Raw genomic sequence first — 57,671 nt, 5'->3', positions numbered from 1 at the left:
CCGACCCGCGCCACCGCGAGTGGGGCCTGTCGAGCTATGTGCAGGCCCTGGAAGAAGCACTCAACGCCTGCCGCAGCATCAGCGGCAGCCGTGACCCGAACCTGATGGGCGCCTGCGCCGGGGGCCTGACCATGGCTGCGCTGCAGGGCCACCTGCAGGCCAAGCACCAGCTGCGCCGGGTACGCAGCGCCACTTACCTGGTCAGCCTGCTCGACAGCAAGTTCGACAGCCCGGCCAGCCTGTTCGCCGACGAACAGACCATCGAGGCCGCCAAACGTCGCTCGTACCAGCGTGGTGTGCTGGACGGTGGCGAGGTGGCGCGGATCTTCGCCTGGATGCGGCCCAACGACCTGATCTGGAACTACTGGGTCAACAACTACCTGCTCGGCAAGACCCCGCCGGCCTTCGACATTCTCTACTGGAACGCCGACAGCACCCGCCTGCCGGCCGCGCTGCATGGTGACCTGCTGGACTTCTTCAAGGTCAACCCGCTGACCCACGCCGCAGGCCTGGAAGTGTGCGGCACACCCATCGATCTCAAGCAGGTCGACCTCGACAGCTTCACCGTGGCCGGCAGCAACGACCACATCACGCCGTGGGACGCGGTGTACCGCTCGGCCTTGCTGCTCGGTGGCGACCGGCAGTTCGTGCTGGCCAACAGCGGGCACATCCAGAGCATCATCAACCCGCCCGGCAACCCCAAGGCGTACTACCTGGAAAACCCCAAGCTATCGAGCGACCCTCGCGCCTGGTTCCATGATGCGCAGCGCCGCGACGGCAGCTGGTGGCCACTTTGGCTGGAGTGGATCACGCCGCGCTCCGGCCCGCTCAAGGCGCCACGCACGGAACTGGGCAACGCCACCTATCCACCGCTGGGCCCTGCGCCAGGCACTTACGTCCTGACCCGATGAGCGCCACGACTGGATGAAGACCCGCGACCGTATCCTCGAATGCGCCCTGCAGCTGTTCAACTCGCAGGGCGAGCCCAATGTCTCGACCCTGGAGATCGCCAACGAACTGGGCATCAGCCCGGGCAACCTGTATTACCACTTCCACGGCAAGGAACCCTTGATCCACGGCTTGTTCGACCGCTTCGAGGAAGCGCTGATGCCACTGCTCGACCCACCACTGGAGGTGCGCCTCGAAGCCGAGGACTACTGGCTGTTCCTGCACTTGATCGTCGAGCGTATGGCGCAGTACCGGTTTCTGTTCCAGGACCTGTCCAACCTGACCGGGCGCCTGCCGAAGCTGGCACGGGGCATGCGCAGCCTGATCAACGCGCTCAAGCGCACGCTGGCGGCATTGCTGGCCAGCCTCAAGGGCCAGGGGCAGGTGGTCAGCGAGACGCAGGCACTGGGGCAACTGGTGGAACAGATCACCCTGACCTTGATGTTCTCGCTCGACTACCAGCGGGTGCTGGGGCGTGAAGGCGATGTGGGGATCGTGGTGTATCAGGTGATGATGCTGGTGGCGCCGCATCTGGAGGTGCAGGCACGGGCGGCGGCCGAAGAGTTGGCGGTGCGGTACCTGAAAGGGTAAGCCTGCCAGGTCGGCGATATGCCCCTTGCGGGCAAGCCCGCCCCCACAGGTGAGGTGCAGTGCTTGAGTGCACGCTGTACCTGTGGGAGCGGGCTCGCCCGCGAAAGGCGCTACACCGCTATCAGAGCAGAGAACCGGTGCTGGCCGGAGCCGAAGGCGGGTTGCTGGCCGGGGCCGCAGTTGGCGCCGGCGCTGCGGTCGCGGCCGGAGCGGCGCTGGCCGCTGGCGCTGCCGGTTTGGCGGCGGCTGGTTTGGCCGGGGCCTTCTTCACCGCCGGCTTCTTCGCTGCGGCAGGCTTGGCTGCAACAGGCTTGGCAGCCGATTTCGCCGCTGGCTTGGCCGCGGCAGTCTTGGCCGCCGGTTTCGCCGCTGCCGGTTTGGCCGCAGCAGTTTTTGCCGCCGGCTTGGCCAATGGCTTGGCCGCTGCCTTGCTCGCTGCCGGTTTGGCCGCTGCGGAGCGCGAGGAGATCGGGGTGACCGATGCACCGGTCAGTTTCTCGATCTGCTTGGTCAGGCTGTCAACCTGCTGGTGCAGTGCCTTGATCTCGTTGCGGCTCGGTACGCCCAGGCGCGAAATGGCACTGTTCAGGCGCTTGTCGAAGGCCTCTTCGAGTTCGCTCCACTTGCCCAGCGCACGGTCCTTCACGCCAGATACGCGCGAAGTGGTCGAGGACTTGGCGGTTTCAGCGACGTCTTCAGCGGTCTTCTTCGCTTGCTTCTCAGCCTTCTCGCCATCCTTCACCAGCGAGTCGAACAGCTTCGGGCCGTCCTGGTCGATCTTCGAATAGATCCCCAACCCAGCCAGCCAGATCTTGCGGGAGTACTTTTCGACTCCGCCGATCCAGGAGCTGCCTTCTTTGTCGGAATTCTTCTTGCCAGCCATCCTGCTCTCCTTATGGTTTGTGCGCGACGCGCTCGAGCAGCTCATGCAGCTGTTCAAGCTTGATGGACAACGCCTCAACGTCATGTTTAGACGGAATGCCAAGGCGATTCAAGGCGCGACCTACCCGTGCGTCGAAAGCTTTTTCAATCTTGTCGAGTTGAATTTCGACCTTGCCGCGTACGCGGCTGACTTCTTCACCGGCTTCGTCGAGCTGGTGGTTGGCGGCATCGAGCTCTTTGTCGATGCGCTTCTTGCCGCGTTTCTCGACGCCCTCACCGGCTTTCACCAGTTCCTTGAAGTAGTCGGAGCCTTCCTGGCCAACACGGGCGTAGGCGCCGATACCGGCCAGCCAGATCTTGCGTGCGTAGCCACGCACCTCGCCAAGCGTGCCCAGGGCTTCGTCTTTTTTCTTCACAATCACTTTGGCCATGCTGTGTACCTCATGCTCATGAGTGGAGGAAAAACCGCCCATGGAGGTTGGGCTTGTGCACAAGGTAGGGAAGAAAATTAGAAACCTCACCCTAAGGTCTTCGTTGTCGCATCCATCTACCGCAGGCACCTGCGGCCAACGCGCTAGCGTCGCAGGCTTCACTAAACGGAGATCGATGCCATGCCCGCTGCAACCAATCCCCCTGTGCCGACTTTCAGGCAAAGGCTGGCAGCCTGTTTCGCCAGACGGCCAAGCTTGCGCGAGGTGCTGTCGCACGAAGGTTTTCAAATCCTGGCCGACCACTACCCGTGGATACGCCGCAACCATCCGCACATCACATCGCTGGACGACTTCGTCATCCTCCACAGCCCTGTCGGCACGGACGATCACCCACGCCAGAGCGGGCTGCTGGACGAGCTCCTGAAGCATTTTCTAACGAAAGAACCTCTGCAACCGGGCAGCACGGACAGGCTGAGCATCAGCCCCCCGCAAGTGTTCCGCATCCAGGAACAAGGCCCGGACAGCGCCAGCCAACCCGAAATCACGCCGGACCTGACAAGGCTCCGCAATGACTACGACACACTGCTCGGCACCTTGATATCGGTATTCCAGCAAGCCCAGGTCGGATTCTGGAACGGACTCGACGAAGACAGCCAGGTCTCGCGCATGCGCTGGCTGGAGCACACCATCAAGGCCACCTTGCTCGACAACCTCCCGCGCCTGGGCCTGGAAGAGGACGAGAAAGCCGCCGTGTACGCCATGCTCGATGGAGTGGTCGACGGCCTGGTCATCGAGGCGGTGCAAGTCACACTGGGAACGGGTAATGGCACACACACCTTTACGCTACCGGACCTGTTGCTTACCACCACAGGCGGCAGCCGCCCTCGGGTTCTGCAGTGCAAACCCTGCGGCTCGGTGCGCAGCCATGCCAATCTGGCCAGCTTCGCCGCCGAGCTGCAAACAGCGCTGGCGCTACGCTATCGCTTCGACACATTGTCGTGGGCACGCACAACGCTGATCGGACGCCCTTTGGCCTGCCAAGCCAGACAACTGCTCAACGGCATCCTGGACGACATCGGCCGCCTGCGGATCGGAGCAGTGGCAACCATCGACGAGCTGGAGCTGCAATTGCGCCAGGTGAGCGACCCATCGGCGCACTTTCCGAGCCAGCCCTCCCAGGAGCAGGCCCTGCCGGCCGTCAGTGTGCCGCAATGGCTGGCCAATGCCAGTAGCGAAGATCGCCATGCCTATCACGCCGCGCTGCTCGACCTGGCGGCGAGCCAAGGCCACTCGAAAGGCTCCACGTCCCTGGGAGATATCGAGGATATCCACCGCTACGCCGCACGCCGATTACGCGAACAGTTGCAGGCCAGCCATCCATACAAGGCGCTACCCGACCCGGACAAGGTAATCATCCGCATCTCCCAGAGCATCACCGGCCCCGGAGCACAAGGGCAGTCGCTGTTCCTGCGCACGACGAGCCTGACCGACCTGGCGATCTCCCGCCTGCGCCTGGGGGCCGGCGAAGTGATGACCGGCATCAGCTCGCCCATGGCTGACGGGTTGAACATCGAGCAGATCAGGGCGCTGATTCACCAGGTCGATATCGGCGGCCAGTATCCCGCCTACCTGAATGACAAGGTCAAGGCCGAACCACGCAGGGCCCGACGGATCAGACAACACGCGAAGGAGTGGCGTTACGCCCTTCGCTTCAGCGCCCTCAAGGCAAAGATCGAACGCCAGCTTGGCGAAACTGCAAGCCAGGCCATCCTCGACTTCTGCCAAGGGCCGGGCAACGCCACAGACCGAGCGCGCATCTCCCCACTGGCCTTCCTTTGCGCGCCCGGCGCGTCAGCAAGCGACGTGGCTCATGGGATGTTCATCATCGAAGTTCCGGCAAGCCACAGCTGGGTCCTGTACCGCCCCTTCTACGCCGAACAGGCATTGCTCGAGTTTCCGACCCTCGGCTTGCTGATGGCCGCAATCCGTAAGCAGGGCGAACTGCAAGAAAGCGTATTGGCCTGGCTGGACGATGACGCGCGCCCGGTCTACGAAAATGACGGTTTCACACGGCCACACCTGCATCCTGGCCTTACCTCGCTGCTCCACCTGGTCAGTGCCGAAGGCGAGCTGGTGGACACCGTGCTTGAACGCCTCAAGCGGCCGGTCGAGGCCTCGTTCCAGCCTTGGGCGGATGATCTGGACAGCCATCTGTTCAACGCCAGGATCGAAACCATGCAGTTGGCCGCCAGCAGCAACAGCGTGTCCAACGCTGAAGAAAAACGCGCCTTGGTAAAAGAGGCCGCCTGGGCGCTTTTCAACACTGTCACCCAGCTCTGGCATGGCCCGATGACCAGCCTGGTATGGTTGGTACTGGCGCTATCGGCGGCGAAAGACGACGTGCAAGCGCTGATCAACGGCAGGGGTGGCAACAGAATCGTCGCGGCAATTGACCTGCTCACCAACCTGGCCTTGCTCCTCGCACATCGCACCACAGCGCCACCTGCCATCGGCGAGCCGTCCACGACTCTGCGCTTTACCGGCCCTGCGCCAAAGGGTGAGTTCGCAACACGAACGCTCGGGCGGCCGCAGGAGAAGGCCTGGGACAACCCGATCGAAGGGACACCGTCGGCCCCTGTGCGTGTGCAGGGCTGGCATGACGGGCAGCGCCTCGGCAACCTGTCGGCGCAACAACGGCGAACACTGAGCCAACTGCAGGCCACGCAGTCACTGGAAGGACACACACCCTTGGCTGAGGGCCGCTTGCGTGGGTTGTTCAAGATTACCGACCGGCTCTACGTTACGCTGGGCGAGGGTGTCTACGAGGTGATCGAGACCTGGAACGGCATGCAGATCATCGGCCCCGACCACAGCAGCAGCGACTGGGTCTCGCAATGGGGTGGCGCCACGGACAGTTACCACATCGTTGGCCGTGAGCGCAGCAAAGGCCCGTGGCTGACACGATGGAACGGTCACTGGAGCTTGAACCTGAACCTCGCCGGCGGCATGCCCAGGAACAGGCAGTCAATCAACACTGAAAATCGACAACGGTTCGACGCTTTGAACGCAAGTGCCATGGACAATCAGCAGGCGCTGAGCAAACTGAAGCCCCTCATGTTGATCAACACCTCACAGCTGCAGGCCTATGACGACCTTGCCCTGGAGTACAGCGTGGCTTTCGACGCCATGCCCGCGCATGAGCGTGCCTCGCCGCCACAAGCCCTGCAACTACAGAAACAAGCGCTGAAAGCACAACGCGAACTGCACGTGCCCCAACTCAAGGTATCCGCGCTCTACCTCGAGCGGCAGAGCAAACTGCTGCATGACAACATCGAAGTGTTCAAAGAGATGATGGAGCCACGGTTCAGCAGATTCGACACCAAAGATCAGGCTCGACGCCGCTATGGCAGTTGGTACGACGCCGCCCTGGACAACGATATGCTGCTGTGCCGCCGTTTGCTGGAGCAAGTCGACCACCAGGCGCTGAGCGCACAGAGTGCCAGGCTGCGCCGCTTTCCGGAGACAGCAGAGCAAATAAAGCAGTACCTCGATTATCGCGAACTGATAAACGACTCCTGCAAGGCCAGCCGCCGACTGCTGGTCGTCAGCCAGCGGCTGGACCGGACCCTACCGGAGGCACTCCAGGACCCCAGGGTCGATTTTCCCGACAAAGCCACCAAGCTCGCCCAGTCCATCCGACGCAGGACCTATTCGACACTGGTCGTTCGGGCCCAGTTGCTCAGTGACCTGGCCTACCTCGCCGTGGACAAGACTCGACTCACTGCAGAAACGGCCGAGCACCTGCTGACCATGCGCGCGCTGCTCAGCGACAGCGAATTGAGCCGCACGATATGGAGTCACGACGGGCTGGCAGCCACCGAAGAGACGGCGCAGGTCAAAGCCGAACTGCTCGAAGACATCCTTCAGAAGTACCGTACGGTGCTGGACCGCGCCCAGTACATGCTGACGCTTGACGCCCCCGCGCTGATCGCTGACATGCTGGACGAGTACATACGCGAGCTGTCGACCATGACCCAGATCACGGAACAGCAGCTGAGCACTACCTTGGCCAACCTCGACAGCGGCATCAATCCACCCCCGCCAGCGCCCTATCATCGTCTCGCACCGGTGAGGCGCCGGGTAATCCGTGTTGACCGAGGCCGGCCGCTGCTGGTGGAGGTCGAACAAGCGGGCAACCGCGCATTCCAGCGCAATGCGTTCAACCAGCAGCCTGCTGGCAACTTCGCTCAACGCAACGGTGTCTGGCATGAAGTGCCTGAGCAAGCGCAGCCGGCGCAGCACGACCGGGCACAGGTGCGTCAGCGTGCAAACCGCCTGCTGGCAGAGGTGGATGGAAAAATCGCCTTCGCCGCTCACTACTCGGATGAACCCAACAGCCTGAGCGATTTCCTGGAATGGCCTGCAGGCGACATGCGCGAAGCGCAACAGCAGCTGAGCGAACTCAACAACCCGCTGGACAACGGCTTGGTCGATCTCCTGAAGGCAGCGGTAGACCGAGTCGATCACGAAAGACGTCGGCTACTCACCGACGCGTATCTGAATACCCGTCATCCCGACGGCAAAGCGCTTCGCTTCCTCGCCGAGCAAAATCGGATCAGGATCAGGCAGAGCGTGATTCGCCGACAGCTACGCCACGTCAATGATTACCTCGACGTCTACGAGATTCGCGACGCGCAAGCCCCACAACAAATACTGTGGGAAGCGCATTTCCATTACCCCAGCCTCGAGGCGAGCGGCCATGACTTCGTCAAAGGCCACCTCAAGTTCTGGGATGCAGGGGTAAGGCGCCGCGATGCCATGCTCGAGCAAGCCGCCAATGCACGGGAGCGCATCGCGATCTACCGGGGTGATCTGCGCCTGGAACAGGTGCTCGGCATCATTCCATTCGCGGAGGCCGCGCCGCACTGAGCAACCGGCGCGTTCAGGCCAGGGCCTTGTCCAGCGCCCGTTCGATCTCGCCCTTGATGGTGCCGCCCATCATCGACAGCATCATGCCCAGCTTCAGCTCCACGCGGATGCTGTCCTCACCGATGTGCACGCTGCCATTGGCGCCGCTGCGGGCCACATCGACCCGGTCACCGTTCCAGGTGGCCTTGAGGTCGTATTCGCGGCTGAGCTTATCGACCAGCGCCTCGGCCTTGGCACGGGCGGCATCGCGGCCGAGGGAGTGTTTGCGTTCGACGCTGATCTGGGTCATGCGGGTGTTCCTGGGTATGAAGACATAATCTGCATTATGCCCGCCCCTGCCCCAAGGCACACCCCGCCAAGACAAATCCGCCCATTCGCCCTAGAATGGCGGTAATTTTTTCCGGTGAAGCGATATGAACGACCAGCGCAAAGGCGACCACGCCGAACCCACCACCCATTTCGGCTACCAGGACGTGCCTGAAAGCCAGAAGGCGAAAAAAGTCGCCGAAGTGTTCCACTCGGTGGCCGCCAAGTACGACCTGATGAACGACGTGCTCTCCGGCGGCATGCACCGCCTGTGGAAGCGCTTCACCATCGAGCTGTCGGGCGTGCGCGCCGGCAGCCGCGTGCTGGACATCGCCGGCGGCACCGGCGACCTGGCCGCCAAGTTTTCGCGCCTGGTCGGCCCGACTGGCCAGGTGGTGCTTGCAGACATCAACGATTCGATGCTCAAGGTCGGCCGTGACCGCCTGCTCGACCGTGGCGTGGCCGGCAACATCGAGTTCGTCCAGGCCGACGCCGAAAAGCTGCCGTTCCCGGACAACCACTTCGACTGCGTGACCATCGCCTTCGGCCTGCGCAACGTCACGCACAAGGACGAAGCCATCCGCTCGATGCTGCGTGTGCTCAAGCCGGGCGGCCGCCTGTTGATCCTGGAGTTCTCCAAACCGACCAACAAGCTGATGTCCAAGGCCTACGACGCCTATTCGTTCGCCTTCATGCCGCTGGCCGGCAAGCTGATCACCAATGACTCCGAGAGCTACCGTTACCTCGCCGAGTCGATCCGCATGCACCCCGACCAGGAAACCCTCAAGAGCATGATGGTCGAGGCCGGTTTCGACCGCGTCACCTACCACAACATGACCAGCGGCATCGTTGCCGTGCACCGGGGAATCAAGCCCTGATGCTGTTGGCCGGGCTGCTCGCCAGTGCCGAACATGGCCTGAACCGCGTCCTGCGCATGGACAGCACGGCCTTGCCGCGGCTGGCCGCGCTGGAAGGCAAGGTCATCGAGATCGACTGCCGCCAACCGGCCCTGCAGTTGTTCATCCTGCCCGATGAAGAAGGCCTGATGCTCGCCGCCCACTGGGAGGGTGAGGTCGACTGCAGCCTGCGCGCCCCGGCTGGCAGCCTGGTGCAATTGGCCGTTGCCAGGGACAAGACTGCCGTGCTGCACAGCCCGCAAGTCGAACTGCACGGCGACAGTGCCGTGCTGCTTGACCTGTTCGGCATACTGCAGGACCTGGAACTGGACTGGGAACACGAGCTGCAGCGCTGGCTCGGCCCGGTCGCCACGGCAATGCTCGCCGGCCACATTCGCCTGCGCGCGCGCTGGACCCGTCAGGGCCTGGCACGCTTCAGCCAGAATCTGTCGGAATACCTGGCCGAGGAATCACGCACCCTGGTGGGCAAGCGCGAAGCCGAAGCCGCCTTCAGCGAGCTCGACACCCTCAAACTCGATATCGAACGCCTCGAGGCGCGCCTGCTGCGCCTCTCCCGATCCCTTGATACCAGCGATAACGCATGAAGCTGCTCGCCGTCCGCCGTCTTTTTCGCATCCAGCGCGTGGTGATCCGCTACCGTCTCGATGACCTGTTGTTCGAACAACCCCTGCTGCCCTGGTGGCTGGCCAGCCTGCGCCTGCTGATGCCTTGGCGCTGGCTGCCGCGCAAGCCCTCCGAGCTCAGCCGCGGGGCGCGCCTGCGCCTGGCGCTGCAGGACCTGGGGCCGATCTTCATCAAGTTCGGCCAGTTGCTGTCCACCCGCCGCGACCTGCTGCCCACCGACATCGCCGACGAACTGATGTTGCTGCAGGACCGCGTGCCGCCGTTCGACCCGCAAAAAGCCGTGGCGATGATCGAAGATCAGCTCGGCGCCAAGGTCGGCGAAGTGTTCAGCCGCTTCGACGTCGAGCCACTGGCCTCGGCCTCGGTCGCGCAGGTGCACGCCGCCCGCCTCAAGAGTGGCGAAGAGGTGGTGGTCAAGGTGGTTCGCCCCGGCCTGAAGCCGGTCATCGCCCAGGACCTGGCCTGGCTGTTCCTGATCGCCAAGGCCGCCGAACGCGCCTCGGCCGATGCCCGCCGCCTGCACCCGGTGGAAATCGTCGGTGACTACGAGAAGACCATCTACGACGAACTCGACCTGCTGCGCGAAGCCGCCAACGCCAGCCAGTTGCGGCGCAACTTCGAAGGCTCCGAGCTGATGTACGTGCCCCAGGTGTACTGGGACCTGTGCCGCCCGAAAGTGCTGGTGATGGAGCGCATCTACGGCGTGCCGGTCACCGACATGGCCACCCTCGCCGACCAGCGCACCGACATGAAGATGCTCGCCGAGCGTGGCGTCGAAGTGTTCTTCACCCAGGTGTTCCGCGACAGCTTCTTCCATGCCGACATGCACCCGGGCAACATCTTCGTCAGCACGGTGAAACCGTGGAGCCCGCAGTACATCGCCATCGACTGCGGCATCGTCGGCAGCCTCACCGCCGAGGACCAGGACTACCTGGCGCGCAACCTGATCGCCTTCTTCAAGCGCGACTACCGCCGCGTTGCCCAGCTGCACATCGACTCGGGCTGGGTACCGGCGCATACCAAGGTCAATGAATTCGAAGCGGCGATCCGCACCGTGTGCGAGCCGATCTTCGAAAAACCGTTAAAGGATATTTCCTTCGGCCAGGTGCTGATGCGCCTGTTCCAGACCGCTCGGCGCTTCAACATGGAGGTCCAGCCGCAGCTGGTGCTGTTGCAGAAGACCCTGCTCAACATCGAAGGCCTGGGCCGCCAGCTCTACCCCGACCTGGACCTGTGGAGCACCGCCAAGCCGTTCCTTGAGCGCTGGATGCGCGACCGCATGAGCCCCAAGGCCGTATTCGGTAACATTCATGGCCAAGTCGAGCAGCTTCCGCACCTGGCTGGCATGGCCCGCGACCTGCTCGAACGCCTGTCGCAGCCACACCTGGAAGACCCGCAGCTGCCGGAACGCCGGCGCCAGGGCGACCGTTGGGCGCTGCGCCTGCTCGGTGCCGGCCTGCTCGGTGGCGGTGCGGTACTGGCCGCCGGTGCCGCCGAGGCCGCCAGCCTGGCGGCGCCTGGCGCTTGGCCGGCCTGGCTGATGCTGGCAGCCGGCCTCTACCTGATCGTGCGCCAATAGCCAGCCGCGCTGCTGGCTGGCACACTAGCGCAAAGGGCCCGGCACAGGAGCGGGCCCGCTTTGGAGTCGACGATGAAAGACTGGCTGGACGAGATCAAGTGGAACAGCGACGGCCTGGTACCGGCGATCGCCCAGGACCACAAGACCGGACGCGTGCTGATGATGGCCTGGATGAACCGCGAATCGCTGGCGCTGACCGCTGCCGAGCAACGCGCCATCTACTGGTCGCGTTCCCGTGGCAAGCTGTGGCGCAAGGGCGAAGAGTCCGGCCATGTGCAGAAGCTCCATGAAATGCGGCTGGACTGCGATGCCGACGTGATCATCCTGATGGTCGAGCAACTGGGCCATATCGCCTGCCACACCGGCCGCGAAAGCTGCTTCTATCGCGTCTTCGAGGACGGCCAGTGGAACACCGTCGACCCGGTTCTGAAAGACCCGGATGCCATCTACAGCGCAGGACACTGACATGAGCGATACCCTCAACCGCCTGGCCGAAGTGCTCGAAGAGCGCAAGCAAGCGGCTCCCGACAGCTCCTACGTGGCCAGCCTGTACCACAAGGGCCTGAACAAGATCCTCGAAAAGCTCGGCGAAGAGTCCGTCGAGACCATCATCGCGGCCAAAGACGCCGCCGTGAGCAAGGATTACAGTGATGTCATCTATGAAACCGCAGACTTGTGGTTCCATAGCCTGGTCATGCTCAGCGCGCTGGGCCAGCATCCACAAGCCGTGCTTGATGAACTGGAGCGCCGTTTCGGGCTTTCCGGGCACGATGAAAAGGCCGCGCGTCAGCCATCGGCCTGAGCAAACCGCATTTAGGAGAGCACCATGGGTATTTTTGACTGGAAACACTGGATCGTCCTGCTGGTCGTTGTGGTCCTGGTCTTCGGCACCAAGAAGCTGAAGAACTTCGGCAGCGACCTGGGCGAGTCGATCAAGGGCTTCCGCAAGGCCATGAGCGAAGAAGAGAACAAGCCGGCCGAGCAGACCCCGCCGCCCGCCCAGCCTGTGCCGCCAGTACAGAACACCGCCCAGCCGCAGCAAGGCCACACCATCGAGGGCCAGGCCCAGCCGGTCCAAGAGCCGCAGCGGAAAGACTGACCCATGTTCGGCATCAGCTTCAGCGAGCTGCTGCTCGTCGGCCTGGTCGCCCTGCTGGTGCTCGGCCCCGAGCGCCTGCCTGGCGCCGCGCGTACTGCGGGGCTGTGGATCGGGCGGCTGAAACGCAGCTTCAATGCGATCAAGATGGAGGTCGAGCGCGAAATCGGTGCCGACGACATCCGCCGCCAGCTGCATAACGAGCACATCCTGCAGATGGAAGAGGAAGCCAAGCGCATCCTCAACCCGCTGACGCCACCCGCGCAGCCGCCGGTGACCACAGCCAGCGTGCAGCCACCTGCCGGGCTTGAAGCCAGGCCGGTAGAGCAACCTGCCGCCCCGACCGCACCCTCTGAACCGCCTCAACCGCCGCGAGCCCCATGAGCGAAAATCCGGAACACGACCAGCCGATGCCGCTGGTTTCGCACCTGACCGAACTGCGCACCCGCCTGCTGCGCTGCGTGGCGGTCATCTTCCTGATCTTTGCCGGGCTGTTCTCCTTCGCCCAGCAGATCTACACCCTGGTGTCGGCGCCGCTGCGCGAACACTTGCCGGCCAACGCGACGATGATCGCCACCGATGTGGCCTCGCCGTTCCTCACGCCGTTCAAGCTGACCATGATCGTTTCGCTGTTCCTGGCGATCCCGTTCATCCTTCAGCAGATCTGGGGCTTCATCGCACCCGGACTGTACCGCCATGAAAAGCGCATCGCCATTCCGCTGCTGGTGTCGAGCATCCTGCTGTTCTACGCCGGCATGGCTTTCGCCTACTTCCTGGTGTTCCCGCTGATGTTCAGCTTCTTCGCCAAAGCCACTCCGGAAGGCGTGGCGATGATGACCGACATCACCGCCTACCTCGATTTCGTCATGACCCTGTTCTTCGCCTTCGGCGTTGCCTTCGAGATCCCGGTGGCCGTGGTGCTGCTGGTGTGGATCGGCGTGGTCGACGTGAAGTACCTGAAGAAGGTCCGCCCGTACGTGATCATCGGCTGCTTCGTGGTCGGCATGATCCTCACCCCGCCGGACATCTTCTCGCAGACGCTGCTCGCCGTGCCGATGTGGCTGCTGTTCGAAATCGGCGTGCTGTGCGGCAGCCTGATCCGCAAGCGCAGCCATGCTGAAGACGAAGCCACCAACGACCACAACGACCAGCCGCCAGCGACCCAGCCGTGAACCTGTTACTCCTTGAAGAGGCCGACTTTGTCTCGGCCGACCGCGTCGTTCTCGCTGATCGGCGCTTCACCCACATGCAGGACATCCACCGTGTCGCCGTGGGTGACACGCTGCGCGTAGGCCGCATCAACGGCCTGATGGGCAAGGCCACAGTGCTGCGCCTGGCACAGCATGAAGCCGAACTGGAGGTGGCTTTCGACCAGCAGCCACCGGCCAAGCTGCCGCTGACCCTGGTGCTGGCCGTGCCGCGACCGAAGATGCTGCGCCGGCTGTTCCAGACCGTGGCGACCCTGGGCGTGCCGCGGCTGATTCTGGTCAACAGCTACAAGGTTGAGAAAAGCTTCTGGCAAACGCCCTTTCTCCACCCAGAAGCCATCCGCGAGAACCTGATCCTCGGCCTGGAGCAGGCCCGTGACACGGTGCTGCCCGAGGTGATCATCGAAAAACGCTTCAAACCGTTCGTCGAAGACCGCCTGCCAGCCATCGCCGACGGCACCCTCGGCCTGGTCGGCCACCCCGGCCCCTACCCGGCCTGCCCGCGTGCGGTTGAAGGCCCGGTAACCCTGGCCATCGGCCCCGAAGGCGGCTGGATCCCTTACGAAGTCGACCTGTTCGGCAAGGCTGGCCTGGCACCTGTTCAGCTGGGTGATCGCATTCTGCGCGTGGAAACCGCCGTGACTGCCCTGCTTTCGAGGATTTTCTGACAGCCGGGTCAGCTTTTTGCTATCAAGTTTCCCCGGCGCAAGCCGATGGTGTTTGGCAACACAACAAAAAATCTGTGCTGCCACGTTGCCGGGGAGTCGAACATGTACCAATGGTTTTCCCAATCGCTCGGGAATGTAAGCGTCAATCGCAAGCTGGGGCTGGGCTTCGGCCTGGTGCTGTTGCTGACTCTGGCCATCACCTTTACCGGTTGGCAGGGCCTGAACAGCGTCACCGAGCGCGGTGACAAGCTGGGCAACATTTCGGTGATCCACCAGTACACCCAGGAGCTGCGCATCGCCCGCCAGCACTACCAGCGCGACCGCAACGATGCGGCCATCGGCGAGCTGGAAAAGGCCCTGGGCAATCTGGAGCGCCAGATCACCTTCATGCTCGGGCAGATCGAGCAACCCACCGACCGCCAGCGCCTGCAACAGCAGCAGGCCGCAGTCAGCCAGTACCAGCAGGCCTTCAACGAGCTCAAGCAAGCCGGTCAACGCCGCGACGCCGCTCGCGGTGTGCTGGGTGACAGCGCCGACAAGGCGGTCGAGCTGATCAGCCGGGTGCAGCAGCGCCTGCTGCAGGGTGGCGACATCAGCCAGTACCAGCATGCCGTGGACGTCAGCGTGCTGGTGCAGCAGGCACGCTTCCAGGTACGTGGCTACACCTATAGCGGCAACGCGGACTACCAGCAGACCGCGCTGCAGGCCATCGACCAGGCGCTGGCCGAGCTCAAGGCACTGCCCGCCAGGCTGCCGGCCGAATATGCCGCCAGCCTCGACGACTCGGCCACCGCGCTGGCCGCTTACCGCGATGCGGTAACCCAGTTCGGCAACGCCCAAAGCACCAGCGAGCAGGCGCTGCAGCGCATGGCTGACCAGGGCACGGTGCTGTTGCAGACCAGTGAGGCAATGACCGTTTCGCAGACCGAAGTGCGCGATGCCGGCACTGCCCAGGCCAAAGTCATGCTCGGCGGTGCCACCGCCCTGGCCTTGGTACTGGGCCTGCTCGCAGCCTGGGCCATAACCCGGCAGATCATCATCCCCCTGCGCCAGACCTTGGCTGCCGCCGAGCGCGTGGCCAACGGCGACCTGCGCCAGGACCTGCATTCGACCCGCCGCGACGAACTTGGCCAGCTGCAAGCCAGCATGCAGCGCATGACCCAGGGCCTGCGCGAGCTGATCGGCGGCATCGGCGATGGCGTCACGCAGATCGCCAGCGCCGCCGAAGAATTGTCGGCAGTCACCGAGCAGACTAGCTCCGGGGTCAACAATCAAAAGGTCGAGACCGACCAGGTCGCGACCGCGATGAACGAGATGGCCGCCACCGTGCACGAAGTGGCACGCAACGCCGAGCAGGCCTCGGAGGCTGCGGCAATGGCCGACCAGCAGGCACGCGAGGGCGATCGGGTGGTCAGCGAGGCGGTCGCGCAGATCGAGCGCCTGGCCAGTGAAGTGGTCAACTCCAGCGAAGCGATGAACCAGCTCAAGGCCGAAAGCGACAAGATCGGCAGTGTGCTCGACGTGATCAAGTCGGTGGCCCAACAGACCAACCTGCTGGCACTCAATGCCGCCATCGAAGCGGCGCGTGCGGGTGAGGCCGGGCGCGGCTTTGCGGTGGTCGCTGACGAGGTGCGCAGCCTGGCCCAGCGCACCCAGCAATCCACCGAAGAAATCGAAGAGCTGATCGCCGGCCTGCAAAGCGGCACCCAGCGCGTGGCCAGCGTGATGGACGCCAGCCGTCAGCTGACCGACAGCAGCGTCGAACTGACCCGCCGCGCTGGCAGTTCGCTGGAAACCATCACCCACACCGTGTCGTCGATCCAGGCCATGAACCAGCAGATCGCCACGGCAGCCGAACAGCAGAGTGCTACCGCCGAAGAGATCAACCGCAGCGTGATGAATGTTCGCGATATCTCCGACCAGACGTCGGCGGCGAGTGAGGAGACCGCCAGCTCCAGCGTCGAACTGGCCCGCCTGGGCACCCACCTGCAAGGGTTGGTCGGACGATTCAGGCTCTGATGCTTCTATCTGTGCTGAATTTTCCTACATAATTTTCAGGTCAAGTCCTACAAGCCCTCCGCCGATTGGCAGGGATGGGATGCCGGCATTACGCCAGCACCCCATCCCCATCAACTGGACGGAGACCTGCCATGTTCGGCTACCTCAATCACAGGCTCGGCAACATCAGTGTCGGCGCCAAACTCGCCCTGGGCTTCGCCGTGGTCCTCGCGCTCACCCTGGCCACCACGGTCAGCGGCTGGCGTGCCCTCGACGGCGCCATCACCCGCTCGGAACAACTCAGCGAAATCGGCCGGATCAACGACCTGGTCAAAGACCTGCGCGCCGAGCGCATCACCTATCGTGTGCTGGCCGATGACGCCAGCAAGGCGCAGATCGTGCAGATCCTCGGGCAACTGGAAAGCCTGCTGACGACCCTTCAGCAACGCAGCAACGTCGATGAGTCGCGGCAGATGCTGACGCAGAAGCTGCAACTGCTGCAGCGAATGCGTGATGCTTTCACCGCCCTGCAGAACACGGTCAGCAGTCGCACGCAGCTGCGTACGGCCATGCAGGCGCAGGAAGCGAAACTGAATTCCGTCGTCGATGATCTGCAGACACAGGCCCTGCTGAAGATGCCAGGCGACAACCAGCAAGGCGCCGTTCTGGGCTTGATGGACACCCTCAGCCGGCATGTTGACTCCGCCAACCAGCAGAGCCTGGTACCGGCCTATACGTTCTCCCCGCTGGAAGACTTTGCCAAGGTTGGCGATGCCGCGCTGGATGCCGCCGACGTCAGCCTCGAGCAGTTGCTCAGAGCCCTCATGCCGCTGGGCCTGCCTCGTGCCCTCACCGAGCAGCCCGGCATCGAACTGGCCAAGTACCGGACCAGCCTCGATCAATACCGCCGCACCGCGCTGCAGGTCGAGCAGCTGCAGAACGAAATGGAGCAGATGGGCATCGAGCTCAGGGCTGTCAGCGTCGAACTGGGTGAACGCAAAGTGGAACAGCGTGACAACGAGGCCGTGGCCGCCCGTTCCTTGCTGACCAGCGTGGCCGTGCTGGCCCTGATCGTCGGCATCCTCGCCGGCTGGCTGATTACCCAACAGATCACCCAACCCCTGCGCCAGACGCTGACGTTGGCGGCGCGTATCGCCAAAGGCGACCTGAGCCAGCTCGAGCCCGTGCAGCGCCGCGACGAAATGGGGCAGTTGCAGGCCAGCATGCGCGAGATGACCATGAGCCTACGCGAGCTGATTGGCGGTATCGATCAGGGCGTCGGCCAGCTGTCCCAGGCTGCTTCGCAGCTGGCAGCCAGCAGCGAGGACACCAAGCTGCGCATCAACCAGCAGCGCGAGGAAACCGACCAGGTCGCCACCGCCATGAACCAGATGAGCGCCACCGTGCAGGAAGTGGCGCAAAACGCCGAGCAAGCTTCACTGGCGGCCACCAATGCCGACCAGCAGGCACAACTGGGTGACCAGGTAGTAGGTGAAGCCATCGGCCGCATCGAACAGCTGGCCGGTCAGATGGACCATTGCCTGGCCGCCATGCAGCACCTGGCCGGCGAAAGCCAGCGAATCGGCAGTATCCTCGATGTGATCAAATCGGTATCGGAGCAGACCAACCTGCTGGCACTGAACGCGGCGATCGAAGCCGCCAGGGCGGGTGAAGCGGGCCGCGGTTTTGCCGTGGTGGCCGATGAGGTGCGCGGTCTGGCGCAACGTACCCAGCAGTCCACCGAGGAAATCGAGCAACTGATCGACAGCCTGCACAGCGGTACCGACGAGGTCACCCACTTGCTCGACGACAGCAAGCGCCTGACCGAGCAGAGCGTGGAGCTGAGCCGCAGGGCGGGGCAGGCCTTGGGGCAGATCACTGACACGGTCTCGAGCATTCAGGGCATGAATCAGCAGATAGCCACGGCCAGCGAAGAACAGAGCGTGGTGGCCGAGCAGATCAACCGGAGCGTGATCAGTGTGAGGGATGTGTCGGACCAGACCGGTGCGGCCAGCGAGCAGACAGCGGCTTCGAGTGGGGAGCTGGAGCAGCTGGGGCGACAGTTGCGGGGGATGGTGGGGCGGTTCAGCCTCTAAGACCGAGTCGCCTGCTTCGCGGGTCAAGCCCGCTCCCACAGGTCAGACACCAGCCTTGAAGGCGGTGCAGGACCTGTGGGAGCGGGCTTGACCCGCGAAGGGGCCGGTGCGGTTAAAGCACCTGGCGCAGGAAGGCCTGCGCGCGCGGGTCCTTAGGCGCAGCAAAGAACGCGGCCGGCGCCGAATCTTCCAGCAGCTTGCCGTGATCGAAGAACAGCACGCGGTCCGCCACTTCACGGGCAAAGCCCATTTCGTGGGTGACGCAGACCATGGTCATGCCTTCCTGGGCCAGGGTCTTCATCACGTCCAGCACCTCGCCAACCATTTCCGGGTCGAGCGCCGAGGTTGGTTCGTCGAACAGCATCACTTTCGGGTCCATCGCCAGGGCGCGGGCGATCGCCACCCGCTGCTGCTGACCACCCGAAAGGCGCGACGGGTACTCGTTGGCCTTCTGCGCGATACCGACCTTTTCCAGCAACGCACGGGCTTTGGCTTCACGCTCGGCCTTGTTGCGCTTGCGCACCACCTTCTGCGCCAGGCACAGGTTTTCCAGCACGGTCATGTGCGGGAACAGGTTGAAGTGCTGGAACACCATCCCGACTTCGCGGCGGTAGGCGTTGATATCGGTCTTCGGGTCGGCCAGTTGCAGGCCGTCGATGGCCACATGGCCTTCGTCGAAATGCTCCAGGCCATTGAGGCAGCGCAGGAAGGTCGACTTGCCCGAACCCGACGGGCCGAGCACCACCACCACTTCGCCCTTGGCGACTTGCGTGGTGACGTTATCCACAGCCCGCACCACTTGGCCGCGGGTGTCGAAGACTTTCAGCAGGTCACGGACTTCAATCACTTTGCGCAAGCCTCCGCTCGAGCCGGCTGGCGATGTGCGACAGCGGCAGGTTGATCAGCAGGTACAGGCCTGCCACGCAGAACCAGATCTCGAAGGTCGAGAACGACGTGGTGATGGCCTCGCGGCCGCTTTTGGTCAGTTCGGTGATGGCGATCACCGACACCAGCGAGGTGTCCTTGACCAGGCTGATGAACTGCCCCGCCAGCGGTGGCAGCACGCGCTTGAACGCCTGCGGCAGGATCACGTGGCGCATGGACTGGCCCGCGTTCAGGCCCAGCGAGCGAGCAGCCTCGTTCTGGCCCTTGGCAATGGACTGCACGCCGGCGCGGACGATTTCCGCGACATAGGCGCCGGTGAACAGCGCCAGCGCGGCCACCCCGGCGAACTCCCGGGACAGGTTGAGTACGGTGCCGATGAAGAAGTAGAAGATGAAGATCTGCACCAGCAGCGGCGTGCCGCGCACCAGTTCGACGTAAACGGTCGACAGGTCGCGCAGGGTCGGGTTGTTCGACAACCGGCACAGGCCGGCGAACAGGCCGATCACCAGGCCCAACGCACCGGACACCACCGAGATCCACAACGTGGTCCACAGGCCCCAGGCCAGCGGGCCGGCTGCCCAGTGCCGGGTCACGCCAATCTGGTCGCCTTCGGCAAAATCGTCGCCACGGCTCAGTTGCAGGCTGTCCTTGGCCACATCGAGCACTTGCTCGGCGCCACTCTCGTCCTTCAGCGTGACGCGGGCGTTATCGCCGGAGATGACGATTTCCTGCACGGTACCGTAACCGGCGGCGCGCTGGGTTTCCTCGGCCTTGTAGGCGAAATACTGCGGTACGCGGTTCCAGCGCCACTCGTAGGAAATCATCGAAGTGGCCATGTACAGGCTGAACGCCAGGCCCACCAGGACCAGGGCGGTCAAGCCATGCCAGGGCCACTGGGCTTTCTTGTGTTTGATCACGTGGGGTACTTCCGTAAATGCGAACGCGCAGGGTTTGCCTGCGCGTCGGGGTCATAAAGCCGGGCTTGTGGCCTGGGCCTTATTCCATTTCCTTCAGCCAATCCTTGTTCTTGAACCACTTGTCGTGAATACGATCGTAGGTCCCGTCATGCTTGATCTGGTGCAGGAAGTTGTTGATGAAGTTGATGCTGTCGTAGTCGCCTTTCTTCAGGCCGAAGGCCAGCGGCTCGTAGGTGAAGGGTTCTTCAAGGAACAGCAGCTTGCCGGCGCCGGCCTTCTCGACCGCCACCACGTTGTACGGCGCGTCGTAGACGAAGGCGTCAGCCTTGCCATTGACCACGTCCATCACCGCTTCCTGCTCGTTGTCGTAGCCGTGGTACTTGGCTTTGCCGATCAGCTTCTTGGACACCATCTCGCCGGTGGTGCCGAGCTTGGAGGTCAGGCGGTACTTCTCGTTGTTCAGGTCCTTGTACGACTTGATCTCGCCAGCCAGCTCCTTGCGGATCAGCAGGGTCTGGCCAACCACGATGAAAGGTTCGCTGAAGTTCAGGCGCAGGTTGCGTTCCTGGGTCAGGGTCATGCCGCTGCCGATCATGTCGAACTTGTCGGTCAAAAGGGCCGGGATGATGCCGTCATAGGCAGTGGAAACAGCCTCGAACTTGACGCCCATGGATTTGGCCATGGCTTTGAGGATATCGACTTCGAAGCCGATGATCTCGCCGCGCTTGTTGGTCATCTGGAACGGCATGTAGGTTGGGTCCATGCCCACCCGCAGGGTGCCGCGCTTGACCGCTTCATCGATGGCGCCGGCCTGGGCCGCAGTTACGGCGACCAGGGCGGTAACACCGACCAGCAGTCGCGAAAGGTATTTCTTGATCATCACCAAGTCCCCTAGCAAGTAAAGAAGCGAATCTTATTGTCTTGGCACGGCCGTACCGGCCGATGCGGATTATCGGAGAGGGATGCTAACGCATGGCGGCGCCCGGACCTAGAGCCGGGGGGGACTTTGTTGGCCAAAAAAAGCATCGCGGATAAATCCGCTCCTACAGGCGTAACCCCGTAGGAGCGGATTTATCCGCGATTGCGATGGATCAGGCGCCGACGAGTGCCGGTTGGCCTTCATTCTCCGGATGCAGCGGCAGCAGCGGCGAATGCGGGTCGTTCTTGATCGAGGCACGCCACACATCGATCCACGCCGCATTGTGCTCGGCCCAGACCTGCTCGTGCAGGCGGCTCAGGGCCACCGGGTCGCTGAGCAAGGCCAGGCGGGTGTTGAGGTCCAGCCCTTTCGGCCCGACCTCGATCGCCTTGGCCACGCGCTCGGCACGCAGCGCCTCGATCGGCGCGGCCTGGCCATGACGGGCAGTGGCCATGGCGCAGGCCAGGGCGTTCTGCCGCGGGTCGACCACTGCACGCACGAAACCGTCATGCAGGGCATGCCAGCGGTTCTCGTGGGTGTACTGGTCGGTGGCCAGCAGTTCCTGCGGCGTCGCGTACTCCTCGGGAATGAGGAACAGCTTCTCGTCCTTGGCCGCCAGGCCCAGGCGCGTGCGGCTGGAGATGACCGATACCGGGATCGACAGCACCAGCGAGCCCACGATCGGCGCCAGCCACCACAGGAAGCTCGGGTTCAGCCACGCCACCAGCCCGGCCCAGGCGAAGCCCAGCAGGGTTTGCGGACCATGGCGGCGCACCGCTTCACTCCACGGGGTGGAGTCGTCGTCACGTTGCGGCGAGTTCCAGGTCGCTGCCCAGCCGAGGAACGCGGCCAGCACGAAGCGAGTGTGGAAGATCATCCGTACCGGCGCCAGCAGCATGGAGAACAGCATCTCCATCAGCATCGACAGGGTGACCTTGATACGCCCGCCAAACTCGACGGCGCCCTTGGCCCAGATCAGGATGACACTGAGCAGCTTGGGCAGGAACAGCAGCACGATGGTGGTGGAGAACAGCGCCACGGCCTTTTCCGGGTGCCACTGCGGCCACAGCGGGTAGAGCTGGTACGGCTCGATGAAGTACTGCGGCTCCATCAGGGTGTTGGTCGCCAGCAATGCCGTCGACAGCACCAGGAACAGGAACCACAGCGGCGCCGACAGGTAGGACATCACGCCGGTAAGGAACACCGCACGGTGCACCGGGTGCATGCCCTTGACCAGGAACAGGCGGAAGTTCATCAGGTTGCCGTGGCACCAGCGGCGGTCGCGCTTGAGCTCGTCGAGCAGGTTCGGCGGCAGTTCTTCGTAGCTGCCCGGCAGGTCATAGGCAATCCACACGCCCCAGCCGGCGCGGCGCATCAGCGCGGCTTCGACGAAGTCGTGGGAGAGAATGGCCCCGGCGAACGCGCCCTTGCCCGGCAACGGCGCCAGGGCGCAGTGCTCGATGAACGGCTTCATGCGAATGATCGCGTTGTGGCCCCAGTAGTGCGACTCGCCCAGCTGCCAGAAGTGCAGGCCGGCGGTGAACAGCGGGCCGTACACACGGGTGGCGAACTGCTGCATGCGCGCATACAGGGTATCCATGCCCGAAGCCTTCGGACCGGTCTGGATGATGCCGGCGTCCGGATTGGCCTCCATCAGGCGCACCAGGCTGCTCAGGCATTCACCGCTCATGACGCTGTCGGCGTCGAGCACGACCATGTACTTGTACTCGCCACCCCAGCGACGGCAGAAGTCGTCGAGGTTGCCGCTCTTGCGCTTCACCCGGCGCCGGCGGCGGCGGTAGAAGATGCGGCCGAAGCCTTTGGTCTCGCGGCACACGTCCAGCCAGGCCTGTTGCTCGGCCACGGCGATGTCGGTGTCGTTGGTGTCGCTGAGTACGAAGAAGTCGAAACGGTCGAGGTTGCCGCTGGCCGCCACCGACTCGAAGGTCGCCCGCAGGCCGGCGAACACACGCGGCACGTCTTCGTTGCAGATCGGCATCACCAGGGCAGTACGCGCCTCGGGCGCAATCGGCTCGTTGCCGGCACTGCTGCCCGAAATCTTGTACTTGTCACGCCCGGTGAGCAGCTCGAGGAAGCCCATCAGGGCGGTCCAGAAACCTGCCGATACCCAGCAGAACAGGATGCCGAACAGCACCAGGATGGACGTCTGCAAGGCATACGGCCAGACCTGCACCACGGTGTCCCACAGCGGTTGCCTGACGATTTCGTCGAGGTCGACGAACGACCAGCCCTGGTACGGCAGGATGCCCTTCATGTACCAGCCGGCGACGATGGTCTGGCCGATCATCAGGGTGAGGAGGATGTAACGACGGATCGAGCCGACCGTGCGCCAGCGCGCCGCTGGCAGCTCACGCTTGGGCGGCTGCGGGGCGTTCGGGCGGCCGGTCATGCGCCGCCACATGCGGATCAGCACGTTGGTGCGCCATGGCTCGGGCACGACCTTGGTGCGCTTGATCGGCGGCGCGATCTTCAGGCACAGGCGGCCGCTGCCGTCGACACCGAGCATCTCGGCGTCTTCCAGCTCGGCGGCGCTGCCCACGGTCAGGCGCGGGCCGACCGAGGCCTGCACGGCCTCGGTGGTGTTGGCGGCCGGGTTGGCCGCCAGGCGTTGGTGCAGCTCACTGAACGAGGTGCAGCTGGCGAGTTCCGCGCGCTGTTCATCGCTCAGTGGGAGGTGGGCCAGGTATTCGCCAAGCGATTCCGGCCTTGCGCTTGAGTTACTCATCGGCAGGCAACTGATAGCTCCAGGTCTCGGTCAGCACTTTTTCAGTGGTGGCCGGGGTCCCGTTGGTGGGCGCCGCATCGGCGGCAGGTTGTTCGGCCTTGGCTGGTTCCGCCTTGGCGGTCTTCTCATGCTTGGCGTGCTTGGCCGCAGCCTTTTCCTGCTTGGTTTCAGCAGCTGGCTTGGCCGGCTCGACCGGCACGTCACGCACCAGCGCAGCACGCATTTCGGTGGACTTGTTGGCTTCCTTGACCTTCAGCCGCAGGGTCAGGCGCCAGCCCTTGGTCTCCGGGTTATAGCGCAGATTGTTCTCGACCACCTCGGCATTGTCGCCAACGCTGATCTGGCTGCGCACCGGGGTGTCTTCTGGCAGGGCGGCAAGTGCCGGGCCGGCGAAGTCGACCAGGAAGGCGACGCTGCCGTCTGGCTGGCGGATCAGGTTGGATTGCTTGACGTCACCGGTGGAGCGCAGGGTCTGCTTGACCCAGCCCAGGTCAGGCGCCTGGAACTGCTGCTCGTCGATAGTCCAGTGCAGGCGATAGGCGTACTCGAACGGCTTGCCTGGCTCAGGCAGCTTCTCCGGGCTCCAGAAGGCAACGATGTTGTCGTTGGTCTCATCGGCAGTCGGGATTTCGACCAGGTCCACGGTACCCTTGCCCCAGTCACCCTTCGGCTCGATCCAGGCGCTCGGGCGCTTCTGGTAGTTGTCGTCGAGGTCTTCGAAGTCACTGAAGGCGCGCTGACGCTGCATCAGGCCGAAACCACGCGGGTTCTCGACGCTGAAGTTGCTTACAGCCAGGTGTTTCGGGTTGTTCAGCGGGCGCCACAGCCACTCGCCGTTACCGGCGTGGATCGACAGGCCTTCGGAATCATGCAGGGCCGGGCGGTAGTTCAGCACCTTGGACGGCTGGTTGGGGCCGAACAGGAACATGCTGGTCAGCGGGGCGATGCCCAGGCGGCTGACCTGGTCACGCAGGAACACGCGCGACTGCACGTCGACCACGGTGTCGCTGCCAGGGCGCAGGATCAGCTTGTAGGCGCCGGTGGAGCGTGGCGAATCCAGCAGGGCGTAGATCACCAGGTGCTTGTCGGCCGGCTTGGGCTTCTCGACCCAGAACTCGGTGAAGCGCGGGAATTCTTCGCCCGACGGCAGCGCGGTGTCGATGGCCAGGCCACGGGCCGACAGGCCGTACACATGGCCCTTGCCGACCACACGGAAGTAGCTGGCCCCCAGCAGGGTCATGATCTCGTCCTGCTTGTCGGCCTTGTTGATCGGGTAGAGCACGCGGAAACCGGCGTAACCGAGATTCTTGACGGTTTCCGGGTCGTGCGGCACGTCACCGAACTCGAAGCGGCTCGCGTCGTACTTGATTTCCTCGACATTGGTGGCGGTGATCTCGTTGATCTTGACCGGGGTGTCGAAGTGCATGCCCTGGTGGTAGAAGGACAGCTTGAACGGGGTCTTGTCCTTGGCCCACTCGGCCTTTTCCTGCAGGAAGTGGATCTTCTGGTAGTCCGCGAACTTCATGTCACGGAAAGCAGCCGGCAGATTGCTTTTCGGTGCTTCGTATTTCTGGCCGGCCAGATCCTTTGCCTTGGCTGCAACATCGTCAAGATTGAATGCCCACAGCTGGCCCGCGCTCATCAGGCCGACCAGTGCCACACTGGCCATCAGCGCCTTGCGCAGCCCGGTGCCGGGGATTCTTGATGCTTTTTGGGGACTAACAATCACGAGCAACCCTCGCCGAAAACAGATCATGAAACCAACGGCCAGCGACAAATGCCGGGTTGGCGAGCACTGTTCGGACCCCATGAGGGCGTAATGATTCCCCAAACAGGTCCAGACAATGCTCGAGTCAGAGTGAAACGAACCTGCGAACGCAGGCTCACGCAGCGCGCGATTATCCAGCAGGATGCGTTACAACGCATCAGTGTGGACTAACTATTTATCGTACAAAACCCCTTGTTTTCCTATAAACAAAGGGTTTTTCGACCTCATATTTGTAACAAGAATGTCACTGGGCCATCATTGACCAGGTGCACCTGCATGTCGGCACCGAAACGCCCGCTCGCCACATCGGGATGCTGGCCACGAGCCTTGTTCAAAAGATAGTCGAACAATTCAGCCCCGAGTGCCGGTGGCGCGGCGGTCGAGAAGCTCGGGCGCATGCCGCTGCGGGTATCAGCCGCCAGGGTAAACTGGGAAACCAGCAGCAGGCCGCCACCGACATCCTTGAGCGACAGGTTCATCTTGCCCTGATCGTCGCTGAACACCCGATAGTTCAGCAGCTTGTGCAACAGTTTATCGGCATGCTCACGGGTATCTTCAGGCTCGACGGCCACCAGCACCAGCAATCCCTGGTCAATGGCGCCGACAATCTCCCCGCCAACCTCCACACGTGCGCCACGCACGCGCTGCAGCAAACCCCTCATGCTTCTTCCAGTGGCAGGTCGAGCAGACGGCGGGCCATCTGGTCGGCGGCGCGCACCAAGGCATCGGTGATACCTGGCTCGGAGGCGGCATGGCCGGCGTCGCGAATCACCTTGAGCTCGCTGTTCGGCCAGGCCTGGTGCAGCGCCCAGGCGTTGTCCAGCGGGCAGATGACATCGTAACGGCCGTGCACGATCACCGCCGGCAGGTGGGCGATCTTCGGCAAGTCGCGAATCAGCTGGTCCGGCTCCAGGAACGCATTGTTCATGAAGTAGTGGCATTCGATACGGGCGATCGACAGCGCGCGCTGTGGCTCGGAGAAGCGGTCGACCACCAGCGGGTTCGGGCGCAGCGTGGCGGTGCGGCCTTCCCAGGTGGACCAGGCCTTGGCCGCATGCATCTGGGCGATCTGGTCGTTGCCGGTCAGACGCTTGTGGAAGGCCTTGACCAGGTCACCACGCTCTTCCGGCGGAATCGGCGCGATGTAGTCCTGCCAGTAGTCCGGGAACATGCGGCTGGCACCTTCCTGGTAGAACCACTCGATTTCCTGCGGGCGGCACAGGAAGATGCCGCGCAGGATCAGGCCATGCACGCGCTCGGGGTGGGTCTGGGCGTAGGCCAGGGCCAGGGTCGAGCCCCACGAGCCACCGAACAGCACCCATTTGTCTATCCCCAGGTGCTTGCGAATGCGCTCCAGGTCCTCGACCAGGTGCCAGGTGGTGTTGTTTTCCAGGCTCGCGTGCGGCGTGGAGCGACCACAACCGCGCTGGTCGAAGGTGATGATGCGGTACAGGTTGGGGTCGAAGTAGCAACGGCTCTGGGCATCACAGCCCGCGCCCGGGCCACCGTGGATGAATACCACAGGCAGACCTTCCGGCGAGCCGCTTTCATCGACATACAGCACATGCGGCGCTTCCACGGCCAGATCGTGCCGGGCGTAGGGTTTGATCTGCGGGTAGAGGGTCTGCATTGCGCACTCCGTGTGAGGTTTGGTTCGGCCGTGGGCCATCATAAACCTGAATTGCGCTTTGAGCACCGTCCTCGCTGATGCGACTGCTCAGGAAGGGCACACATATCTACCGCGCCCAGGCCAGCGGGGCCAGCGATAGTCGCGTGCCCCCCTATCAAGCAAGGGCCTTCCCATGCCGACTGCAGTCACTGGCGCGCCTGGCGCTCATTACACCACCATCGAGGGCAAGATCCCTCTCTGGCTCAAGCAAGCCCCTCCAGAAGTTCGTCGCGCATTGCACGACTGGCAACGAGCACCTGCCTGGCTTGCAACGGCGATCCGGCAACAACCGGAAATCGCCAGGGCATGGCAGGAAGAGCATGCTCGCCACCGCGAACACCAGGCGCAAGTGCACAAGCTGTTCGAACAGCTGCCCGAGCTGGAATCCTTTGCCATCCAGGCCCTGACCGGAGCCATCAAGCAACGGTTCGGACTCGACCTGGATGTGCGCAACACCCACTTGGTCGATGCCCGCCTGATCGACACAACCAACGCGGCCGACAGTCGCCTGGCTGTCAACCGGGCCACCCGCTCGCTGCTGCACTGCGCCCTGCACAACTTCGACCAGCCCTCCTCTGCCGAGCGTGGCATGGATGCGCCCGCCGCCCTGCTGAAAAAGTCGGTCATCCTCGATCACCGACGCTTCCTTGGCACCACGCCGATCACCAACGCACTGCCTGTCAGCGCCGAAGACTTCGCCGGTTTGTGCCGTACCCTGGATATCGGCGGCAAGTACCATGAACGGGTACATGCCATCTACTACCCTGCGGCCACGACAGCACTCAGTGCCGATGAAGCGGCACTGGCCGTTTATGAAACCCTGGGGCGTGCCGAGGTCTCGGCTTTCAGGCAGTCGCTGCATTTCGCCCGCCTCAAGGGCGATATCAGTGAAGCGTTATACAGCGCGGCGCTTGCCGCGCCGCTTGACCAGGCGCCAGTGACAGGCTCGCCTGTAGCGTTCAGCTTGCTCCACTTGTGGGAAGCCGAACTGACCGGCGTGGTGGTCATCAGCCTGCAAACCGAAGGTCATCAGGCCGTGGCGCTGTACATTCCCGAGGACAGCACGGCCCCGCTCAAAGAGTTCGCCAGTCAGCAAGCCTTGCAGGACGAGCTGCGTGACCGGCTCCAGGCCAACATGGAGTACTTGGACGTACACATTGCCGACCGCGACAAAGCGGCGATCATCACCCGCCTCAAGGACCGGCTGACGCCCATCAGCTGGAGTGTTCGCGGGGTGCTGGAGCGAGTGCCTGATCCACACGCCACCCTGCACCCGGTCAAAAGGCCGTTCAGTCATGCATTCCAGGGTGTGATGGCGTTTCAGAAAGCCCAGCGCCATGAAAAGGATGTGCTGTTCCACGCGACCCCGACCGAAATCGTCGACCGACGCACCGCCCAGGCACACCGGGAACTGTTCGCCGGCCGCGTGCTGAACGCCCTCAACATCGCCGGCTTTTTCGTACCCGGGCTGGGCGAGCTGATGCTTGCCGTGTGCGTGGTTCAGTTGGCCCATGAGGTCTATGACGGCATCGAAGCCTGGGAGAATGACGAGCGCGATACTGCTTACAGCTACATGGTCGATGTGATCGAGAATGTGGCGATCATGACGGCCCTCACTGCGGCGGCCAAGGCAGTACGAGGTGCGCAGAAGGGCGAAGCCGGCGCTGGCCAGGACGGGCCAGTGATAGAAGAGCCTGATGACCAGGAAGAAGAGATAGAACGTATTCCTGTGGAAACGCCCTCATTCATCGAGGAACTGGAAAACGTCGAAACGCCCGAAGGCCTGGTGCGCCTGTGGAAACCCGACCTCGCGCCCTACCGGAGCACCGAAGTGCTGCCCGACGGGCTGGCAGCGGACGAACTCGGCCTGCGTCAGCACAACGGCAGGCGCTGGCTGGTGCTGCAGGGTAATCGGTACAGGGTCGAACAGGCAGCCGCTACCGGCGAGTACCGCCTGCAACACCCGCAAAACCCTCGTCGCTATCAGCCGCCACTGCGGCACAACGGCGCCGGGGCCTGGTTGCTGGCAACGGATAAACCGCTGAGCTGGTCGGGCATGACACTGTTGCGCCGTATCGGCCACCTGAACGCGCACTTCGACGAAGCGACGCTGCAACGCATCATCGCCATCAGCGGCACGGACGAAGACCAGCTGCGCAGGGCCTTGGCCGAGAACCAGCGATTGCCGGCCTTGCTGGAAGACACCCTGCAGCGCTTCAAGCTCGACGAAACGATCCGGCAACTACCCACTATCAGCGCCAGACCAGCCGAGTTTGCCAGGGCTTACGCGAAACTGCCGGCCGTGCTGGTGCCGGGTGCCGAAGTCATCCAGCGGCTCTATCCACAACTACCAGACGGAGTCAGTAATGAACTGGCACGCGCCGCCAACGCCAGCGAGTTGCAGACGCTCGGCGAGGGCAAGGTGCCCCTGCGCCTTGGCGAAGAAATTCGCCTCTACCGGCAACAGATTCGCCTGGCCCGCGCCTACGAAGGGCTGTACCTGAACTACGTGCCGAACTGGGACAGCGACCGGTTGATCGTGCATACGCTGGCGCACTTGCCTGGCTGGCCCGCGGAAACCCGGGTGAGGCTACTGCAGCGGCTGTCGTGGCCCGCTCAGGAACATGAGCTGGGGCCGTTGGATGGGCGCCCGTACACAACCATCACCCACGCCGAGGCTGGGTACATCGTCCATGACGATAGCCAACCGAGTGCAGCGATCACCCCCTACCCGAGCCTTTACATTGCCTTGTATGAGGCTCTGCCGCAGGCCATGGCACACATGGGTATCACCGATCAGCAGGCGCTACAGCGCCTTGTACAGGAGAGCCCCCTGCTGCCCCGCCCGGCCTTGAGGGTGCTACTGGGCATGCAGCCTGTGCGTCCCGGCTACCGTTCGCCCATGCGCCTGGCCAATGGCCGCGTGGGCTACCCGCTCAGTGGTGGCGGCGCGGCCACACAGGGCGTCACCCGCCAGCGCCTGCTGGAAGCCGTCGAAGCCACGGGGCTCGTCACACGTACCGGCCAGTCAGCGGACCAGATTTTGCTGGCGCTTTCCGGCCACGGCCGTACACACCTGGAGGTTCTCGAACATTTGCAGACCTTGCTGGAGCAGCGCAATGAGCTGCAAAGCCGGCTGGACGACTGGAGCGAAGCCATTTCACCGGCAACCGACCAGGCTGCGCTCGACTATGACAACTTGCGTGACGCGATCATGCAACACTGGTACGACACGGCCCTGGACGAAAGCGCCGGGCATGCGACCGGGCTGCGTATCACCCACGTCCCACTGGCCGACATCCCCTTGACCTTGCCTGAGTTTTTCAACGCACGCGTGCGCAGCCTGAGCCTGATCGACCTGTCGTCAGGCTCGCTGGCAGGCTGGGCGCAAAACGAGCGCCTGCTGAATCGCCTGCTCGAGCAGTTGCCACACGTCGAATCGCTGGAAATCAGCCGACCTTATGACCCGAGGGCAACGCCTTCGTCTTTCCTGTTCAGCATACCCACCATCACCGAGCGCTTGCCCGCCCTGCAGCGGCTGGCGATAACCAACCAGAACATCATGCTTTCAGACAGCGACCTCAACCTGCTGTCCGGCCTTGGTCGGCTCAGGTACCTGGACTTGAGCGGTAATCGCCTGGCGCAAAACAACAGCCCCAGTTTCCACGAGCTGACCCTGGACTACCTGGGCCTGAACCAGATGCAGCTGTCCCAGTGGCCCATCGGCATTGGCAGCGATGCCCTTGCACGTATCGCACACCTCTCCATGCGCGACAACAACCTCAGGTCGTTGCCCTCGTTCCTGCTACACGAAGCAGACACACTGGCCGCACCGCCAGTGATCTCACTGCAGGGCAACAACATCAATGAAAACCACCTGCAGCGCTTGCTGCTGAATGATCGTATCGACCTGTCCGGCATCACCACGGACCAGCCCGCCGTGCTCGCTGAGCAACTCGCTCGCATCCGCAGCGAGCGGCAACAGATGCGCGATGCGCTCGATGGCTGGGCGCAGGCCTCCAGTTCGAGCAACCCGCTGACCCAGGCGGCACTGGCGGACAGGCAGCGTATCCAAAGCGCGGTCAGCCAGTTCTGGGAACAGCAGGAGCAAGGCCAGCTCCACCTGCGCCTGCATCTTGAGGACGTTGCCATCGAGCATTTCCCCCGGCGGCTGCCTGCGTTTTTCGGGGAACGCGTACATGCAATGATACTGACCCGCTTGCGTGGCAGCGCATCGCAGCTCGATGAACTGCTACGCCGCTTCCCCAATGTGACCCGGTTAACCATCGATGCCCACCAGGCTGCCACCGCCTCGCTGGCTTCTGCCCTTGCACGCCTCCCCCAACTCACCTACCTGGAATTTCTCAACATGGGCCTGGAAGTCGATCAGGCGATGCTGGAAACCTTCGCCGGGCTCGCTCACCTGACCTCGCTCGACCTGTCCGGCAACCGCGTGGGCACCATCAGCCAGGTGCCCGCACGGTTATCCAACAACCTGCAGTCACTGGGGCTGACCAACATGAACCTGCAGGCCTGGCCAAGTTGGTGTGACAGCCTGTTGCCGCTGGAACTGTTGGACCTGAGTTCGAACAACATCAGTCAACTGCCCGACCACATCCTCTCGAACTTGAACAATCCCATGCCGATCACTTCGATCGCCTTGTTCGACAACCCATTGCCACTCGATACCATCCTGCGCGTGCGCGCGTTCTCGGACAGCCAGCACAGCTACTCCTTCGCCCTGGATATCCCTGGCAATCTGTTGCTGGCCGATTCATCAAGCGAAGGCTCACTCGAGCACCCGCACTTCCCGTTGCTCGGTGACGATTCGCCAAGGGTTGAAGCCTGGGCGCGTGGCAGCGAAGCGCAGAACGAAGCATTGCAGGAATGCTGGAAAACCCTTGAAGGCAGTGACCTCTTGCGCCTGGCGGGCCGTTTGCAAAATGCTGCGCCCTATGTCGACCCGAATACCCAGGCCAGCTTCTGCGAGCGGGTGCGCATCATGCTGGTGGTGGCTGCGAGCAATGAGACCGAGCGCCCTATCATGGAAACCATCGCTGCGGCTGCCCTGCCTGACCCGGAAACCGGCTCGCAAACCTGCCATGACGGCGCCCTGCAGGAATTCAACAATATCGAGCTGTACTTGATGAGCCAGCGCTTGTTGATCGACGCTGGCGACACCCTGCAAACGCTGCGGCGTCGCCTGTTGCAACTGTTCCGGATTGAACAGCTGGAGCTACTGGCCAACCAGCGCTCCGGCTCGGGTGACCTGGTTTCGGTACGCCTGGCTTACCGCCGTGAGCTGGCCAGGGAACTGGACCTGCCGATCGCCGACAGCATGCGCTTTCGGGGTGCCGCAAACCTGGCGCGTGACGAGTTGTCCGGCGTTCTGGAGAAGGTCCGGCGAAGTGAACTGAGCGATACACTGGTGAACTACATGCTGGCGAACACGGACTGGGTTGCACGCCTGCGCGCCGAATTCAGCGAGCGCTTCACCGAAATCGAAGCCCGTTACCGCCTGCGGGTGCTGCAACTGGCCAATGAAAACCACTCGCTTCAGGACGAACTGAACCTGCAGCAGGGCCTGCAAGACGATAAAAACCAGGAAGAGCGGGAGTTGCTGCGCGAACTCACCATCGCCCAGGTCAACAACAACTGACCTTGAAGTGCGGCGACGCGCATGGCCTGCATCGCGTCGCCATCATCAAAGGCGGCATTTACCGCCCATATCGCTCTTTGCCCCATGCCAGCAGTGCCTGCAACAGCTGTTGCAACACCTGCTGGGTCGGCTGTGCCAAGTCTTCGCGGTAGGCAAAAGGCTCGGTTTCTTCCATGTAGGTGCTCTGCGCCAGCTCCAGTTGCACCGCATGGATGTGGTTGGCCGGGTCACCATAATGCCGGGTGATATGCCCGCCCTTGAAGCGACCATTGAGCACATGGCTGTAGCCCGGCGCTTTGGCACATACGCCTTGCAGGCGCTCGGCCAGTGCCGGATCACAACTGGCACCATTGAAAGTGCCCAGGTTGAAGTCCGGCAACTTGCCGTCGAACAGGTGCGGGATCAATGACCGGATCGAGTGGGCGTCCCACAGCAATGCGTAGCCAAACTGCTCACGCAAGCGGTTCAGCTCGCTGCGGAGCGTCTCGTGGTACGGGCGCCAGATCTGCTCGAGGTATTGCTTGCGCTGCTCGCCGGTCGGCGCCAGGCCGTCCTTGAACAGCGGCTCGCCCTCGAACAACGTGCCCGGATACAAGCCGGTGGTAGCGCCCGCGTACAACGGTTTGTCGTCATCCGGGCGGTTCAGGTCGATGACGAAGCGCGAATACTCCGCCGCCACCACACTGGCGCCCATCCCGCGGGCAAAGTCGTACAACCGTGGGATGTGCCAATCAGTGTCCGGCAGGCTGCGCGCCTGGTCGACCAGGCCGTCGCGCACGGCGTCGCTCAGCCGCAGGCCGGCATGGGGCATGCTGATCAGCAGCGGCAGGCGGCCTTGGTGAAAACTCAGTACCTTGTCCATCGTGCCTCGCTCAGTTGGAAATTTCGTGGCCCTTGCGCACCACGCGCTTGGGCAGGTCGCCGCCGAGCCAGTAGGCCAGGTCGGCAGGACGGGCGATCTGCCAGGCGACGAAGTCGGCGACCTTGCCGACCTCCAGCGAACCGTGGCTGTCACCCAGGCCGAGTGCAGCGGCGGCATGCAGGGTGACGCCGGCCAGGGCCTCTTCCGGGGTCATGCGGAACAGCGTGCAACCCATGTTCAGCATCAGGCGCAGCGACAAGCCAGGCGAGGTGCCCGGGTTGAGGTCGCTGGCCAGGGCAATCTTCACACCGTGGCGGCGCAGGGCATCCATCGGCGGCAGCTGGGTTTCGCGCAGGAAGTAGAAGGCGCCTGGCAGCAGCACGGCAACGGTGCCGGCCTTGGCCATGGCGATCGCGTCTTCCTCGGTCATGAACTCCAGGTGGTCGGCCGACAACGCCTGATAGCGCGCTGCCAGGCTGGAGCCGTGCAGCGAAGACAGCTGCTCGGCATGCAGCTTGACCGGCAGGCCCAGTTCATGTGCCTTGATGAACACCTTTTCGACCTGTACCGGCGAAAACGCCAGGTGCTCGCAGAAGGCGTCCACCGCATCCACCAGTCCTTCGGCAGCCAGGGCGGGCAGCATCTCGTCGCAGATATGGGCGATATAGTCGTCGGACCGGCCGGCATACTCCGGCGGCAAGGCATGGGCGGCCAGGCAGGTGGCGCGCACCGCCAGCGGCAGCTCGTCAGCCAGGCGCCGGGCCACACGCAGCATCTTGCGCTCGTTGGCCAGGTCCAGGCCGTAGCCAGACTTGACCTCGATAGTGGTCACTCCGTCGCGCATCAACGCCTGAACCCGCTGGCGAGCGCTGGCGAACAGCTCATCCTCGCTGGCCGCGCGGGTGGCCCGCACGGTGCTGGCGATACCGCCGCCCTGGGCGGCGATCTCGGCATAGCTCACGCCCTGCAGGCGCTGTTCGAACTCGCCGCTGCGGTTGCCACCGAACACCGCATGGGTGTGGCAATCGATCAGCCCCGGGGTGACCCAGGCGCCGCCCAGGTCCACCGTGCGGTCGACATCGAAGGGTTGCAACTCGGCGCGGGGGCCGATCCATTCGATCAGCCCGGCGCTGGTGACGATGGCCGCGTCCTCGATGATCGAGTAACGGCCTTCGGCCAGGGTTGCCGCGTGGCAGTGCTGCCAGAGGGTTCTCATGTGCAATCTCCTTGACTAGCGGTGCAGCTCGACCGGCGCGTGCTTACCTGCACGCGGCTTGCACCACAGCAGGTAGGACGCCACCAGGAACACCACCCAGACCACGCCGACCAGCAAGGCCGCCTGGGTATCCGGGAAGTAACCGAGCACACCGAAAATGAACACCATGAAGGCAATGGCCATGGCCGGACCATAGGGCCAGAACGGTACCGGGAACTGCAGCTGCGCCTTCTCTTCACGGCTCATGCTGCGGCGCATGGCCACCTGGGTGACGAGGATCATCAGCCACACCCACACGGTGGCGAAGGTGGCGATGGAGGCGATCAGCAGGAACACGTTTTCCGGGATCAGGTAGTTGAGCAGCACGCCGACCAGCAGCGCCGCGCCCATCACCACCACGGTCATCCATGGCACGCCGTGTTTCGACAGTTTGCCGAAGCTGCGCGGTGCATGGCCTTGCTGAGCCAGGCCGTACATCATGCGGCCGGCACCGAAGATGTCGCTGTTGATTGCCGAGATCGCAGCCGAGATCACCACGATGTTCAGCACGGCGGCGGCGGAGCCAATGCCGAGATGGCTGAAGATCTGCACGAACGGGCTGCCTTCGCTGCCGATCTGCGGCCACGGGTACAGGCACATCAGCACGAACAGGGTCAGCACATAGAACAGCAGGATGCGCAGCGGCACGGCGTTGATCGCCTTGGGGATGACGCGCTGTGGGTCCTTGGCTTCACCGGCGGTGACGCCAATGATCTCGATGCCACCGAAGGCAAACATCACCACGGCGAACGATGCGATCAGGCCGCCGATGCCATTGGGCATGAAGCCGCCATGCTCGACCAGGTTGCTGATGCCCACGGCATGTTCGCCACTCACCTGGCTGAAGCCGAAGGCCATGATGCCGAGGCCGGCCAGGATCATCGCCACGATGGCGCCGACCTTGAGCAGCGACAGCCAGAATTCCATTTCGCCGAACACCTTGACGTTGCACAGGTTGAGGCCGCCGATCACGAAGACGATGCCCAGCACCCAGATCCAGCGGGCCACTTCCGGGAACCAGAAGCCCATGTAGATACCGAAGGCGGTGATGTCGGCGATGGCCACGATGACCATCTCGAAGGCGTAGGTCCAGCCGAGGATGAAGCCGGCCATGGGGCCGAGGTAGGTGGTGGCGTAGTGGCCGAAGGAGCCGGCCACCGGGTTGTGCACAGCCATCTCGCCAAGGGCGCGCATGACCATGAACACCGCAGCGCCGCCGATCAGGTACGCCAGCAGCACGGCCGGGCCGGCCATCTGGATGGCCGAGGCGGAGCCGTAGAACAGGCCGGTGCCGATGGCAGAGCCAAGGGCCATGAAACGGATGTGGCGGGCCGTTAGCCCGCGCTTGAGACCTTGAGCTTGTTGCATGTCACGTCCTTAAATTGTTTTTGTGGTCGTGAGATCGAAGGGGGCTGCCTTGCAGCCCTTTTCGCGGGACAAGCCCGCCCTTACAGGAGAGCGTTGCCTCTGTAGGAGCGGGCTTGTGCCGTGAAAGGGCCGCGAAGCGGCCCCGGGGGCATCACAGGCTAGGCAGGACACCAGCAGGCAGCAGCCCGGTCAGGCTGCCCTTGGCCAGCAGCTCGACAGCTGCCTCGATGTCCGGCGCAAAGAAGCGGTCACGGTCGTAGTGCGGCACTTCACGGCGCAGCGCCTGACGCGCCTGCTCCAGCTTCGCCGAAGTCTTCAGGCCTTTGCGCAGGTCCAGCCCCTGACACGCACCCAGCCATTCGATGGCCAGCACGCCACGGGTGTTCTCGGCCATTTCCCACAGGCGCTTGCCAGCAGCCGGGGCCATCGACACGTGGTCTTCCTGGTTGGCCGAGGTCGGCAGGCTATCGACACTGTGCGGGTGCGACAAGGCCTTGTTCTCGCTGGCCAGGGCAGCTGCGGTGACCTGGGCGATCATGAAGCCGGAGTTGACCCCGCCGTTTTCCACCAGGAACGGCGGCAGCTGCGACATGTGCTTGTCCATCATCAGCGAAATGCGGCGCTCGCTCAGCGAACCGATTTCGGCAATCGCCAGGGCGATGTTGTCGGCGGCCATGGCCACCGGCTCGGCGTGGAAGTTGCCACCGGAAATCACGTCGCCTTCGGCGGCGAACACCAACGGGTTGTCCGACACGGCGTTGGCTTCGATGCCCAGCACCTCGGCGGCCTGGCGGATCTGGGTCAGGCAGGCGCCCATGACCTGTGGCTGGCAGCGCAGCGAGTACGGGTCCTGGACCTTGTCGCAGTTCTTGTGCGACAGCGACACTTCGCTGGCGTCGCCCAGCAGGTCGCGGAAGCAGGCCGCAGTGTCGATCTGGCCGCGTTGGCCACGCACTTCGTGAATGCGCGCATCGAACGGCGAACGCGAACCCAGTGCCGCTTCAACGCTCAGGCCACCGCAGGCAATGGCGGCGGCGTACAGGTCTTCCGCCTGGAACAGGCCGCGCAGGGCATAGGCGGTGGAAGCCTGGGTGCCGTTGAGCAGGGCCAGGCCCTCCTTGGCAGCCAGGGTCAGCGGCTCGAGGCCGGCGACCGCCAGGGCTTCGGTAGCCGACAGCCACTGGCCCTGGTGACGGGCCTTGCCCTCGCCCAGCAGAACCAGCGACATGTGCGCCAGCGGTGCCAGGTCGCCGGAAGCGCCGACCGAGCCCTTGAGCGGAATGTGCGGGTAGACCTCGGCGTTGACCAGGGCGATCAGCGCATCGATGACCTTGCGACGGATACCGGAGAAACCACGGCTGAGGCTGTTGATCTTGAGGACCATGATCAGCCGCACCAGGGCATCGTCCAGCGGTGCGCCGATACCGGCAGCGTGGGACAGCACCAGCGAGCGCTGCAGGTTCTCGAGGTCATGGCTGGCGATGCGGGTGGAAGCCAGCAGGCCGAAACCGGTGTTGATGCCGTAGGCGGTGCGGTCTTCGGCAATGATCTGCTCGACGCAGGCAACGCTGGCATCGATGGCCGGCGCGGCGCTGGCGTCCAGTTGCAGGCGCACGGGCGCGGCGTGGATGGTGCGCAGCTGGGCCAGGGTCAGGGTGCCGGGCTTGAGGGTCAGTACGGTCACTTCGCTACTCCAATTCTGTCAGGGGCCCGCAGGCCCCTCTTATTGTTCAGTATCACTCAAAGCGCAGCGATCAGCCCGTGATCATCGGCAGGTCGAGGCCCTGCTCCTTGGCGCAGTCGATGGCGATGTCGTAACCGGCATCGGCATGGCGCATCACGCCGGTCCCCGGGTCGTTGGTCAGCACGCGAGCGATACGCTCGGCGGCTTCATCGGTACCGTCGCAGACGATGACCATGCCCGAGTGCTGGGAGAAGCCCATGCCCACGCCGCCGCCGTGGTGCAGCGAAACCCAGGTGGCGCCGCCTGCGGTGTTGAGCAGGGCGTTGAGCAGCGGCCAGTCGGAGACTGCATCGGAGCCATCGCGCATGGCTTCGGTTTCGCGGTTGGGGCTGGACACCGAGCCGGAGTCCAGGTGGTCACGGCCGATCACCACCGGTGCCGACAGCTCGCCGCTGCGGACCATTTCGTTGAAGGCCAGGCCCAGCTTGGCGCGCAGGCCCAGGCCAACCCAGCAGATACGTGCCGGCAGGCCCTGGAAGCTGATGCGCTCGCGGGCCATGTCCAGCCAGCGGTGCAGGTGGGCGTCGTCCGGGATCAATTCCTTGACCTTGGCGTCGGTCTTGTAGATGTCTTCGGCATCACCAGACAGCGCCGCCCAGCGGAACGGACCAATGCCGCGGCAGAACAGCGGGCGGATGTAGGCCGGGACGAAGCCTGGGAAATCGAAGGCGTTGGCCACGCCTTCTTCCTTGGCCATCTGGCGGATGTTGTTGCCGTAGTCGAAGGTCGGGATGCCCTGCTTCTGGAAGTCGAGCATGGCCTGTACGTGCACGGCCATCGACTGTTTGGCGGCCTTGACCACTGCAGCCGGCTCGGTCTGCGCACGGTCGCGGTACTGTTCCCAGGTCCAGCCGGCCGGCAGGTAGCCATTCAGTGGGTCGTGGGCGCTGGTCTGGTCAGTGACCATGTCCGGGCGCACGCCACGCTTGACCAGCTCTGGCAGGATTTCGGCGGCGTTGCCGTGCAGGGCGATGGAGATCGCCTTGCCTTCGGCGGTGTACTTGGCGATGCGTGCCAGGGCGTCGTCGAGGTCAGTGGCCTGCTCGTCGACGTAGCGGGTTTCCAGGCGGAAGTCGATGCGGCTCTGCTGGCATTCGATGTTCAGCGAGCAGGCGCCGGCCAGGGTTGCGGCCAGTGGCTGGGCGCCGCCCATGCCGCCCAGGCCGGCGGTCAGCACCCACTTGCCTTTCAGGCTGCCGCCGTAGTGTTGGCGACCGGCTTCGACGAAGGTTTCGTAGGTGCCCTGGACGATGCCCTGGCTGCCGATGTAGATCCAGCTGCCGGCGGTCATCTGGCCGTACATGGCCAGGCCCTTGGCATCCAGCTCGTTGAAGTGTTCCCAGTTGGCCCAGTGCGGCACCAGGTTGGAGTTGGCGATCAGTACGCGCGGGGCGTTGCTGTGGGTCTTGAACACGCCGACCGGCTTGCCCGACTGCACCAGCAGGGTTTCGTCGTCTTCCAGGCGGGTCAGGGTCTCGACGATCTTGTCGTAGCAGGCCCAGTTGCGCGCGGCGCGGCCGATGCCGCCATACACCACCAGCTCTTTCGGGTTTTCCGCGACCTGCGGGTCGAGGTTGTTCATCAGCATGCGCAGTGGCGCTTCGGTCAGCCAGCTCTTGGCGGTCAGTTTGTTGCCACGTGGGGCACGGATTTCAACGTCACGGTATTTGTTGTTGTCGGTCACGGGAAGGTCCTCGGCGGTTGTCCGCGGGCAGTTGTGTCGTGGTCAATATACAAACACATCTTTACTTGTATGTACAAGCATGGACAACCAAAATAATCGGACCCTGGGGCAGGACTGGGGGTTCGGGGGTGGGGCGTATATCGAGCGCCGCCCGCGCGGCGCATCGCAGGCAAGCCTGCTCCTACATTTGTTTCGGGCCAGTTACGCCTGTGCCGTCGCGCGCGAACGCCCTGTTTGTTCACCTCAATATCGAGCCATGCGCCAAGGGGCCGCGCGCGCAGGCAACATGAGCATTGGCCCGAAACAGATGTAGGAGCAGGCTTGCCTGCGATGCGCCGCGCGGGCGGCGCTCGATCTCACCGGCGCCAAAAATGTATCGGCGAGCCCTCAGCGCGCTTGCAGCTCGATCAGGCAGAATCGCCCCTGCACATCCAGCCCCAGCAACGCGTCATTGCCCTCGAGCCGCAGGCAGTCATACAGGCCCAATCGCTGCGTTTCATGCCCAGCTATCGCCACTTCAACCTGATTGCTCGCCGCAAACAGCAACACCGTCGACGCCGAGCTGTACAACCGGCTGGTGCCGTCGAACCACTGCAAGCGCGCCCGATAGCGCTGCGGCGCGTAGATCAGGTTGAAGTCGCGGATCGCCCCACCGAGCAATTGGCAGCTGACCTGGCTCTCGCCACTGAAGGCGAAGGCATCGAACGGCAGCAGCGGCCGGCTGGCCTGACCGTCGACCAGCAAACGCATGCCGTCACCCTGCAGCACGGTGATGATCCGCTGGTAGCCGGTGAACACGGAAAACCCGCCCGACTCCTCGATATCGGCGATCGACAGGCGCCAGCCGAAACCATCCAGCCCCTCGCCGTTGTCACGGGTGATTTCTTCGGTGAAACCGCCACCGTTCTTCCAGGGCATGCGCGGGTAATCCTGCGCACGCAGCAACTGCAACTGGGTCATTTACTGAAACGTCCTTCAAGGCGGTGACGGGAACCCGGGTGGATCAGTCGCGCCGCCGTCACGGGCTGACGGCCAGACCAGGTGCGACGGCGAATCAGCAGGCAGGGCTCGCCGCGTTCGATCTGCAGCAGGCGGCACTCTTCGGGCTCGGCGAGAATCGCCTCGACCACGTGCTCGCCCTCGGTCAGCGGCGCGACCTGGGACAGATAGGCATAAGGCGTCTGCCGGGTGAAGTCCTGCTTGAGGTACTCGGGGGCAATCGCTGCGTTGACGTAGCGGTCTTCGATCTGCACCGGCACGCCGTTCTCGTAATGCACGATCAGCGAGTGGAACACCCGCTGCCCTTCGCGCATGTCCAGGGCCAGGGCGCGCTCGGAACCGGCGGCCTCCTCGGCCAGCTTGATCACCTGGCAGCTATGCTGGTGGCCACGGCCGGCTATCTCGTCGGCGATGTTGTTGACCTCGAACAGCGCCGAGCGGCTCTTGGGTTCGGCGACGAAGGTGCCCACGCCCTGCATTCGTACCAGCAGGCCCTCAGCGGTGAGCTCACGCAAGGCGCGGTTGATGGTCATGCGGCTAAAGCCCAGCTCACTGACCAGTTCGCTCTCCGAAGGCACCCGGTGATGCGGTGGCCAGCTGCCGTTTTCGATCTGCTGGATGATCATCTGCTTGACCCGGGCATACAGCGGCGCCGGGCCCTCGCCCATCTGGGCAACCAGCGCGGAGACAGGAGGTGTCGGCACGGCGTTGAGTCCTTAGGCAATGGAATGAGCGGTAGCTTGCCGCAGTTTACCCGGCAGGCAAACGCCTGTATATGTATATACAAGTTAAACAATAACAGGATTTTTGCCGATGTCCGCCTATTTTGCCGAACGCGCCCTGCTGCCCACGGGCTGGGCCAGTAACGTCCGCCTCGAAGTCTCCAGTGATGGCCTGCTGAGCCGAATCGAAGCCGACGCCTCGGCCGAAGGCGCCGAACGCCTGGCCGGGCCGCTGCTGCCAGGCATGCCCAACCTGCACTCGCACGCGTTCCAGCGGGCCATGGCGGGGCTGGCGGAGGTCGCGGGCAACCCCAATGACAGCTTCTGGACCTGGCGAGAACTGATGTATCGGCTGGTAGGCAAGATCACCCCGGAGCAGCTGCAGGTCATTGCCCGCCAGCTGTACATCGAGATGCTCAAGGCTGGCTACACCTCGGTGGCCGAGTTCCACTACGTGCACCATGACCAGGCGGGCAAGGCCTACGCCGACCCCGCCGAGCTGTCCCGACGCATCAGTGCGGCTGCGGCCAGCAGCGGCATCGGCCTGACCTTGCTGCCGGTGCTGTACAGCCATGCCGGTTTCGGCGGCCAGGCACCGAATGGAGGGCAGCGACGCTTCATCAACTCAACCGAACAGTACCTGCAACTACAGGCGCAGCTGGCGCCATCGCTGGCGGCAAAACCCGCGCAGCAACTGGGCCTGTGCTTCCACTCGCTGCGCGCAGTCACGCCCGGCCAGATCGCCGAGGTGCTGGCCGCCGGCAATCAACAATGCCCGATTCATATCCACATCGCCGAACAGCAGAAGGAAGTCGACGACTGCCTCGCCTGGAGTGGGCTGCGGCCGCTGCAATGGCTGTATGAACATGTCGAAGTGGACCGCCGCTGGTGCCTGGTGCACGCCACCCACGCCGAAGCTGACGAAGTCACCGCCATGGCGCGCAGTGGCGCAGTGGCCGGGCTGTGCCTGACCACCGAAGCCAACCTGGGTGACGGTATCTTCCCGGCCGTGGATTTCCTGGCCCAGGGCGGCCGCATGGGCATCGGTTCGGACAGCCATGTGTCGCTGAGCGTGGTCGAGGAGCTGCGTTGGCTGGAATATGGCCAGCGCCTGCGGGATCAGCGGCGTAATCGGCTATACCGTGGCGATCAGCCGATGGTCGGGCGCACGCTGTATGACGCGGCGCTGGTAGGCGGAGCCCAGGCACTGGGGCAACCGGTTGGCGAGCTGGCGGTAGGCAAGCGGGCCGACTGGCTGGTGCTGGATGGGCAGGACCCGTATATCGCCATGGCCGAGGGCGACGGGATTCTCAACCGCTGGCTGTTCGCGGGTGGCGACCGTCAGGTGCGGGATGTGATGGTCAATGGCAAATGGGTAGTGCGCCAAGGGCAGCACGCCCATGAAGAAGAAAGCCGGCAGGCGTTTGCCGCCGTGCTGCGAACACTACTGAGCTGAATGCAGAGGGGCCGCAACTGCGGCCCCCTTCATTTCAATGCATCTGCACAATCTGCTTGTCCGGCGTACGCCAGATCAGCCGGCTGGTGTCATAGCCCTGCTGACGGGCCTTGGACATCAGGCTCTCGCGCTCCCACACCGGCAGTGTCGGCGTGCGCGACAGGATCCACAGGTACTTGCGGTCCGGGCTGCCGACGATCGCGGTACGGTAGTGATCGTCCACGTACAGGATCCAGTACTCGCCCTTGGCCACGCCCGGTACCAGGCGGGTGAACCAGTTGTCGAACTCGACCCACAGGCGGTCGGTATGCCCCGGTTCCTGGATGTTGGCGTGCCCCTCGGCGCGCAGCCATTCATCCCCCATCGTGCGGCAGCGATTGAGCACGCCGTACGAGCCATCGGGCTTGAGGTTGTAATGCGCTTCAGACTGCGCGCACTCGGCCTGGTACTTCATCGGCAGGCGTGCCAGTTCGTACCACTTGCCCTGATAGCGCTTGAGGTCGACATTACCGGCAGTCTTCGGCGCCAGCGGGTCGGTGGCGGAGGTGGCACAGCCCCCCAGCAGCATCACCAGGCACAGCCCCAGCAGAACGTGCAGACGCCTCATTTGAGGCCCTGCCCGGAGTAGATCAGCACCTTGTCGGCCGCGTACTGCACGCTGATGAAGCTCTTCTCGTCCCCCCAGGTGCAGCTGCTCATGCCCAGCGCGCCGGAGCACTCGGTGGGCGTGCCGAGCAGTTGCTCGACCTCGGCCTTGTTCATGCCGGCCTTGAGCTTGGAATAGTTTTCCTGATTGATCTTGCTGCACGCAGTCAGGACGACGCACAAGGACAACAGGGCGAGGGAACGCAACGACATGAAGGCACACTCCTGGAAAATAGATACAGGCGAGTGGCCTGCAGTGATCTTCGACGGGAAAAACCCTCCCTGGTTCCCTGACGACACCGCTTTAGTCGTACGCCGTTGGTCGGCTGGACCTGCGCAAACGATTAATGTTTTGACGCGCTGCGACGACACAGCGAGCACGCTGTGGCGCATTGCCACAGCGCCCTCCTATGCCTTGCCTTGTGCAGACCAGAAAAATGACCAAGAACCTCAAGTTCAGCCACAAGATCCTGATGGCCGCCGCCCTCGTGGTGGCCGTTGCCTTTACCTGTTTCGTGCTGTTCAACGACTACCGACAACGCCAGTCCCTGCGCAGCGACACGCAGACCAACCTGCAGGACCTGGGCAACCTCACCGCCGGCAACATCCGCAACTGGCTCGACAGCCGCATCCAGTTGCTCGACTCGCTGGCCCAGCAAGTTGCCGTCGATGGGCCGGGCAAAGCCAGCCTGGACCGCAGCCTGGCCTTGCCGGTGTACGGCAAGAACTTCCAGCTCACCTACTTCGGCGGCCAGGACGGCAGCATGCAGTCGGTACCGGTGGGTAACCGCGCCGCCGACTACGACCCGCGGGTGCGGGGCTGGTACAAGGCGGCCAGCGCCAGCGGCCAAACCATTGTCACTGAGCCGTACATCTCGGCCTCGGCCGGCAAACTGGTGATCACCCTGGCTACCCCGGTGCAGCAAGCGGGCCGGCTAATCGGCGTCAGCGGCGTCGACACCGACCTGCAGACCATCAGCAACCTGATCAACGCCCTGAACTTCGACGGCCAGGGCCATGCCTTCATCGTCAACGGCGAAGGCAAGATCCTCATCCACCCCAAAGCCGACCTGGCCCTAAAAACCCTGGCCGACGTCTACCCGCAAGAAACGCCGCGCATCGGCAGCGGCCTGAAGGAAGTCGAAGTCGATGGCCACAAGCAGTTCATCAGCTTCACCCACGTCGACGGTGTGCCGTCGGCAGACTGGTACGTGGCCCTGGTACTCGACCAGGACGCCGCGTTCGCCATGCTGGGTGAACTGCGCACCTCCGCCATCTTCGCCACCTTCATCGCGGTGGTGGCCATCATCGCCCTGCTCGGCCTGCTGATTCGCGTGCTGATGGAGCCACTGCACCTGATGGGCCGTGCCATGCATGACATCGCCGAGGGCGAAGGCGACCTGACTCGGCGCCTGACCATCCACGCCCAGGATGAATTCGGCAGCCTTGGCCTATCGTTCAACCGCTTTGTCGAGCGTATTCACGAGTCGATCCGCGAAGTGGCCTCGGCCACCGGCCAGGTCAACGCTGTAGCCGCCCAGGTGGTGAACGCTTCGAATGCCTCGATCAACAATGCCGACCAGCAGTCCAGCCGTACCAGCAGCGTGGCGGCAGCCATCAATCAGCTGGGCGCCGCCGCCCAGGAAATCGCCCAGAACGCCGCACTGGCCTCGCAACATGCCAGCGAAGCGCGTGGCCTGGCCGAGGACGGCCAGCAAGTGGTCGGGCGCACCATCGATGTGATGAACCAGTTGTCGGCACGGATCAGCGACTCGTGCGGCAACATCGAGACACTCAATGCCCACACCGCCAACATCGGCCAGATCCTCGATGTGATCAGCGGTATTTCCCAGCAGACCAACCTGCTGGCGCTCAACGCCGCGATCGAAGCGGCCCGTGCCGGCGAGGCCGGGCGTGGCTTTGCCGTGGTGGCCGATGAAGTACGCAACCTGGCCCACCGTACCCAGGAGTCTGCACAGCAGGTACAGCGCCTGATCGAGGAGCTGCAGGCCGGCGCGCAAGTGGCGGTCAGCACCATGAACCAGAGCCGTGAGCACAGTGACCACAGCGTGGGGATTGCCAACCAGGCCGGCGAGCGGCTGGGCAGCGTGACCCAGCGCATTGGCGAGATCGATGGCATGAACCAGTCGGTGGCCACCGCCACCGAAGAGCAGACGGCCGTGGTCGAGTCGATCAATGTCGACATCACCGAGATCAATACGTTGAATCAGGAAGGGGTGCAGAACCTGCAGAGCACCTTGCGTGCCTGCACCGACCTTGAGCATCAGGTCGAGCGGTTGAAGCATCTGGTGGGCAGTTTCAGGATCTGAAACGGCTGGGGCCGCGCTGCGGCCCCAAGAATCTAGAACCGAGACCCAGGCTCCAGCAAAAAGTCCATCTCTTCACTGGTACTCGGTCGCCCCAGCACCAGGTTGCGGTGCGGGAAGCGGCCGAAGCGGGCAATCACCCGCTGGTGCTGCTCGGCATAATCGAGGAAGCCTTCGAACAAGCGCCGGTGATCCTCGGGCTGCTCTTCCAGCAGCACCTGGTAACGCTCGACGCACAGGTTCTGCCAGTCCAGCACCTCGGCATGCTCCAGCACCAGCAGCACGAACACCCGCTGGATCGGCAGCAACTGGTAATCCCAGTTTCTCTGCAGGCCCTGCATGGCGACCACCTGAGCCCGCCGGTCACCTTCGAAGGCGCGCGGTGTGTCGCGGTAAAGCATGCGCGGCAGCTGGTCCAGCAGGATCAGCAAGCCGAGCCAACCCTGCGGGCTCTGCTGCCACTCGTCGAGCCCACCCGCCAGGGCGTGCTCGACCAGGTCGCCAAACAACGCCTGGGCTTCGGCATCGTGATGCTTGCCGAACCACAGCGTGCTCTTCTCGTCAGCCACGGCCTGGGGACTGGTGCCCCAACCGAACCACCACTCCAGCAACGGCTGCCAAGGTGCGAGCATGACTTACTCCTTGTGGTAGGCGGTGACGCGCTCAACCTCTTCCTTCGAGCCGAGGATCACCGACACGCGCTGGTGCAGGCCCTCCGGCTTGATGTCGAGGATGCGCTGGTAACCATCGGTGGACACGCCGCCGGCCTGTTCAATGATGAACGACATCGGGTTGGCTTCGTACATCAGACGCAGCTTGCCCGGCTTGCTTGGGTCGCGGGCATCGCGCGGGTACATGAACAGACCGCCACGGGTCAGGATGCGGTGCACGTCGGCCACCATCGAGGCGATCCAGCGCATGTTGTAGTTCTTGTTCAGCGGGCCGGTCTCGCCTGCCAGCAGTTCGCCTACATAGCGCTGCACCGGGGCTTCCCAGTGACGCTGGTTGGACATGTTGATGGCGAACTCGGCGGTGCTTTCCGGCACGCGGATGTTCTCGTGGGTCAGGACGAAGCTGCCCAGTTCGCGGTCCAGGGTGAAGCCCTTGACGCCGTTGCCCAGGGTCAGGATCAGCATGGTCTGCGGGCCATAGATGGCGTAGCCGGCGGCGACCTGCTGGGTGCCTGGCTGCAGGAAGGCGTTCTCGTTCAGGGTTTCGTTCTGGCTCAGGTACTCGTTAGGGCAACGCAGTACCGAGAAGATGGTGCCGACCGACACGTTGACGTCGATGTTGGACGAGCCGTCCAGCGGGTCGAAGACCAGCAGGTAGGCGCCTTTCGGGTACTTGCCCGGGATCTGGTAGGCGTTGTCCATTTCCTCGGACGCCATGCCGGCCAGGTGGCCGCCCCATTCGTTGGCTTCGAGCAGGATGTCGTTGGAGATCACGTCCAGTTTCTTCTGGACTTCGCCCTGCACGTTTTCAGTGCCCATGCTGCCCAGCACGCCGCCGAGGGCGCCTTTGGACACGTGATGGCTGATTTCCTTGCACGCACGCGCCACCACTTCGATCAGGAAGCGCAGATCGGCAGGGGTATTGTTGCTGCGGGTCTGCTCAATCAGATAGCGACTCAGGGTAACGCGGGACATGTATGGCTCCGAAGGATAGGGGGAGATAAAAACCCCCGCAGTTTACAGGGAGAGTTGCGGGCTAGCGAGTGATGAGACTCGCCACGGCTCTCTGACGGCACAATAGGTCGGTAGTTCAGCATGCGCCAGGCCGATGGTCTGGTTATGGGCCCATTCGCGGGCTTGCCCGCGAATGGCCTCACATCAATCCAAAGCCTTCCAGATCTCGCTGGCATATTCACGAATGGTCCGGTCCGAGGAGAACCAGCCCATCCGCGCCGTGTTCAACACCGCCATGCGCCACCACTCCTGCGGTGTGTGCCACAGCTCCTCGACCCGCCGCTGGGCATCCCAGTAGGCATCGAAGTCGGCGCACACCAGGAACCGGTCATAGCCCACCAGCCCATCGATCAGCCCCGCATAGCGTGATGGGTCATCCGGCGAGAACACCCCGCTGCGAATCGCCTGCAGCACATCGCTCAGGCGGCTGGACGCGGCAATCGCCGCATTCGCGCCGAAGTCCCCCGCCTTGCGCCGCGCCTCCACCTGCTGCGCGGTCAGGCCGAAGATGAACATGTTGTCCGCCCCCACCTGCTCGCACATCTCGACGTTGGCTCCGTCGAGCGTGCCGATGGTCAGGGCGCCGTTGAGGCCGAACTTCATGTTGCTGGTGCCCGACGCCTCGTAACCGGCGGTGGAGATCTGCTCCGACAGGTCTGCCGCCGGGATGATGCTTTCGGCAAGGCTGACGTTGTAGTTGGGCAGGAACACCACCTTGAGCAGGCCGCGCACGGTCGGGTCGTTATTGACCACCCGGGCGATGTCGTTGGCCAGCTTGATGATCAGCTTGGCCTGGTGATAACTGGCCGCCGCCTTGCCGGCGAAGATCTTCACCCGCGGCACCCAGTTGCTACCGGGGTCGTTGCGCATGGCCTGGTACAGCGCCACGGTGTGCAGCAGGTTGAGCAGCTGGCGCTTGTACTCGTGGATGCGCTTGACCTGCACGTCGAACAGCGCCTCAGGGTTGACTGTGACGCCCACCCGGTCCTGGATGATGCTGGCCAGGGCGCGCTTGCTGTGCAGGCGCTGGGCGGCGAACTGCTTGCGGAAGCTGGCCTTGTCGGCGAATGGCACCAGCCCGGCCAGGCGCCCCTCGGGGTCGTCCCTGAGCTCCGGCCCGAGTGCCTCGACCAGCATCTCGGTCAACTGTGGATTGGACTGGTACAGCCAGCGGCGGAAAGTGATGCCGTTGGTCTTGTTGTTGATCCGCTGCGGGTAAAGCTTGTGCAGCTCGGCGAACACGGTGCTCTTCATCAGTTTGCTGTGCAGCGCCGACACGCCATTGACGCTGTGCGAACCCAGGAATGCCAGGTTGCCCATGCGCACCCGACGGCCGTTGTCCTCTTCGATCAGCGATACCGCACGCAGCACATCGAAGTCATGCAGGCCTTTGGCGCGCAGGCTGTCGATATGGTAGGCGTTGATCAGGTAGATGATCTGCATGTGCCGCGGCAACATGCGCTCCATCAGCGCCACCGGCCAGGTTTCCAGAGCCTCGGGCAGCAACGTGTGGTTGGTGTAGGCCAGGGTGCCGACCGTCAGTTCCCAGGCAGTGTCCCAAGGGATTTCGTGCTGGTCGACCAGCAAGCGCATCAGCTCGGCCACGGCGATCGACGGGTGAGTGTCATTGAGCTGGATGGCTGCCGCGTCCGGCAGGTTGAGCAGGTTGTCGTGCATGTTCAGGTGCCGGCGCAGCAGGTCCTGCAGCGACGCCGAAACGAAGAAGTACTCCTGACGCAGGCGCAGTTCCTGGCCAGCCTCGGTGCTGTCGGCCGGGTACAGCACCCGCGAGATGCTCTCGGCCCGCGCCACTTCGGCAACGGCGCCGAGGTGGTCACCGGCGTTGAAGCGCTCCAGGTGCAGCTCTTCCAGTGCCCGGGCCCGCCACAGGCGCAAGGTGTTGACGCTGGCGCCGCGCCAACCGACCACGGGCGTGTCGTAGGCTACAGCCCGCACCGTCTCGCCCGGCCACCACACCTGGCGCTGCTTGCCCTGCGTGTCATGCACCGTTTCGACGCTGCCACCGAAGCTGATCGGGTAGATGACCTCGGCGCGCTCGAACTCCCAGGGGTTACCGAAGTCCAGCCAGTTCTCGGTCTGCTCCTGCTGCCAGCCATCGACCACCGCCTGGCGGAACAGGCCATGTTCGTAACGGATGCCGTAACCATGGGCAGCGATGCCCAAGGTCGACATGCTTTCCATGAAGCAAGCCGCCAGACGGCCAAGGCCACCGTTACCCAAGGCGGCATCCGGCTCGAGCAGGCGAATGCGCTCCAGGTCGACGTTCAGGCCTTCAAGGGCATCCCGAGCGATATCCAGCAAGCCGAGGTTGCTCAGGCTGTCGTAGAGCAGGCGGCCGATGAGAAATTCCAGGGAAAGGTAGTAGACCCGCTTCTGGCTGCGTCGATAGGCCCGGCGGGTGTGGTCCATCCAGTGGTCGACCATGTGATCGCGCGCGGCCAGGGCGATGGCTTCGAACCAGTCGTGATCGAAGGCATGCTCCGGGTCCTTGCCGACCGCGTAGGTCAGCTTATCCAGTACAGCAGCACGAAAATCCGCGACTTCGGCGTCACGAGCTTCAGGTTCCTGGGACATGCGGCATCCTCGGGCAAGTTGACGAAAGCGGAGGGAGACTGTTGAGCCTAGACGCTTCGACCAAGAGCGACAGCCAGTGTTCGCGGTTTTCATGAACCTTTGCGCATTCGGTCAAAAGGTTGTTCATAATTTGAACAATTCCGGTATGATCGCGCGCCCCAAGACCGTGATTCACCCCCATAACGATGAAAACGACCCTGATCGCCGCGGCCGAAGTCGACCGCCTGGAGACCTGGCAGCGCTACACCAGCAACATGTGCCATGGCTGCCATTCGACCTGTTGTACCCTGCCGGTGGAGGTGAAGATCAAGGATCTGATCCGCATCGGCGTGGTCGACGAGTTCGAGAAAGACGAACCGCCGAAGAACGTGGCCAAGCGCCTGCAGAAGGAAGGCATCATCGAGCGCTTCAACCAGAAGTCGGGGATCTTCACCCTGACCCGGATGAGCAACGATGACTGCATGTACCTGGATCGCAAGAGCCGCCTGTGCACCATTTATGACAAGCGGCCGGATACCTGCCGCAACCACCCCAAGGTCGGGCCGCGGCCGGGGTACTGTGCTTACAAGCCGAAGGTGGTTGGGCGGTGATCGCCTTTTGATTGGGTGAGGGCCACCGGGCGCATGCCTTGGTTGTGATGGTGTGGCGGACCCATGGTGGCCCACCTGCAACCTCAAGATGATCTGGGCCGCGCACTACCTAAGTGCCCTGGCCAAGGCCCTGCTGGACGACGCCGAACTGGGCACGACCCGCTGAGCATCCCCCAGTCCAAAAAAAACGCCCCCGGCCTTTCGACCGGGGGCGTTTTCATTCAGCCTGGGCTAACTCAGTTCTTGGCTTTCTTGGCAGCGCGGGTACGCTCGCCTTCGTCCAGGATCTTCTTGCGCAGGCGGATCGACTTAGGCGTCACTTCGCACAGCTCGTCGTCCTGGATGAATTCCAGAGCCTGTTCCAGGGTGTGGCGAACTGGCGGAACCAGGGCGATGACTTCGTCCTTGCCCGAAGCACGCATGTTGTCGAGCTTCTTGCCTTTGGTCGGGTTCACGCCCAGATCGTTGTCACGGCTGTTCAGGCCGATGATCTGACCGTTGTAGATCTCCTGGCCGTGTTCAACGAACAGCTTGCCGCGAGCCTGCAGGGTTTCCAGCGAGTAGGTCAGTGCCTTGCCAGTCTCGACCGAAACCAGAACACCGTTCAGACGGCCGGACATCTGGCCCGACTTCATGGTGTCGTAGCGATCGAAGATCGAGGTCAGGATGCCTGCACCGTTGGTCAGGGTCAGGAACTGGTTACGGAAACCGATCAGACCACGGGCTGGAATGTTGTACTCCAGGCGAACACGGCCCTTGCCATCCGGCACCATGTTGGTCAGGTCGCCTTTACGCAGACCCATCTCTTCCATGACCTTGCCCTGGGATTCTTCAGGGATGTCGATGGTGACGTTCTCGAACGGTTCCTGCTTCACGCCGTCGACTTCGCGGATGATCACTTCTGGACGGCCTACGGCCATCTCGAAGCCTTCACGGCGCATGGTTTCGATCAGAACGGACAGGTGCAGCTCACCACGGCCCGATACCTTGAACTTGTCAGGGGAATCGGTTTCCTGAACGCGCAGAGCAACGTTGTACAGCAGCTCCTTGTCCAGACGGTCCTTGATGTTACGGCTGGTGACGAACTTGCCTTCTTTACCGCAGAACGGCGAGTCGTTGACCTGGAAGGTCATCGAAACGGTCGGCTCGTCAACGGTCAGCGGCTTCATCGCTTCTACCGCATCCGGGGCGCACAGGGTGTCGGAGATGAACAGCTCGTCAAAACCGCTGATGCAGACGATGTCGCCAGCCTGGGCTTCCTCGACGTCGACGCGGTGCAGGCCGTGGTGGCCCATCAGCTTGAGGATACGGCCGTTGCGCTTCTTGCCGTTGGTGTCGATGGCGACAACCGGGGTGTTCGGCTTGACGCGGCCACGGGCGATACGGCCAACACCGATAACGCCGAGGAAGCTGTTGTAGTCCAGCGCGGAGATCTGCATCTGGAACGGGCCGTCACGGTCAACGGAAGGCGCTGGTACGTTGTCGACGATCGACTGGTACAGGGCGGTCATGTCTTCGCCCATGGCGGTGTGGTCCAGACCGGCAATGCCGTTCAGGGCCGAGGCGTAAACGACTTTGAAGTCCAGCTGTTCGTCGGTGGCACCGAGGTTGTCGAACAGGTCGAAGATCTGGTCCAGAACCCAGTCAGGACGAGCGCCCGGACGGTCGACCTTGTTGATCACGACGATCGGCTTCAGGCCGGCTTCGAAAGCCTTCTTGGTCACGAAGCGGGTTTGCGGCATCGGGCCGTCCTGGGCGTCGACCAGCAGCAGCACGGAGTCGACCATCGACATTACACGCTCAACCTCGCCACCGAAGTCGGCGTGGCCGGGGGTGTCGACGATGTTGATGTGGTAGCCGTTCCAGTTGATGGCGGTGTTTTTCGCCAGAATGGTAATACCGCGCTCTTTTTCCTGGTCGTTGGAGTCCATGACGCGCTCGTCGTTGAGCTCGTTACGCTCCAGAGTGCCGGACTGACGCAGGAGTTTGTCGACCAGGGTGGTTTTACCATGGTCAACGTGGGCGATGATGGCGATGTTACGCAGATTTTCGATCACAACTGTATCTCGATCAGAGGATTCGGTTGCCGCCAGTGTAGGCGGCGAATATGTACGGTTTGAGGCTCAGCGGGCCCGGTGGTCGGGAGGGCGATGGCGGATGCTGCCGCCATACAGCCCTGGCGTCTTATGTCGGACGATAAACACGCACATTGGCATGTCCCTCACTGAGCAGGTGGTGTGCGTGCAGACGGCTCATCACACCTTTGTCGCAATACAGCAAGTACTGGCGCGTAGGGTCCAGGTGCTTGAACTTGCTGTTGATCGCATAGAACGGCATGGCCTGGACTTCGATACCTTCCAGCGCCAGAGGTTCGTCTTCCTGGGCATCGGGGTGACGAATGTCGATGACGATCTGGCCTGGCAGCGCCTCGGCCACTTCCTCGACTTCGATGTCCTTGCCCAGCTCGTCGATCACATGGTCGATGGAGATGAACTTGGCGCGCTCCAGGGCGCGCTCCAGCACGGCCATGTCGAACTGCTTTTCTTCGTGCTCCATGCGGTGACGCTTGGCATGGGTGGTCGGGTTCACCGAGATCACGCCGCAATATTCCGGCATGTGCTTGGCGAAGTCGGCGGTGCCGATTTCGGTGGCCTGGTCGATGATGTCCTGCTTGTGGCTGGCCAGCAACGGGCGCAGTACCAGCTTGTCGGTGGCCGAGTCGATGATCGACAGGTTCGGCAGGGTCTGGCTGGAGACCTGGGAGATCGCCTCGCCGGTAACCAGCGCGTCGATCTGCAGGCGGTCGGCCATGTGCGCGGCACCGCGCAGCATCATGCGCTTGAGAGTCACGCCCATGTAGCTGTTGTCGACCTTGTTGAGGATCTCGCCGACCACTTCCTCGAACGGCACGCTGATGAACAGCACGCGCTGGCTGCTACCGTACTTTTTCCACAGGTAGTGAGCCACTTCCATCACGCCCAGTTCGTGGGCACGGCCACCGAGGTTGAAGAAGCAGAAGTGGGTCATCAGGCCGCGGCGCATCATCTGGTAGGCCGCCACGGTGGAGTCGAAACCACCGGACATCAGCACCAGGGTCTGCTCCAGGGCACCCAGCGGGTAGCCGCCGATGCCGTTGTGCTGGTTGTGGATCACGTACAGGCGCTGGTCGCGGATCTCCATGCGCACCACGACTTCAGGCGTTTTCAGGTCGATACCGGCGGCGCCGCACTGCTGGCGCAGCTGGCTGCCGACGTAGCGGTCGACGTCCATCGAGGTGAAGTCGTGGTGGCCGCCGCGCTTGCAGCGCACCGAGAAGCGCTTGCCGGCCAGCAGATGGCCGAAGTGGTGCTTGCACTTGGCGACGATGTCGTCGAAGTCGCCCAGCGGGTACTCCTCGACCTGCAGGAAGTGGGTGATGCCCGGAGTGCAGGTGAGGCGCTCGATCATCTCGCGCTGGACCTTCTCGTCTTCGACGCGGGTGACCACCTCGAGATTATCCCAGACACCATCGACCGCGAGCTCAGGATCAAGGTCCTTGAGCACGTTGCGGATGTTCTTGCCGAGCTGGCGGATGAAGCGCTTGCGCACCGGCCGGCTCTTGATGGTGATTTCTGGGAAGACTTTGACGATAAGTTTCATTGGGTTAACAGCGCGCGCAGGGCCTGCCGAAAATGAGGGGCGCAAATTATAGCGGAAATTGCTCAGGTTTTGACCAACTTTTGATCAGAAGGTTTGAGATAAGTGCCAGAGCCGCGATTTGTGGCGCCTGGGAGATCGAGCGCCGCCCGCGCGGCGCATCGCAGGCAAGCCTGCTCCTACATTTGTTTCGGTCCAGTAACGCCTGCCCCATCGCGCGCGAACGCTTTGTTCGTTCCATTCGGTATCGAGGCATGCACGAGGGGGCCGCGCGCGCAGGCTACATGAACGCTGGCCCGAAACAGATGTAGGAGCAGGCTTGCCTGCGATGCGCCGCGCGGGCGGCGCTCGATCTCACGAGCACCACAAAAATCACGACACGCACACTATTGGTGCGCCACCACTAAAATTCGCATCTTAAAGGTGCATTTTTCCGACCTACCCCACCGCCAAATGCCCGCAAACGCCCCTTTTTATCTCGGCCTCGCCATTTTCGGGCACTGGCATGCAATTTGCTCCCTTGTGAGGCAGGTAAGCTTGGCCGACTATCCGCGCCCGGCAACACCCTTTTTCCAGGGCAGCGGCCCACCGCGCCCTAGACCATCCGGAGGACAACATGTCGAAGTCGGTTCAACTCATCAAAGATCATGACGTCAAGTGGATTGATCTGCGTTTCACGGACACCAAAGGCGTTCAGCACCACGTGACCATGCCAGCGCGTGATGCGCTGGACGAAGACTTCTTCGAAGTCGGCAAGATGTTCGACGGCTCCTCCATCGCTGGCTGGAAGGGCATCGAAGCGTCCGACATGATCCTGATGCCGGTCGACGAGACCGCCGTTCTGGACCCGTTCACCGAAGAACCTACCCTGATCATCACCTGCGACATCGTCGACCCGTCGAGCATGCAGGGCTACGATCGCGACCCACGTGCGATCGCCAAGCGCGCTGAAGAGTACCTGAAGAGCACCGGCATCGGTGACACCGTATTCGCCGGCCCAGAGCCAGAGTTCTTCATCTTCGACGAAGTGAAGTTCAAGTCGGACATCTCCGGCTCGATGTTCAAGATCTTCTCCGAGCAAGGCTCGTGGATGTCTGACGCTGACGTGGAAGGCGGTAACAAAGGCCACCGTCCAGGCGTGAAAGGTGGCTACTTCCCGGTTCCGCCGTTCGACCACGACCACGAAATCCGTACCGCCATGTGCAACGCTCTGGAAGAAATGGGCCAGACCGTTGAAGTTCACCACCACGAAGTGGCGACTGCCGGCCAGAACGAAATCGGCGTCAAGTTCAACACCCTGGTGAAGAAAGCTGACGAAGTACAGGCCCTGAAGTACGTCGTGCACAACGTTGCCGACGCTTACGGCCGTACCGCCACCTTCATGCCGAAGCCACTGTACGGCGACAACGGCTCGGGCATGCACGTGCACATGTCGATCTGGAAAGACGGCAAGAACACCTTCTCGGGTGAAGGCTATGCCGGCCTGTCCGAAACCGCCCTGTACTTCATCGGCGGTATCATCAAGCACGGTAAGGCCCTGAACGGCTTCACCAACCCGTCGACCAACTCGTACAAGCGTCTGGTTCCAGGCTTCGAAGCCCCGGTAATGCTGGCCTACTCGGCTCGCAACCGTTCCGCCTCGATCCGTATTCCTTACGTCGGCAGCCCGAAAGCCCGCCGTATCGAAGCACGCTTCCCGGACCCATCGGCCAACCCGTACCTGGCCTTCGCGGCCCTGCTGATGGCTGGCCTGGACGGCATCCAGAACAAGATCCACCCAGGCGATGCTGCCGACAAGAACCTGTACGACCTGCCACCAGAAGAAGCCAAGGACATCCCGCAGGTTTGCGGCAGCCTGAAAGAGGCTCTGGAAGAGCTGGATAAAGGCCGTGCGTTCCTGACCAAGGGCGGCGTGTTCTCCGACGACTTCATCGATGCCTTCATCGAGCTGAAGAGCGAAGAAGAAATCAAGGTCCGCACCTTCGTGCACCCGCTGGAATACGAGCTGTACTACAGCTGCTGATCTGATTGGCGCCTGACGCCAATCTGAATCACCGAAAACGGCCTTCATCTGAAGGCCGTTTTTTGTTTTACGCCCATCCGTTTCAGATGCTTCCTACAAGCAAGGGCTGCCAGACTGCCCACAATCAAATCTCCGACCACAAGGAGATTGCCATGCGCCTGATGCCCTTTCTGCTGTGCTTCATCGTCACCCTTCTCGGCTGCAGCTCCCCCTCACAACCTGAACTCAAGCCGCTGCTCGCGGCAATCGGGCAGCGCCTGGACCTGGCCTACTCGGTGGCCGTGCACAAATGGGACAATGGCCTGCCAGTCGAAGCGCCCGCCCGGGAGCGAGAGGTCCTGCAGCAGGTTCAAGCTGCCGCACACGACTATGGCCTGACTCGCGAACGGGCAGCGGCCTTTTTCGCCGACCAGATCGAAGCCAACAAGATCGTCCAGTACGGCCTGATCGACCGCTGGACAGCACTAGGGCAACGGCCCCCTCAGCACGCACAGGACCTGGCCAAAGAACTGCGTCCGCGCCTGGACATGCTCCAGGCAAGATTGCTGTTCGAACTTGCCGATCTGGACCGCAAACCCTTGCACGATTGCCCTCGCCAGCTGACAGATGCACTGGCCAGGTATGCCAGCGACCCACTCCGCCACACGGCACTGGTCCGCGCAACCGCACAACTGTGCGTGGAACGCTAAGCCCAGCAATGCTCTATATTGGTGCATAAGCTCACCCAGCGCCTCGATCTGCAACCCAAAACAGGTCACTTGAAACGATAAATCAGGGCAATCTGGTCCGAATAAGCGCAATTCCAGGTCTTTATCAGGCAATTACGCTTCTTTTCGGAGCCTTGGTTTGTTTCTTGCATTTTCCTGGACAGAGACTGGCATCAGCGGATCCGCCGCGCGCCCGGCCATGGCCGTGCCATGCCTGACAAGCGCCAAAAGAGGTCAACGACGCCTTATGACCATCAGCGATGCACAGCACCGTCTGCTTCTGGACAACCTGACCACCGCGACGCTCTTGCTCAATGCCGAGCTGCGCCTGGAATACATGAACCCGGCTGCGGAAATGCTCCTGGCCGTCAGCGGCCAGCGCAGCCACGGGCAGTTCATCAGTGAACTGTTCACCGAATCGACCGAGGCGCTCAACTCGCTGCGCCAGGCCGTGGAACAGGCGCACCCGTTCACCAAGCGTGAAGCGCAACTGACCTCGCTGACCGGCCAGGCCATCACCGTCGACTACGCCGTGAC

45 protein-coding genes and 3 pseudogenes (2 of these 48 cut by a window edge) are annotated in these 57,671 nt (G+C 63.2%); 24 read left to right on the top strand and 24 right to left on the bottom strand.

From position 1 onward, the window contains the following. Window positions 1-911: the 3' portion of a class II poly(R)-hydroxyalkanoic acid synthase gene (phaC, locus tag ACIPZ8_RS04965; RefSeq protein WP_400720088.1), read on the top strand. It extends 772 nt beyond the left edge of the window; 911 of the gene's 1,683 nt are visible here — the last part of the coding sequence; the start codon falls outside the window, past its left edge; it ends in the stop codon at window positions 909-911. Window positions 912-924: 13 nt separating this feature from the next. Further along, the gene (locus ACIPZ8_RS04960) at window positions 925-1,539 is read left to right on the top strand and encodes a TetR/AcrR family transcriptional regulator (RefSeq protein WP_400720086.1); all 615 of its coding nucleotides are present in this window, start codon (window positions 925-927) and stop codon (window positions 1,537-1,539) included. Between the two features lie 121 nt (window positions 1,540-1,660). Here the strand turns inward: ACIPZ8_RS04960 and ACIPZ8_RS04955 are convergent, their stop codons facing one another. Then, a complete protein-coding gene (locus ACIPZ8_RS04955; RefSeq protein WP_400720084.1) occupies window positions 1,661-2,422 on the bottom strand; it encodes a phasin family protein in 762 nt (253 codons plus the stop codon). A gap of 10 nt (window positions 2,423-2,432) precedes the next feature. Further along, window positions 2,433-2,852, bottom strand: a complete 420-nt coding sequence (locus ACIPZ8_RS04950; RefSeq protein ID WP_400720082.1) for a phasin family protein — start codon at window positions 2,850-2,852, stop codon at window positions 2,433-2,435. Between the two features lie 264 nt (window positions 2,853-3,116). On the opposite strand from ACIPZ8_RS04950, the gene ACIPZ8_RS04945 reads away from it, so the two are divergent. Further along, on the top strand, window positions 3,117-7,781 hold the full coding sequence (locus ACIPZ8_RS04945; protein ID WP_400720484.1) for a hypothetical protein: 4,665 nt from the start codon (window positions 3,117-3,119) through the stop codon (window positions 7,779-7,781). Window positions 7,782-7,794: 13 nt separating this feature from the next. Here the strand turns inward: ACIPZ8_RS04945 and ACIPZ8_RS04940 are convergent, their stop codons facing one another. Further along, entirely contained in the window at window positions 7,795-8,070 is a 276-nt protein-coding gene (locus tag ACIPZ8_RS04940; RefSeq protein ID WP_086978663.1) for a polyhydroxyalkanoic acid system family protein, read from the bottom strand. 124 nt (window positions 8,071-8,194) lie between these two features. Here ACIPZ8_RS04940 and ubiE point away from each other — a divergent pair, with 124 nt between their 5' ends. The 12 genes and pseudogenes from ubiE (at window position 8,195) to ACIPZ8_RS04880 (ending at window position 18,273) form a co-directional block, all read left to right on the top strand. Continuing rightward, the gene (gene ubiE / locus ACIPZ8_RS04935) at window positions 8,195-8,965 is read left to right on the top strand and encodes a bifunctional demethylmenaquinone methyltransferase/2-methoxy-6-polyprenyl-1,4-benzoquinol methylase UbiE (protein ID WP_103446001.1); all 771 of its coding nucleotides are present in this window, start codon (window positions 8,195-8,197) and stop codon (window positions 8,963-8,965) included. Beyond that, window positions 8,965-9,588, top strand: a complete 624-nt coding sequence (locus ACIPZ8_RS04930) for an SCP2 domain-containing protein (RefSeq protein ID WP_400720079.1) — start codon at window positions 8,965-8,967, stop codon at window positions 9,586-9,588. The genes ubiE and ACIPZ8_RS04930 overlap by 1 nt, the downstream gene beginning before the upstream one ends. Beyond that, window positions 9,585-11,207, top strand: a complete 1,623-nt coding sequence (gene ubiB / locus ACIPZ8_RS04925) for a ubiquinone biosynthesis regulatory protein kinase UbiB (RefSeq protein WP_400720077.1) — start codon at window positions 9,585-9,587, stop codon at window positions 11,205-11,207. The genes ACIPZ8_RS04930 and ubiB overlap by 4 nt, the downstream gene beginning before the upstream one ends. Before the next feature lie 72 nt (window positions 11,208-11,279). Then, window positions 11,280-11,672, top strand: coding sequence for a phosphoribosyl-AMP cyclohydrolase (gene hisI / locus ACIPZ8_RS04920; RefSeq protein ID WP_400720075.1), 393 nt, complete (start codon window positions 11,280-11,282; stop codon window positions 11,670-11,672). 1 nt (window position 11,673) lies between these two features. Further along, on the top strand, window positions 11,674-12,009 hold the full coding sequence (locus ACIPZ8_RS04915) for a phosphoribosyl-ATP diphosphatase (protein WP_013974545.1): 336 nt from the start codon (window positions 11,674-11,676) through the stop codon (window positions 12,007-12,009). Between the two features lie 24 nt (window positions 12,010-12,033). Then, window positions 12,034-12,306, top strand: a complete 273-nt coding sequence (locus ACIPZ8_RS04910; protein WP_103446005.1) for a twin-arginine translocase TatA/TatE family subunit — start codon at window positions 12,034-12,036, stop codon at window positions 12,304-12,306. A gap of 3 nt (window positions 12,307-12,309) precedes the next feature. Beyond that, window positions 12,310-12,687: a Sec-independent protein translocase protein TatB gene (gene tatB / locus ACIPZ8_RS04905; protein WP_400720073.1), complete on the top strand. Its 378-nt coding sequence runs from the start codon at window positions 12,310-12,312 to the stop codon at window positions 12,685-12,687. Beyond that, a complete protein-coding gene (gene tatC, locus ACIPZ8_RS04900) occupies window positions 12,684-13,475 on the top strand; it encodes a twin-arginine translocase subunit TatC (RefSeq protein ID WP_400720071.1) in 792 nt (263 codons plus the stop codon). The genes tatB and tatC overlap by 4 nt, the downstream gene beginning before the upstream one ends. Next, window positions 13,472-14,179, top strand: a complete 708-nt coding sequence (locus tag ACIPZ8_RS04895) for a 16S rRNA (uracil(1498)-N(3))-methyltransferase (protein ID WP_400720069.1) — start codon at window positions 13,472-13,474, stop codon at window positions 14,177-14,179. Before tatC ends, ACIPZ8_RS04895 begins: the two co-directional genes overlap by 4 nt. Before the next feature lie 102 nt (window positions 14,180-14,281). Further along, a complete protein-coding gene (locus ACIPZ8_RS04890; protein ID WP_400720067.1) occupies window positions 14,282-16,198 on the top strand; it encodes a methyl-accepting chemotaxis protein in 1,917 nt (638 codons plus the stop codon). 74 nt (window positions 16,199-16,272) lie between these two features. Then, window positions 16,273-17,370: pseudogene (locus ACIPZ8_RS04885) on the top strand (methyl-accepting chemotaxis protein); the annotation flags it as partial. Between the two features lie 9 nt (window positions 17,371-17,379). Next, window positions 17,380-18,273: a methyl-accepting chemotaxis protein gene (locus ACIPZ8_RS04880; RefSeq protein ID WP_400720481.1), complete on the top strand. Its 894-nt coding sequence runs from the start codon at window positions 17,380-17,382 to the stop codon at window positions 18,271-18,273. A 112-nt stretch (window positions 18,274-18,385) separates the two neighbouring features. Here the strand turns inward: ACIPZ8_RS04880 and ACIPZ8_RS04875 are convergent, their stop codons facing one another. The 7 genes from ACIPZ8_RS04875 to pip form a co-directional block, all read right to left on the bottom strand. Next, complete coding sequence (locus tag ACIPZ8_RS04875) at window positions 18,386-19,120, bottom strand: amino acid ABC transporter ATP-binding protein (RefSeq protein WP_400720479.1); 735 nt, start codon at window positions 19,118-19,120, stop codon at window positions 18,386-18,388. Next, a complete protein-coding gene (locus tag ACIPZ8_RS04870; protein ID WP_400720065.1) occupies window positions 19,113-20,075 on the bottom strand; it encodes an amino acid ABC transporter permease in 963 nt (320 codons plus the stop codon). The genes ACIPZ8_RS04875 and ACIPZ8_RS04870 overlap by 8 nt, the downstream gene beginning before the upstream one ends. Before the next feature lie 79 nt (window positions 20,076-20,154). Then, the gene (locus ACIPZ8_RS04865) at window positions 20,155-20,952 is read right to left on the bottom strand and encodes a transporter substrate-binding domain-containing protein (protein ID WP_027921050.1); all 798 of its coding nucleotides are present in this window, start codon (window positions 20,950-20,952) and stop codon (window positions 20,155-20,157) included. Between the two features lie 214 nt (window positions 20,953-21,166). Beyond that, a complete protein-coding gene (gene mdoH, locus ACIPZ8_RS04860; RefSeq protein WP_400720063.1) occupies window positions 21,167-23,740 on the bottom strand; it encodes a glucans biosynthesis glucosyltransferase MdoH in 2,574 nt (857 codons plus the stop codon). Beyond that, the gene (locus ACIPZ8_RS04855; RefSeq protein WP_400720061.1) at window positions 23,733-25,469 is read right to left on the bottom strand and encodes a glucan biosynthesis protein; all 1,737 of its coding nucleotides are present in this window, start codon (window positions 25,467-25,469) and stop codon (window positions 23,733-23,735) included. The genes mdoH and ACIPZ8_RS04855 overlap by 8 nt, the downstream gene beginning before the upstream one ends. A gap of 263 nt (window positions 25,470-25,732) precedes the next feature. Then, window positions 25,733-26,170, bottom strand: coding sequence for a D-aminoacyl-tRNA deacylase (dtd, locus tag ACIPZ8_RS04850; protein WP_400720059.1), 438 nt, complete (start codon window positions 26,168-26,170; stop codon window positions 25,733-25,735). Continuing rightward, window positions 26,167-27,138, bottom strand: a complete 972-nt coding sequence (gene pip / locus ACIPZ8_RS04845) for a prolyl aminopeptidase (protein WP_400720057.1) — start codon at window positions 27,136-27,138, stop codon at window positions 26,167-26,169. The genes dtd and pip overlap by 4 nt, the downstream gene beginning before the upstream one ends. A 172-nt stretch (window positions 27,139-27,310) precedes the next feature. Between pip and ACIPZ8_RS04840 the strand changes: the two genes are divergently transcribed. Then, entirely contained in the window at window positions 27,311-32,836 is a 5,526-nt protein-coding gene (locus ACIPZ8_RS04840) for a dermonecrotic toxin domain-containing protein (RefSeq protein WP_400720055.1), read from the top strand. A gap of 58 nt (window positions 32,837-32,894) precedes the next feature. Here the strand turns inward: ACIPZ8_RS04840 and hutG are convergent, their stop codons facing one another. The 7 genes from hutG to hutC form a co-directional block, all read right to left on the bottom strand. Next, window positions 32,895-33,698, bottom strand: coding sequence for an N-formylglutamate deformylase (gene hutG, locus ACIPZ8_RS04835; RefSeq protein ID WP_400720053.1), 804 nt, complete (start codon window positions 33,696-33,698; stop codon window positions 32,895-32,897). Between the two features lie 10 nt (window positions 33,699-33,708). Next, window positions 33,709-34,914, bottom strand: coding sequence for an imidazolonepropionase (gene hutI, locus ACIPZ8_RS04830; RefSeq protein ID WP_400720051.1), 1,206 nt, complete (start codon window positions 34,912-34,914; stop codon window positions 33,709-33,711). Between the two features lie 15 nt (window positions 34,915-34,929). After that, complete coding sequence (locus tag ACIPZ8_RS04825) at window positions 34,930-36,321, bottom strand: amino acid permease (RefSeq protein WP_400720049.1); 1,392 nt, start codon at window positions 36,319-36,321, stop codon at window positions 34,930-34,932. A gap of 151 nt (window positions 36,322-36,472) precedes the next feature. Then, window positions 36,473-38,005 carry a histidine ammonia-lyase gene (gene hutH / locus ACIPZ8_RS04820; protein ID WP_400720047.1) on the bottom strand — a complete coding sequence of 511 codons (1,533 nt, stop codon included), beginning with the start codon at window positions 38,003-38,005 and terminating at the stop codon, window positions 36,473-36,475. A 70-nt stretch (window positions 38,006-38,075) separates the two neighbouring features. Beyond that, a complete protein-coding gene (gene hutU, locus ACIPZ8_RS04815; protein WP_051099534.1) occupies window positions 38,076-39,749 on the bottom strand; it encodes a urocanate hydratase in 1,674 nt (557 codons plus the stop codon). Window positions 39,750-40,136: 387 nt separating this feature from the next. Then, complete coding sequence (locus ACIPZ8_RS04810) at window positions 40,137-40,709, bottom strand: HutD family protein (RefSeq protein ID WP_400720045.1); 573 nt, start codon at window positions 40,707-40,709, stop codon at window positions 40,137-40,139. Further along, window positions 40,706-41,416, bottom strand: coding sequence for a histidine utilization repressor (gene hutC / locus ACIPZ8_RS04805; protein ID WP_178083372.1), 711 nt, complete (start codon window positions 41,414-41,416; stop codon window positions 40,706-40,708). The genes ACIPZ8_RS04810 and hutC overlap by 4 nt, the downstream gene beginning before the upstream one ends. A gap of 145 nt (window positions 41,417-41,561) precedes the next feature. On the opposite strand from hutC, the gene ACIPZ8_RS04800 reads away from it, so the two are divergent. Further along, window positions 41,562-42,926: a formimidoylglutamate deiminase gene (locus tag ACIPZ8_RS04800; protein WP_400720043.1), complete on the top strand. Its 1,365-nt coding sequence runs from the start codon at window positions 41,562-41,564 to the stop codon at window positions 42,924-42,926. A gap of 34 nt (window positions 42,927-42,960) precedes the next feature. Here the strand turns inward: ACIPZ8_RS04800 and ACIPZ8_RS04795 are convergent, their stop codons facing one another. Together ACIPZ8_RS04795 and bamE are read right to left on the bottom strand one after the other, a co-directional pair. Beyond that, a complete protein-coding gene (locus tag ACIPZ8_RS04795; protein WP_103446025.1) occupies window positions 42,961-43,533 on the bottom strand; it encodes a lipocalin family protein in 573 nt (190 codons plus the stop codon). Continuing rightward, a complete protein-coding gene (bamE, locus tag ACIPZ8_RS04790) occupies window positions 43,530-43,784 on the bottom strand; it encodes an outer membrane protein assembly factor BamE (RefSeq protein WP_027921036.1) in 255 nt (84 codons plus the stop codon). Before bamE ends, ACIPZ8_RS04795 begins: the two co-directional genes overlap by 4 nt. A 197-nt stretch (window positions 43,785-43,981) precedes the next feature. Here bamE and ACIPZ8_RS04785 point away from each other — a divergent pair. After that, window positions 43,982-45,046 (top strand): annotated as a pseudogene (locus tag ACIPZ8_RS04785) (cache and HAMP domain-containing protein); the annotation flags it as partial. 24 nt (window positions 45,047-45,070) lie between these two features. Continuing rightward, window positions 45,071-45,901 (top strand): methyl-accepting chemotaxis protein, encoded by an 831-nt coding sequence (locus ACIPZ8_RS04780; protein WP_400720475.1) that lies wholly within the window; start codon window positions 45,071-45,073, stop codon window positions 45,899-45,901. A gap of 32 nt (window positions 45,902-45,933) precedes the next feature. On the opposite strand, the gene ACIPZ8_RS04775 is transcribed toward ACIPZ8_RS04780, so the two are convergent. The 3 genes from ACIPZ8_RS04775 to ACIPZ8_RS04765 all read right to left on the bottom strand — a co-directional run bounded on the left by ACIPZ8_RS04775 (window position 45,934) and on the right by ACIPZ8_RS04765 (window position 50,178). Continuing rightward, a complete protein-coding gene (locus ACIPZ8_RS04775; RefSeq protein WP_400720041.1) occupies window positions 45,934-46,530 on the bottom strand; it encodes a DUF924 family protein in 597 nt (198 codons plus the stop codon). A 3-nt stretch (window positions 46,531-46,533) separates the two neighbouring features. Further along, entirely contained in the window at window positions 46,534-47,544 is a 1,011-nt protein-coding gene (locus tag ACIPZ8_RS04770; protein WP_400720039.1) for a class 1 fructose-bisphosphatase, read from the bottom strand. A gap of 183 nt (window positions 47,545-47,727) precedes the next feature. Then, the gene (locus ACIPZ8_RS04765; RefSeq protein WP_400720037.1) at window positions 47,728-50,178 is read right to left on the bottom strand and encodes a glycogen/starch/alpha-glucan phosphorylase; all 2,451 of its coding nucleotides are present in this window, start codon (window positions 50,176-50,178) and stop codon (window positions 47,728-47,730) included. 185 nt (window positions 50,179-50,363) lie between these two features. Between ACIPZ8_RS04765 and ACIPZ8_RS04760 the strand changes: the two genes are divergently transcribed. Next, window positions 50,364-50,768, top strand: a complete 405-nt coding sequence (locus ACIPZ8_RS04760; protein WP_003249225.1) for a YkgJ family cysteine cluster protein — start codon at window positions 50,364-50,366, stop codon at window positions 50,766-50,768. A gap of 88 nt (window positions 50,769-50,856) precedes the next feature. After that, window positions 50,857-50,934, top strand: a pseudogene (locus tag ACIPZ8_RS04755) (DUF3077 domain-containing protein); the annotation flags it as partial. A 70-nt stretch (window positions 50,935-51,004) separates the two neighbouring features. Here ACIPZ8_RS04755 and typA read toward each other — a convergent pair. Further along, complete coding sequence (gene typA, locus ACIPZ8_RS04750) at window positions 51,005-52,825, bottom strand: translational GTPase TypA (RefSeq protein WP_009681218.1); 1,821 nt, start codon at window positions 52,823-52,825, stop codon at window positions 51,005-51,007. Between the two features lie 127 nt (window positions 52,826-52,952). Further along, window positions 52,953-54,407: a tRNA uracil 4-sulfurtransferase ThiI gene (gene thiI / locus ACIPZ8_RS04745; RefSeq protein ID WP_159412442.1), complete on the bottom strand. Its 1,455-nt coding sequence runs from the start codon at window positions 54,405-54,407 to the stop codon at window positions 52,953-52,955. A 613-nt stretch (window positions 54,408-55,020) separates the two neighbouring features. On the opposite strand from thiI, the gene glnA reads away from it, so the two are divergent. The 3 genes from glnA to glnL form a co-directional block, all read left to right on the top strand. After that, window positions 55,021-56,427, top strand: a complete 1,407-nt coding sequence (gene glnA / locus ACIPZ8_RS04740; protein ID WP_294333936.1) for a type I glutamate--ammonia ligase — start codon at window positions 55,021-55,023, stop codon at window positions 56,425-56,427. A 152-nt stretch (window positions 56,428-56,579) separates the two neighbouring features. Beyond that, entirely contained in the window at window positions 56,580-57,116 is a 537-nt protein-coding gene (locus ACIPZ8_RS04735) for a chorismate mutase (RefSeq protein ID WP_400720034.1), read from the top strand. Between the two features lie 265 nt (window positions 57,117-57,381). After that, window positions 57,382-57,671, top strand: the beginning of a protein-coding gene (glnL, locus tag ACIPZ8_RS04730; RefSeq protein WP_103446038.1) for a nitrogen regulation protein NR(II). 796 nt of this gene lie beyond the right edge of the window; the window shows 290 of its 1,086 coding nt (coding positions 1-290); it begins with the start codon at window positions 57,382-57,384; its stop codon lies off the right edge, out of view.

This window comes from Pseudomonas sp. NPDC089422, assembly GCF_044749405.1.
GTDB lineage: Bacteria > Pseudomonadota > Gammaproteobacteria > Pseudomonadales > Pseudomonadaceae > Aquipseudomonas.
The sequence above is the reverse complement of the archived record's forward strand: the minus strand, read 5'-3'. Positions and strand labels throughout refer to the sequence as shown.

Coding starts and splice junctions, on each gene's coding strand:
- ACIPZ8_RS04960 (WP_400720086.1), top strand. CDS start 925: ATGAAGACCCGCGACCGTATCCTCGAATGCGCCCTGCAGCTGTTCAAC.
- ACIPZ8_RS04955 (WP_400720084.1), bottom strand. CDS start 2,422: ATGGCTGGCAAGAAGAATTCCGACAAAGAAGGCAGCTCCTGGATCGGC.
- ACIPZ8_RS04950 (WP_400720082.1), bottom strand. CDS start 2,852: ATGGCCAAAGTGATTGTGAAGAAAAAAGACGAAGCCCTGGGCACGCTT.
- ACIPZ8_RS04940 (WP_086978663.1), bottom strand. CDS start 8,070: ATGACCCAGATCAGCGTCGAACGCAAACACTCCCTCGGCCGCGATGCC.
- ubiE (WP_103446001.1), top strand. CDS start 8,195: ATGAACGACCAGCGCAAAGGCGACCACGCCGAACCCACCACCCATTTC.
- ACIPZ8_RS04930 (WP_400720079.1), top strand. CDS start 8,965: ATGCTGTTGGCCGGGCTGCTCGCCAGTGCCGAACATGGCCTGAACCGC.
- ubiB (WP_400720077.1), top strand. CDS start 9,585: ATGAAGCTGCTCGCCGTCCGCCGTCTTTTTCGCATCCAGCGCGTGGTG.
- hisI (WP_400720075.1), top strand. CDS start 11,280: ATGAAAGACTGGCTGGACGAGATCAAGTGGAACAGCGACGGCCTGGTA.
- ACIPZ8_RS04915 (WP_013974545.1), top strand. CDS start 11,674: ATGAGCGATACCCTCAACCGCCTGGCCGAAGTGCTCGAAGAGCGCAAG.
- ACIPZ8_RS04910 (WP_103446005.1), top strand. CDS start 12,034: ATGGGTATTTTTGACTGGAAACACTGGATCGTCCTGCTGGTCGTTGTG.
- tatB (WP_400720073.1), top strand. CDS start 12,310: ATGTTCGGCATCAGCTTCAGCGAGCTGCTGCTCGTCGGCCTGGTCGCC.
- tatC (WP_400720071.1), top strand. CDS start 12,684: ATGAGCGAAAATCCGGAACACGACCAGCCGATGCCGCTGGTTTCGCAC.
- ACIPZ8_RS04890 (WP_400720067.1), top strand. CDS start 14,282: ATGTACCAATGGTTTTCCCAATCGCTCGGGAATGTAAGCGTCAATCGC.
- ACIPZ8_RS04880 (WP_400720481.1), top strand. CDS start 17,380: ATGGGGCAGTTGCAGGCCAGCATGCGCGAGATGACCATGAGCCTACGC.
- mdoH (WP_400720063.1), bottom strand. CDS start 23,740: ATGAGTAACTCAAGCGCAAGGCCGGAATCGCTTGGCGAATACCTGGCC.
- dtd (WP_400720059.1), bottom strand. CDS start 26,170: ATGAGGGGTTTGCTGCAGCGCGTGCGTGGCGCACGTGTGGAGGTTGGC.
- pip (WP_400720057.1), bottom strand. CDS start 27,138: ATGCAGACCCTCTACCCGCAGATCAAACCCTACGCCCGGCACGATCTG.
- ACIPZ8_RS04840 (WP_400720055.1), top strand. CDS start 27,311: ATGCCGACTGCAGTCACTGGCGCGCCTGGCGCTCATTACACCACCATC.
- hutG (WP_400720053.1), bottom strand. CDS start 33,698: ATGGACAAGGTACTGAGTTTTCACCAAGGCCGCCTGCCGCTGCTGATC.
- hutI (WP_400720051.1), bottom strand. CDS start 34,914: ATGAGAACCCTCTGGCAGCACTGCCACGCGGCAACCCTGGCCGAAGGC.
- ACIPZ8_RS04825 (WP_400720049.1), bottom strand. CDS start 36,321: ATGCAACAAGCTCAAGGTCTCAAGCGCGGGCTAACGGCCCGCCACATC.
- ACIPZ8_RS04810 (WP_400720045.1), bottom strand. CDS start 40,709: ATGACCCAGTTGCAGTTGCTGCGTGCGCAGGATTACCCGCGCATGCCC.
- hutC (WP_178083372.1), bottom strand. CDS start 41,416: ATGGGCGAGGGCCCGGCGCCGCTGTATGCCCGGGTCAAGCAGATGATC.
- ACIPZ8_RS04800 (WP_400720043.1), top strand. CDS start 41,562: ATGTCCGCCTATTTTGCCGAACGCGCCCTGCTGCCCACGGGCTGGGCC.
- ACIPZ8_RS04795 (WP_103446025.1), bottom strand. CDS start 43,533: ATGAGGCGTCTGCACGTTCTGCTGGGGCTGTGCCTGGTGATGCTGCTG.
- bamE (WP_027921036.1), bottom strand. CDS start 43,784: ATGTCGTTGCGTTCCCTCGCCCTGTTGTCCTTGTGCGTCGTCCTGACT.
- ACIPZ8_RS04775 (WP_400720041.1), bottom strand. CDS start 46,530: ATGCTCGCACCTTGGCAGCCGTTGCTGGAGTGGTGGTTCGGTTGGGGC.
- ACIPZ8_RS04770 (WP_400720039.1), bottom strand. CDS start 47,544: ATGTCCCGCGTTACCCTGAGTCGCTATCTGATTGAGCAGACCCGCAGC.
- ACIPZ8_RS04765 (WP_400720037.1), bottom strand. CDS start 50,178: ATGTCCCAGGAACCTGAAGCTCGTGACGCCGAAGTCGCGGATTTTCGT.
- ACIPZ8_RS04760 (WP_003249225.1), top strand. CDS start 50,364: ATGAAAACGACCCTGATCGCCGCGGCCGAAGTCGACCGCCTGGAGACC.
- thiI (WP_159412442.1), bottom strand. CDS start 54,407: ATGAAACTTATCGTCAAAGTCTTCCCAGAAATCACCATCAAGAGCCGG.
- glnA (WP_294333936.1), top strand. CDS start 55,021: ATGTCGAAGTCGGTTCAACTCATCAAAGATCATGACGTCAAGTGGATT.
- ACIPZ8_RS04735 (WP_400720034.1), top strand. CDS start 56,580: ATGCGCCTGATGCCCTTTCTGCTGTGCTTCATCGTCACCCTTCTCGGC.